Source organism: Photobacterium sp. MCCC 1A19761 (assembly GCF_037389125.1).
In the GTDB taxonomy this organism is placed as follows: domain Bacteria; phylum Pseudomonadota; class Gammaproteobacteria; order Enterobacterales; family Vibrionaceae; genus Photobacterium.
In genome coordinates, this window is sequence record NZ_JAZGTF010000023.1 from 1 (window position 1) to 57437 (window position 57437).

The following is a 57437-nucleotide window of genomic DNA, read 5'->3' on the forward strand; positions in this document are numbered from 1 at the left end:
TCATCAGTCATGGTCAGCAACATCTCATTGACTCCAGATAACTCGCTAGAAAAGAGTGCTCTGAAGTTAGTTCAACATGACATTTCTAACTGGCTCAAACCTGACACTTCTAATTGGATCTTACAATTCAGTGCGCATTATATGGATTATGTTAAATAAGGTGTGCAGGAGAATGAAATCTGATAACTTTCCACATCCAATCCCATTCATTATCGCCTCTCCGCTTTGAGGTGCACTTGTCAAAAAAGGAAGCAATTTAACAGTATTCGCTATTTACCATAAAATAGGTAATTAACACCTATTTTTAAACCCTGCTGCAAATGGTCAGTTTGCCTGGCGTTTCAAAACTGGCTGTAATTACCAGAACGTCCAGAGCCTTCAGGTGCAGAAAAAGAAACAGCTTGAGTTGCCTCAAGCTGTTTGTATCGATTAGCCGCCTGCCAGTTTTACGGTATGGCCTTTTTTCTCCAGCGTGGCTTTAATCACATCTCGTTTGTCGCCCTGGATTTCGATCGTACCGTCTTTTACCGAGCCGCCACAGCCGCACACTTTTTTCAGCTCCGCAGCCAGTAACTTGAGTTGTGCATCTTCCAGATCCAAACCCGTGACAATGCAAACGCCTTTACCTTTGCGGCCTTTGGTCTGGCGCTGGATGCGAACAATACCGTCACCTTTGGGCCTCTCCGGCGCTTGTTTTTCTTCCTTGATTCGACCGGATTCAGTTGAAAATACTAAGCGGCTGTTATCATTCATTCGGATAAATCTCGTCTATTTTCTTGGATTTGTGACCCTGGTAGTAACTCTCAGGTTCCACCTTGCAGATCACCAGTCACCAAATATTATCAATAAATAGCCTTGAAACGGAAACAGATATGATTCGAAACGTAGTCTTCGACTTCGGCGGCGTGCTTTTTGAGTGGCGGCCACAGGCAATCGTTGAATCCTTCACCAGCTCTGCCGACGAACGGAGCCTTTTACTGAAAGATATTCTCCGTCATCCCGACTGGTTGTCGCTCGACCGCGGTACAATGCTGCTGGCCGAGAGCATCCCTAAATTTGCCGCCAGAACAGGTATTTCTGAAGACCGCATTGAAGATTTTCTTACCCATGTCGTAGATAGCTTAGTCAAAATCCAGGAAACTGAGGCCCTGTTATATCAAATCACTGACTATCATTATGCGGTTTATTACCTAACTAATATGAATCAGGCTTTTTTTGAAACCCTGAGTGAGCGCAATAGCTTCATGTCTTTGTTTCTTGGCGGGATTGTTTCTGCGAATGAGTTGATGGTGAAACCGGAGCCTGAAATTTTTCATCGTTTGAGCCAGCAATACAACCTGGTTCCGGGGGACACCCTGTTTATAGATGATACGCCTGTGAATATCGAAGTGGCCCAAGCCCTTGGATTTCAGACCATTTTGTTCACTCAAACGCCATCCTGTTTAGAGAGCATTCGAAAGATTCTGAATTTTAACTAGAATTTGATACGACCCCACGGACGATTGGTATAGTAAGCACAAACGCTCTGATTGTTTGTCTACAGTCATTCACAAGCAAGATGTAATTAGGAGTCTCTGTGAAAAAGCTTCTGCTAACCGCACTCTTCCTGTTCTCTGTCACTGATGCCGGCCTTGCTTTGGCGAAAGGTGCAGATTGCGCGAATCGTTCAATCGTTGGTCAGGTTGAGACGATTAAAGTTCATGAACTGGATTTGGATTACAAGGCGCGGATCGACACAGGTGCAAAGACCACATCAATCCATGCCATTGATCTCAAGGTCACGGGCGAAGATAGTGATAGCGACAATATGCGTGATCATTTAGGTGACATGGTTGAATTCACAACCTTCAATGAGAAAGGTGAAAAGGCGACATACAAAGCAAAAATCATCAAAGTCAGCAAGATACGTAATGCGCAAGGTGTTGAGCGCCGATATGCAGTCAAAATGGACTTAGGCTGGAATGGAGAACATAAGCGGGTTTCGGTGAACCTTCGGGATCGCGGGAAGCTGGAATATAAGCTGTTGATTGGCAGAAACTGGCTCAGCGAAGACTATCTGGTTGATGTCGATAAAAAAGATGAAGATGATTAATCGCCAAACTTTATCCCTCAACAACAAAACGCCCGACCTCCGGGCGTTTTGCATTTCGGCACCCTCACCTATTTATGCTGTTTCATCTTCTCAATCACAGCGTCCAGGTGTTTTTTCAGTGCTGCCGGGGAGCCTTTAAACAATCGCCCGCGTAGAATGACATACCATTCGTTCGGTCGGCCGTTGTCATTCATCAGTTTAAAGCCTCGATACTCTTCGACTTTCTGTTCAGCAGGCTGCTGCTTGAGGCCGGTACTGGCAAATTTTTCAGGTGGCATGAAGGTTTTCATATCACACCACCAATCAATACTTTTCTTGACCAGGGTCAGTTTGTTTTCAATAGGTTGGCCATTGATACTGGTCTTCCAGCCATCAGGGGCGCCTGTGGCGTTTTCAATATTATGCCCGCGATGGAATAGTCTTTTCTTCATTAACGCCTCTCAGCTACCTTGAGCTAAAAATTGTTCACAGCTTAAGCAAAATCAAGTACTTCGTGACCGAACAATTGTTGTTACAAAATAAATGTCATCCTTCACTCTATTGAAGCATTCTCCAGCCGATTTGTCTTGCTGATAAGTAGATAAAATTATGAATGATGTGATTCTTATAATATTTTTCTGTGGATTATTTTATTGTTGTGCTAGTTTTTTAGTTATAGTGCATTAGATAAGAAATGTAACCAATGGCAAAACGCATTCAGCCGATCGATGACCCAAACCAGTGCCAACACAGTATTGATCAATTCAGGTGCCCCATAGCATCGCTGGACCCTTGGCAATCGCTGACCCGAAACCAGTATGCGCGTAATACCTTAGTTGCCTTTAAAAACGATTGGCATAATTTCCTCAGCTTCTGTGCTGAACATCATGTGAGCCCACTCCCCGCCAAAGCCGATACAGTTCACCGCTATATCGAACAGATGGCTCGCCACCGGAAACTGGCCAGTTTAAAACGTTACATGGTCACGATATCGCTGGTTCACCGCTGTCATCAGTTACCAGATCCATGCGCACAAAGTGAAGTGCGCATGGCGATGCAAAAGCAGCAGCTTGAAAAGCATGATGACTATAAGAATGCCGCAGCCTTTCGGGATAGCCATTTACAACGGCTGCTCGACAAATTCGAGTGTTCAAGCAAGCTGAAAGATATTCGAGATGTCGCCATTTGGGCTGTTGCTTTTGAAGCGATGCTCAAGCGCAGTGAACTGGCTGCCCTCACGGTGGATACGCTTGATATTCAACCCAACGGGCTCATCATCATCGAAGTCAATGATACCCGCATCGCCCTCAGTTCCATCGCCTCGAAAGCGCTGCAACGCTGGCTCGTTGCCGGCATGCTCGCGGATGGATACGTGTTTCGTCGGATCGACCGCCATAGCAATCTGGGCGAGCTGCCGATGGATCATTCCTCAGTCTACCGGGTCTTTCGCCGGGCCAGTGATGAGTTGGGTTTATCCTCTAGCGCTCTGTTTTCAGGACAGTCCCCACGGGTTGGTGCTGCACAGGATTTAGCAGACTCCGGTGCATCGATCTCAGATATTCAGGAGCAAGGACGTTGGAAAAGTCCGGCGATGCCAGCGCAGTATGTCGGCCAGACGGACCGTCATGACCAGGAAATTGCGAAATATGTGAAACCTAAGCCCTGGGAGAAATAGTGTATTTTTGTGTGGGATGGATGGTGTTGGTTGTATGAAATAAAAAGTTATAGTGCATTAGTGTAGCAGTTAGCACCCTATTTCGGGCTGTCGGTCCAGTGTTCTCCTGGGCCATGACGAAAGTCAATCGGCACCGTGATCCGTTCAAAGAGTTTTTCGAGCGGCTTCAGCTCACCGAAATAGCCCATTTGATTGGCATCGACCCATTCTTTGAGATTGATGCCTTCCCAGCACACCTCGTAACCGGCATTAATGGCCAGAATTTCAAAAAATATCCGCTGCACCCGACCGTTCCCTTCACGAAACGGATGGATAATATTGAGTTCACAGTAATAATGCGCAATACGCGGAATGAAGTGCGGAAAGGAAAGCCCGCAGAGATAATCCTCGTCAGCCAGCTCCTGGAATAAACGCTCGGCTTCCCGTGTAATGTTCTGCATATGGCAGAACCGGGTTTGCCCTTTGGTGATGTCGACCTGGCGGATCTGACCGGCCCACGGGTAGAGGTCCTGAAACAAAGTGCGATGGATTTTCTGCAGATACGCCAGATTGAACAGGCCAAACTCAGGTTCAAAATGTTCGGCCCTGACTCGGGTAAAATCCCGCTCGGCGCGTTCCAGCTCATCTTCATCCCGGATGGATAACAGATTTTTCAGGACCTGGCTGTCGGGATAACAATCAGGGTCCTGTGTTACCCCATATTTATCTCGCATAGTGCTCTTTCAGTCTGGTGATTCTGGCGGCTTCAGGTATAGGATCAGAATCAGCATCCCCCCTGGTCGGCTCCACATCGAACCCTTCAAGTTGCAGGCTTGCCCGATAGTTGCGCGCGCGCAAAGCGATGAAACGTTCCCGTTTTTGCTTCTCTGACAGCATGTTCATCCTTTTTTGCATCTATAACCAGTATTACACTCACGCAAAGAATCGCCACACGCTGGAAGGTCCCTGACCTTCCAGCGACAAATTACACGGCTGCTGACTTGATGGCTTGTTCCAGAAAGACATGGAACTGATGGCCATGGTGCTTGAGCATCTGCGGGAACATCGAGATCGGCGTCATCCCTGGGAAGGTATTGATTTCATTCAGCAAGATTTCGTTATCTTCGCTCAGGAAGAAATCAATGCGTGACAGATCTTTCAGCTTCATCTGAACGAAGGCCTTCCGGGCATAGCCACGGATTTGCGCGACTTGCTCTTCCGTCAGCCCGCCGGCTTCAACAGAAGTTGTTGAATGACTATCCGAGCTGTATTTTTCTTCGTAGGTATAGAACTTGTCATCCGGGCAGCTAACTTCACCAGGCTTGGTGATCACCAGCTCATTGCCATACTCGTAGGCAGCAATTTCCAGTTCGCGAGGCTTAATCGCTTTTTCGACCAGCACCTGATCAGAAAACGTGAACGCCTGATTGATGGCCTCAGCCAGCTCAGTCGGCGTGGTCGCTTTATAGCATCCTACTGAGGAGCCCTGGCAGGCAGCCTTCACAAATACCTTCCCCCATTGCACCAGTGCCGCTTCGGCTTTGGCGTGAGATTCAGCATCGTTTTCACTCAGGAAAATGTATGGGGTATTGGGAATGTCTAACGCATCAAACCACAGCTTGGTGGTGATCTTGTTGAAACAGCTAGTGCTGGCCTGCGCGTCACAACCGAAATACGGCAGTTTGGCAATGGTCAGGAAAGACTGCAGGTCACCGGTTTCGCCCGGATAACCATGGATACAAGGGATCACATAGTTCACCTCAAGCTTTCCGGCTTCAGTTTGTAACGTGCGATCAAGGTTGAGCTGGCACGGCTTGCCCTGTTGATCAAACCAGCCGTCCTGCTTCATTTCAACACGAGTATACGAAATGCCCTCAAGCATTTGTAACTGCTGCTCCAGGAAGTTTGCTGAAATCAGAGAAATTTCGTGCTCGGCACCTCCGCCGCCACACAGTAATAATACGTGGATAGAGCTCATTATCATCCCTTGGTCTACATCACTGATAAACATTCGTTGATCAGTCGTCTTGATTATTGCAAAGCGCGCTGGCACACCCGGCACTCAATCGTCATGTCTTCGGCAATGGTAATCAAAAAAGCACTGAATGACAGCCAGGAATGCAGGTTATAACGAAAAATTTCAACAATTTGACATTTTATGGTTATTAAATCTGCAATGAGGGTTCAATGAACCTTACATTCGGGTTCATAAATTCTTTGAGTGATTGACCTTCAGCCCTTCCGACGGGTGACTGCAGCGGCTTCAGAAAGCAAAAAAGAGAGCTTTCGCTCTCTTTTTTATCGGACTTAGTTGAGTTTTGTCATCTTCGGCGTGGTCGATGATTTAATCTTGGCCAGGCTGCGGATGAAAGGACCATAGGCCTTCACATCGTTCGGTAAGTTCTTCAGGGCTTGCTCGGCCTGTTGGCGCGTTTCAAAATGCCCGTACAACAGCGTGTACCAAGGCAGCCCCTGAACTTGTTTCTGGTTCATCCAAACCGGTTGGTTCGACGGTAGTTTGTTCAGGTAAGGCTGAAAGCCTTTGTTATGGCTGAGCGCCAGTACCTGAATGGTGTAACCATCCGTTTTTTCCTGCGCGTAATGATACGTTGGTTTCTTCGCGGCGGCCGGTTTCGGCTCAGCTTTTACGGCAGGTTCAGCTTTCGCAATCATAGCCGGTTTTACGGTTTCAGGTTGGCTTGACGTCGGCTCTGGCGTTGCAACCAGCGTCGGAGATACCGGCTGATCGACAACAACGTTTTCTTCCAATGCGACTGCCGCTTGTTGATGTTTCGCCCCAGATGCCAACGAAAGCGACTGCAGCTGTTCAGCAGTGTAAATCTCTTCAGAGGATGCACTGACAATTTCAAGGGTTTCACTGTCTGATGCACACCCGGCTAATGCCGCGACAACGGCAAACACTGCAACTTTTTTCATTCTAACTCTGCCAAATAGTAAATCTGACTTCATTCTGCCGTTGCTCCTCCACGCAATCAAGAACAAGTTCAAGTAAAATCAATCACTATTCGCCATGTGTCACAGGATGTCCGGTATTCTGCCCGCTGGATGCGACCCTGCCCAAGCCTCAAAAGCTCGCCCCGCATGCCGCCTCACCTCCTGCACCCGATTGCTATGGATTGGATCACAGCACTTACACTTTAGTCAGAAACTCCGGAAGCGATCCGTTAAACTCTTGAAAAGCGTTTAAATCTCGCAGGTGATGCTATGGAAGGACTGGACAAACTGCTCAAGCCGAAATCAGTAACGGTTATCGGCGCTTCGGATAATCCCAACCGGGCCGGGAACATTGTGATCCGCAACCTCCTGGCCGGCAGCTTTCATGGCCCCATCATGCCGGTCACCCCGAAATACGATGCCGTGGCCGGGGTGCTGGCTTACCCGACCATCGACAGCTTGCCCAGAATTCCGGATTTGGCCATTGTCTGCACCAACGCACACCGCAATGTCGAGATCATCCGTCAGCTCGGCGAAAAAGGCGTCAAAGTTGCCATTGTTTTAGCGGCCGGCATGAACACAGTCTTTCCGGGCCAGAGCGACACAGAAGAAGACCGGATGTTTGCAACGGCCCGGAAGTACGGTATGCGCCTGGTCGGCCCGAACAGTATGGGATTGATCCTGCCCTGGCTGAACCTGAACGCTTCATTTTCTCCGGTGGCGGCCAATCAGGGTAAGATTGCTTTTATTTCCCAGTCTGCGGCGGTGTGTACCACCATCCTGGATTGGGCCAAGAACAAAAGCATCGGCTTTTCGACCTTCCTGTCGCTGGGCGATGCCTGCGATATCAATTTCGCCGAGTTGCTCGACTCTCTCTGCCGGGACAGCAAAACCGAAGCCATTCTGCTCTACGTCGATTCGATTAAAGATGCGCGCCGGTTCATGTCAGCCGCCCGAGCCGCGGCTCGCAACCGGCGGATCCTGGTGCTAAAAAGCGGCCGAACCCGGGCTGGCAGTGCGGCGGCCCATTTGCATACCGGTGGCGAAATCGGATTGGACGGCGTGTATGACGCCGCCATACGACGCGCCGGGATGCTGCGGGTGCATAATACCCACGAGCTCTTTGCCGCAGTTGAAACCCTGGCCCATTCAGTTCCGCTGCGGGGCGAACGACTGGCGATCCTGACCAATGGCGGCGGCCCGGCCGTGATGGCGGTCGATGCCATGGCCGAGCGCGGGGGAAAACTGGCGACCCTGAGCCAGGAAACCATCGAAAAATTATCCGAAGTATTGCCGGCATGTTGGTCTCAGGCCAACCCCATCGATATCATTGGCGATGCCGATATCAGCCGCTATGAGAAAGCCATTCGTATCCTGCTCGACAGTGATGACTTTGATGCCCTGCTGATCATGCATTCGCCTTCTGCGATTGCACCCGGCAATGAAGCCGCCAAACGGCTCACCCATGTCCTGCAGTCTCATCCCCGGACCAAGCGGTTCAATATTCTCACTAACTGGGCTGGTGAAAACGAAGCGGTTCGGTCGCGGCGTATTTTCACCGAAGCCGGATTTCCGGCCTACCGAACTCCGGAAAGCGCCGTCTCGGCCTTCATGCACCTGGTCGAATACCGACGCAACCAGAAGCAACTGATGGAAACACCGGTGTCCTACGGGGAAACAGACGCGAACCCGCGCCATGTTCACGATGTATTAAACCACCTGCTTGCCCAAGGGATTTCACATCTCGAAACTCACGAAGTCCGGCCGGTTCTGGAAAGTTACGGCTTTAGTACACTGCCGACCTGGATCGCGACCGATCCGGCTGAAGCAGCTCACATCGCCGAACAGATTGGCTATCCGGTTGCGGTCAAGCTGCGCTCTCCGGATATCCGCCACAAATCCGAAATTCACGGCGTCATGCTGCACCTGCGTACCGCAGCAGAAGTTGCCAACAGTGCACAGGCCATTTTGGATCGGGTGAGCCTCAATTACCCCAACGCCCGCATCGACGGCCTGCTGGTGCAGCGAATGGCCAGCCGATCCGGCGCGCAGGAGCTGCGCATCTCCGTGCACCACGACGCCGTTTTCGGCCCGGTGATCTTTATGGGAGAAGACGCCGGAGAATGGGATATCCACAAAGATGCCGCCGTGGCCCTGCCGCCGCTGAACATGGCATTGGCGCGCTATATGGTGATCAATGCCATCAAGACCGGCAAAGTGAAGCAGCGCAGTTTTCCGGAGCGCCTCGATATCCCGGCCCTGTGCCGGCTGCTGGTTAAAATATCTCAACTGGTGATCGACTGCCCGGAAATCGAGAGCTTCGACATCCACCCGCTACTGGCGGCCGGTGAAGAAATGACCGTGATCGATGCGTCTATGAGCATCAAGCCCTTCGACGGCGATAAACAAACCCGATTGGCAATTCGTCCGTACCCGAAAGAACATGAGCAACACGTTGCGTTAAAAGACGGTACGGATATCCTGCTGCGGCCGATTTTGCCGGAAGACGAACCGAAGCATAAAGCCTTCATCTCCAAAGTCTCGGTTGACGATCTCTATCGCCGTTTCTTTTCCGATGTCGGGGAATTTAACCACGAAGCGCTGGCCAATCTGACCCAAATTGATTACGACCGCGAAATGGCATTTGTCGCCACCCGGCAAGTCACTTTGCTGGATGGTCGGCAAGAAGAAGAGATCATTGGCGTGACACGGGCACTCTCGGATCCGGAAAATGAAGAAGCGGAATTTGCGATCCTGGTGCGATCGGACTTAAAAGGCGTTGGTCTGGGGCGGATCTTAATGACCAAAATTATTGACTACTGTCGCCAGCGGGGTCTGGAGCGCCTGACCGGCATGACGATGCCTTCAAACCGAGGCATGATCATGCTGGCGCAGAAAGTCGGCTTTAGCATCGATATTCAGATGGAAGACGGCATTGTTGAAATGATGCTGCCGCTGAAATAATTCCGCGACCCAACTGCGCCCGTTCAGCAATGATTGCTGAACGGGCGCAAACCTTATCCATTTGCCGGTTGATTCAGGCTGCCTTTCCACAAAGTTTCAATATGCTGGATACACCAGGTTTTGGCCTTCCCCATCCGGCTGCGATTCCAGGCCAGCACAATGTCCATTTCAACCACGGGATTGTTCCCAATAACCACCAGCTCACCGCGATTCATAGCCTCTTCAGCGTAGCAAACCGACATCGTGCCGATCCCCATGCCCGCTTTCAGGGCCACCAGCTTGTCATGCATAGAACTCACCGTCAGTAGCGGCTGATCATCGAGGATATTGTGGCTCAGCGGCGGCAGGTTCCGGGCCGTATCAGCGACGGCGATCCCGCGATATTGTTTTCTGACCGCCGGATCCAAAGGATCTTCATGCTGATGAATAGGATGATCCGGATGAGCCACCCACACCAAGTCCAATTTGCCAATCGGCTGAATCTTCACTTCCGGTGGTGCCACGCTGGGTGCCGGAGCAATCAACAGATCCGCACGATCCTGGGCCAACGCTTCCCAGCCCCCCGCCAGAATTTCCTCCTGAAAACGAAGGCGGGTTTTACTTTTCTTCCCCAGCCCCTCAACCAGGGACAACATGTGCTCTAACCGAATCAGGCCATCATAAGCAATGGTGATATCCAGCTCCCAGCCATGTGCCAGGGCGCTGGCATCAGATATCATTTCATCTGCCGCGGTCAGCAGCAGGCGTCCCCGCTCCAGGAGCAAGCGCCCGGCTTTGGTAAACGCCGCTTTATGGCCTGAGCGATCAAAAATCACCAGATCCAAATCCTGCTCCAGTTTCTGTACCTGGTAACTTAATGAAGACGGCGCACGCCCCAGCTCTTCTGAAGCCGCCGCAAAACTGCCACGACGTTCAATCGCATCCAGTACCAACAGCGCTTCAAACGATAATAATTTATTCACTTGTTCTCCCGGCTGACAAGCTCACGCAACGATGTCACTTTGTATCATAGAACAACGCGCTATTCCCATGAAAAAACACCATTTATCGTCAGTCTGCACACCGGGCATGGCAGCTAACATCACCTATGACACTTGCATATTGATTCAAACTTTCAGGTATTCACCCCGAGATTTTTCTGACTCGACCTTAATTCTATTCAAAAATATGAATGTTCTTGAGAAAGCGAACGATTTTGAGAAAGTACGGCAACAGTATCAGGAGCGGCATCGGGAGCAGCATGCTGACTGATGTTCACATCCCCCACGCCAATCTGGATCGCCACCGGGTGATTGCCCTGACCGGTATACCGTAAGGTCTCAGACACCAGCTGACGTTTTAACTTCACCCGAGCGCTATCCAGTCCCAGGACCTGGATTTCGCCGACCGCGACATCCGCATTAATCTGGCTAATCGTGACCGGATCCACAGCAAGCCAGGCCGCGCCGACGCCAATGTCTGCGGTAAAAGGCTGACTCAATGCACTGGCTTCAACATTGCCCACGCCCAGCCAAACGCTCAAAGCGAGAGATTTCGGCACGGTCACAGTCCACTGCTGCGACACATCCTCTTCGTCAATCGTCAGGTACAGCGTCTGCCCAACTACTTTATGCTCCAGAACCAAGTCATCTAAATCAGCCCCAAACCAACTGGAAGGATCCTCTTTCACGTTGACCTCATACATCACACTGTCACTTTCCGTACTCAAAATCGTGACATTTCCTGTCGGCACCTTGATCTTCAATTGGGTAATTTCCGTTTTGGCGTGTTGGGCGAGCATCGGCTGCGAACCGGAAAAATGGCGTTGCTCGGTTGCAGCAACCCATTGGGCAGAGAATGACAATGTGACCAGCAATAGACCAAGCGTTAGCCTTTTGTTCATAGCGTATCTTCCTTAATCCAGTGATTGAATCTTGATACGCAGCTCATTGCACTTCACATGCCAACTTTTATATTTAATTAATTCAATGATTTATAGATACGCTTTGTATCAGCATCATGTATTACGGTTAATTTCACCAATTGGTTGGTGAAGTTCGCCGCTCCCGACGCAGATGCCAGAAGCCTGATGCCAAATGCCAAATGCCAAATGCCAAAGCATCGGCCTCTGAGCGCACACTCGCCTGGCTTTGGCCCCAATACGACAAAGCCCCCGATTTTCGAGGGCTTTGATGTGAAGCTGTTCCGTTAGAAAGAACAGTAGGCTTTATTGCTCAGGCTCAGACTCAGACTCGGGCTCAGGCACTTACATCAGCCATTTCCACCAGACAAACACGGCCAGGAAACCGAACAGATAAGTCAGCCCAACCCAGGATAGCCACTTCATGGTCGGACTCCATTGCAGCGCTTTCGGCAGCGCCGTATTTGCCACCAGCAGATAATTCAGCAACGCAAATACCGGGGTGGTCATAAACGCCAGCACCATGGCAAAGTTCAGCATCGGCATCAGTGCAGAGCTGAAGAATAGGATAATCGCCAGCGCTGCTGCAGTCACAAACAGCATCCAGGCATTGTGATAGCCACGTTGATCGACCGGTTTCTTCTGGAGCAGCAATTGCGATTCCGCCAGGGCCCGCGAGTAACCATCAATCACCGTGATAGTACTGCCGAAAATACAAAAGAAAGCAATCACGGCAATCAGATAGCGAGACCACTCCCCGATTGTGGAGGCATACAGGCCGACCAGCTGATGGGAAAAGCCAATGCCGGAGCTTTTCAATTCCGTCCCCGAGCCATGCAGCACCAGTGCGCCCAACGCCAGGAACACCACTGCCAGGATCGCCGTCCCGATATAACCGACATTAAAATCCATCAGCGCCGATTGTGCCGTCACTTGCTGCGTTTTCTTCTGGCTCTTGAGCCACAGCGATGTCAGACAGGAAATTTCAATCGGTGCCGGCATCCAGCCCATCATAACCACGATAAAACCAATCGAAGCGATACTCCAGGGAGACGGCGCTTCAAAGTCCGCCGGAGCCACTCCGCCTTTCCCGGCAGCAATCACGACCGCCGACAGCGTGGCAATCACCAGCACCGCCATAATCGTTTTCGACAGCCCGTCCAGCGCTTTGTAGTGTCCGGCCAGCAGAATCGCCAGACAAGCAGCCGCCACAATGCCCGACAACACCGGCAGTGACAAGGTCACAGGTAAGAAGTAACCCAGCAAACTGGCACTAAACAGCAGTAGTGCCGCGGTATTGACGATACCGGAGATCAGACTCAGGCCGGTAAAAACCCACAGGTATCCGCGCCCCAGCCCGTCGTATCCCTGGATCAGGCTATTGCCCGTTCCCATGGTGTACTGGACGCCGGCGCGAAAAAATGGATATTTTAAAAGGTTCACCAGCAGGATGAGGCCGGCCAGTTGCCAGCCGTAAATCGCCCCGGCTTTTGTCGAGGCAACCAGATGAGAGCCGCCAACGGCTGCGGTTGCCATCATGATCCCCGGCCCCAACGACTGAATAAACTGCTTTATTTTCTGGCCCCGCATTGGCTGAGCCGGTGTGTTTGCTATGTCGGTCATAATCACTTCCTGATGATTTTTATTTTATGAAGTTGTTGTGTTGCTATGTTGGTGTTTGTGTGTTGGTGTTGCTGTGTTGAACCTTCCAATTTCTCGCAGCTTTCTGATGCTTTATCAACCCGGGATAATCGGACATTCAGCATCTATTGCTAGCCCGATTTAAATATGCAGTGTTTTCTATCAATACGAATTTAGCTGCCCTCTTATTTGTCGGGCAAATGAGGAGAAAAAAACAATAAAAAACATTGGCAGAGAGAATACCCGCCCCGCCTTCCATGCCCGGCAATAGCGGAATTGGGACTTTCCTGCCCCGCAGCCAGCAAACAGCCTGGCTAGGTGCTTCATTTTCACCACTTTTTCAGTTCCGGTTTATGCTTAAGACATGAGGTCATTTTTTATCCCAACCTGAAGAGTCTTTGAGCTGCCGTATTCATGAGTGAAGACCAATCATTACCGCCGAAGACTCCCGTCACCGGCAAAGCCAGAAAAAAATACAGCCGAAAAACGAAGCTGTTTATATATGGCTTGTTTTTGATGCTTGGGCTCATTGTGATTCCGGCGCTGTTCCTGCCCCCCTGGCTGGCCAGTAAAGGGATCGAGATTAATGCCGTTTCAGGCATTAGTCTGAATGCGCAGGGGCTGGCGATTCAAGAAGTGTCGATTGCGATTCAGGGCAACCAGCTGACGTTTCATCAACTCTCTCTGGCGCACTTTGTTGAACAGGAAAGCGCCATCTCCAAGGTCTCCTGGCGTCTGTTTGCCGCCCGAAGCACTGTCCGGCTGGCACCGAGTGTGCTTCGCCCCTTAGCTGAGCAAGGGATCCGGATGGGGAACCTGACCCTGACCAATACCGCTTTTCATTTTATTCATCTTTCCAAACCCTATCTGTTCAGTGCGCATGCCGAGCAGATAAAAACCACGCTGACCTCGACTCCCTTGCCGACACACCAGATCGCCCCCGGTGCTGAGACGCTTCAAACTGAAACGCAAGGGCCGAATACGCAAAGACCTGATAAAGAAAACTCTGATAAGCAAAGCTCCGAAAAACAAAGCTCTGATAAACAAGGATCTGAAAAACAAACGGCTGAGATACAAACAATCACGCAGCAGCTCCGTCAGGTCGATCTGGTCCTTTCAACCCAGCCCAAGCCGGTTCTGAGTGGCTTTATCGGCCAGGGGAATTTGGCCATGGCAATCCCCGGCGATCTAAACCGCACTGTGTATCCGTTTCAGTTCAATCATGCCAATTTCTCACTGAGCTGGCTGACCCCACAAATCCCGCTGTCAGTACACATCCGCCAGCTCACACCGCAATGGCCGACGGCGATCCCGGCGTTTCCCCAGGTCGGAACCAACCTGTCTCTATCCATGAGCCTCAGCCAACCTGGTGACACGGTCACGTTTAGTGCAACACAGTTGCATCTCGACCAGCCGGCTTTGCTCCCCCAATTTGCGCCTCAGCCACAGCCCGATTCGCCGGCCTTGCACCTGGGGGCTTTGTTGAGCCGCCTGAACGAGTCTCCGGTTCGTCAAATCAATATCGACGATTTTCGCCTTGGCAACTGGCTCAGTCAGGCACAGCTGCACCTGAACCTCCCCGATGCGCAACACCTTGAACAAGCGCCACAAGACAAGCTGAACGCCCCCGTGACCGAGCGTGTAACAGACAAGACTCCTGAAATAGCGAATACTCCAGTAACCGAGTCTCCCCGCCCGGAGCCTTCGTCTCAGCCTCAAAATCAGCATCAGCCTCTGCTTCAGATCATTGGCAAAGTGCTGGCTCCCACGCCCTTGGATATCACGCTCACACTCAGTACTGACGAGCACTCGGAGAGCCTGTTGCAGGCCGAGCTGTCTGATGAGCGTTCCCATCTGGCCTGTGAGGCCCGTGTGCAAACCACGCTGCCGCTCCCCACATCGCTTCAGTGTCAGGCCAAACTCGAGGATACCCGGCACCTGAACCAAAACCTGCAACTCACCGGATTGCCGCACGCCAAACTGAATCAACCCATGACGTTAACACTGACCCAGTTACAGCCCCCAACGCTGACAAACGACGTTATCAGCGATGCTAGTTATCAGCTCCGACTCAGTTGGCCGAAGCAACTGGACATCCAGTTAGGGAAATTTGCCCTTCAACTTCCCTGGGTGATACCACCGCCCGAGGGAAACCAAGCTGATGCACCACACATCCCACCCGGCCAGCCGATCCGGGTCCGGCAACTCGCGCTCAACAGTGCCGGTGAACTGCAGCTGACGGCCCGTTATCAGGATCGGCAATTGGCCATCAACATAGCTGAGATGACCGCGCCGATAACGCTCAGCCACCATCAGCTTGGGCAGGCCACGTTATCGCTGCGCCAGATCGACTGTTCTTCCCGGTTTGACGCATCTTCGTCACCAACGCCACTGAACGCCGCTCTTGATACGCTACAGTGTCACGCAGAAAGCCGTCTCCAGGCCAGCACCAACCCCTTGTCGCCTCAACATGCGGTCACACTCGGCACCACCAAATTATCCAGCGAGCTTGCGATGCAGTGGGAAAATCACGCGCTCTCTTTGCAACTGCGGAATAATCAGCTGCAAACCGACACCATACAGATCCTACCCGGGGTCGAGTCCTCTCCATTACCTGCCGCTTTCGTCCGGGCCCAGGCTGACGACCTGACACTGAAAAATGACGAGCTCAGGGTTAAACTGGCTTGGCCGCCCTCGACGGCACCTGCCGCGACCCCATCCGTCAAAGCTGTCGTCAAAGCTGTGCCCGAACGCGGGCCAACACTCACGCTCACCACCGGAGCACCAGTCCTGTTCAACGCCGACTATGCGGCCGAGAAACTGATTGGTGATCCTCAAACCAAGACCACCAAGAAAAAAAGCCGACTGCCCGTTCAGAAATATCGGGGGGATGCCGAGCTCAGTTTTCAAACGTTAACGCTCCAGACCCCGTTATCATTCAAGACTGAGGACAGCCGCACTGAGTTCACCGGGGATTACCAGGCGCAGCTCAACTTTCAGCAAAATAATCAGCGCTTCCCGCCTTTTCTAAGCCACGGCCGCCTGCAACTTCAACCGGATCAGGCACGCTTATCCGGCACACTGACCAATGCCCGGCAAACGCCGCTGATGCAGTTTTCGCTGACGTCTCAGCTTCAGAGCAAACGGACGCACATTCAGTTACAACGTCGCGATCTTCGTTTTTCTCACCGGCAATCCCTCAAGGAGCATTACTTACCTTTACTGCCGCTCAATTCCGACCTGACCAGTGGCAGCCTCAGTTTTTTTGCCGATTTATACCTGCATGACCAGGAATTGCGCGGTGAAGCGGGCCTCTTCACAGAGCACCTTCAAGGGCACATCGAGGGGTTTCATTTTGCGGACTTCAACACATCGCTGACCACGGAAATCACGCCGAACGGAATACGCTCCAAGTTTCCGCTCAGTATCCGCACCGAATATCTTCATGCCGGATTGTTACTGGAAGATATTGTCGCCCAAGCCGAATTTGATACCGGCCTTCATCAGTACGCCCTGCATCGGGCCAGCACCCGGACGCTGGGAGGCACCATCAGCACCCGGAATGTCAGCAGCCGCGACCTGCGCAATATTGACCGCATCCCCATTCAGATCCAGCACTTGGATCTGAATACGCTCGTCGAAATGCTGGCCGTCGACAACCTTGAGCTCTCCGGAATCCTGGATGGCACGCTGCCCCTGTCGATTCAGGATGGGCTGCCGGTGATTCAGAACGGACGCCTGCACTCCCGGTATCCCGGCGGCGTCCTCAGGTATCAACCCGACGCTGCTGCCGATCAGACAACGCAGGCTGAGGCCAACGATAGCAATGTTGCAAGCGGAAGTTTGAGCAGAATTAGTCAGATTCTCAAAAATTATAAATTCGACGCTCTGGCCGTTGATGTAGACTATTCTAAAGAAGGTAAATTAAAAGCCAGTTCACGGTTTAAAGGGGCCAACCCGGACTTTCAATCGGGTCAGCCTGTTTATATCAACCTGAACATAGAAGACGATATTCCAGCGCTAATAAGAACTATGAATGCAATTAATTCATCTAAGCTGGAGAGTCAATTTTTAAAGCAGCTTGGTGTAGATGAGTAGCAGTTATTGCGCTTTTTTTTAAGATGAAGGCTAAGAATGGTCGTCGCTCATGGATATTCAGCTTAAACTAACCAGCATACTCGCACTCCTTGCTATGATAGCAATGTTGAGCGTGTTACCTGCCTGCACCCCGACCGTCCAGGTCACCGCCTCAGATAAACCCATCGAAGTTAATTTGAATGTTAAAATTGAACATGAGATCCGCATTAAAGTTGATAAGGAAATCGATGATTTATTCAGTGACGACGAAGTATTCTGAGTTGGCAGGGAGATTGCCATGAAAAAGATCCTGATCTTTTTTTTCGCACTTTGTTTTTCTGTCAGTGCCTTTGCCCTGGATCTCCAGCAGGCAAAAGATCAAGGTTTGGTGGGTGAAGCCAACACGGGCTATATTGCCCCTGTTACAGCGGCAACAACCTCTGAAGTCAGACAACTGGTGGCCTCCGTTAACCAAATCCGCAAAGCCAATTATCAGCGCATTGCGGTCTCCAACGGCCTGACCACCGAAGAAGTCGGCAGGCTGGCTTACCAAAAAGCTGTGCAAAAAACCGATCCGGGACACTATTACCAGAACGCCGCCGGAACTTGGGTCAGGAAATAGCCCAAATACGGCCTCCTGCAAGTGTTCAATTTTGCTTAACCCTGCCTTCAAAACATTTCAATCTATCTAACGTGATTTTCTTCGTATAATGCGCACACAGTTTTCTTTCCCCCATGGTGCATTCGCGAATGATGTCGCTTTATCAAACTTTTAAAAGCTCACGGGCTGCTGATTACAGCTTTTATCTGATTGCCTTGGTCTGCCTGTTGCCCATCATCAGCTCGCCTGTCGCCCTGATCCTGGGATTTATTCTTGCCAGCCTCGGCCTAGTTCCGACACAGTTCAACCTGGCCGCCCTGACCAAAAAGTTACTGTCTTACTCCATTATCGGCCTGGGATTCGGCATTCATCTCGATCAAGCGATTGAAGCCAGCCAACAAGGCCTCGGATTAGTGGTGGGTTCGATTTTCTGCACACTCGGTATCGGCTACCTGCTGACCAAGCTGCTACGAATTGAAAAGAAAACCGGGCACCTGATTGCCGCCGGAACCGCCATTTGCGGCGGGAGTGCCATCGCCGCCGTCGCACCGGCGATCAATGCCCGCGATGATCAAACCTCGCTGGCGCTGGCAACGGTTTTCGTGCTGAACTCGGTTGCGCTGTTTCTTTTCCCGGCCCTCGGACATCTGATGGAAATGAGCCAGCACGCCTTCGGCACCTGGGCTGCGATCGCCATTCACGATACCTCATCGGTGGTTGGCGCTGCCGGTGCCTATGGCGATGAAGCTCTTAAAACCGCCACGACACTGAAGCTGGCCCGGGCGCTGTGGATCATTCCCATCGCTTTTCTCAGCGCACTACTGTTTAAAGGTGACAGTAAAAAAATCGGCATTCCGTTTTTCATTGTATTTTACTGCGCTGCCATCCTGTTCGCGCACTGGGTACCAGACCTGCAACCGCTGTACGATCAGATCTTCATGGTTTCAAAACGGGTGCTGGTGGTGTGTTTGTTCCTGATCGGTTCCGGGATTACGGTACAAAAACTACGGGCCGCCGGATTCCAGCCGCTCCTGTTGGGGATCGTGCTGTGGCTGATCATCGGCCTCGGCTCACTGGCATACATCCAGTTCTTCTGATGCTGCGTTTTCATCGGCATCGGTTTCTTCATCAACATCGACTCCGTTGGATCGGCACCCATCAAAAAAGCGAGTGGTGATTACCACTCGCTTTTTTGATAGCTTCATCTGGGATAACTTCATCTGGCCGTGCGCTCAGGTCTATACAATCAAGACCATGAGTATCAACGCTGGACACTCAGCTCCAGACGTACAGTTCCGGGCCTTCACTGTGTGAATTACGGAGCAATATCGATTTTGTCCTGCGACGTACCAACGTCATCCCGTGATGGGGTTGTGCCTTTGGTTTGCGTCATCGCCCGACGCGCAACCGCATACAACAGCAGCAAAAAAGCGGCCAAATCAGCCAATGCACTGACTAGCCCGGAGGTCATTACGGACACGACTACAAGCATCAGCACGGCTGCAATCCATTTTCCCATCATTTCTTTCCCAGCCCGGCTCGGGCAATACCTTCTCTCTAAGGGTTATTATCGAAAATCCGACTCGGGAAAGAAAAATACCCATTCTCTCTATGAAATAGGATTTGGTTATAAAGAGGAATAATTTAGCTAAAATTATTCATAAGAAAGACGCTATCACGCGCCTGCACCATGGGCGCAGCAAACAGGTGTGATGAAAAAAGCCCCTTCCATCACGATAAAAGGGGCTGGTGATTCAGTCAGATTCAGAAGGTGTAGTTCAGATCCAGACTATAGGAGCGTCCCGGGGCCGGATAGCGCCCGACCGGACTGACATCAATCCCGCGGAAATAGTATGCTTTATCGAACAGGTTGTTCATGGTCAGGTTGACCCTTAGCGTCCCGGTATCGTTGGCGATCACGTCTTTACCTACATTCAAATTCCACACGGTATAGCTCGGGATCAAACCATTCGCCCCGCGGGCATCTTCCTCTGTCGTGTTCGCGTTGTCACTGAAGGCATCACTGAAGTACAGTCCCGACAGCGTTGTTTCGTAGCCACGGAGATCATAGCTGGCATCCCAGATGACCTGATGCTTTGAGGTATAAGGCAAGCGGTTTCCCGCAAATTTCCCTTCACGCTGTTCAGCATCCAGATAGTTATACGCCAGATGCAACGACAGCTCCGGCAACGCACTTGGCGAATAACTGCCTTCTACTTCGAGTCCCTGGTGACGCGTTTCCCCGATATTATCAAACGACTGTTCACCACTATTCCATTGCAGCTGATCTTCAAAGTCGATGCGATAGAGTGCAATGTTGAAGGTCGACTCTTCACCGGTGAAACGGGTGCCTAGCTCATAGTTCCACGCCAGCTCCATGCCTTCTTCGCCTTTGCCACGAATATAGGCAATCTGCGGCGCCCGCAATGAACGCTGACCATTGGCATAGCCAACCCACTCTTCGGTGAGGTGGTAAGCCAGGGTCAGGCCCGGCAACAGTTCACTGACCTGATTATCGTCGCTCGTGTTTTTGCCTAGATCATGAAACTGCATATCAATGGATTCATAGCGCAGTCCTGGGGTCAGCTTCAGCCTATCCTGCATCAAGCCGATTTCATTACTGATGTATGCAGCCCACGCATCGGTTTTCAGCTGCCAGTTACGCGGGGTCGTCGTACTGCCATCGGCAATCGACGTCTGCGTTAAGCGATAATCAATGTCTTCATGGACGAAGCGGGTTCCGATAATCCAGTTTTGGCTGACTTCATTGCCGGCAAGATAGAAATTGATCTTCGGTTCGACGCCATACACATCAAAGTTACGCGGTGAAGTTCGGATGTGGGTCGACTCAATTCCCGGATCAGCCCAGTGCCCGGCACCGCTGTTGAACCCCCAGATAAAGTTACGCTCAGCATGGTGACCAAACAGCAAGACTTCCGCTTCGGCCAGGTCGGCAAACGACAAGGATGACAGGTCACGGGTATAACGGAGATGCCATCGAGTCGTTTCGGCATCAAAGAAATCATACGGACGAGTCGACTGATGACGATCGGCCTGATAGTCCGCCGGTGTTAAAGCACCGGGCATGTCCGTTTCCGCATCATAGTGCTGCACAAAAGCCTGCACCGATTGCAGGTCATCAACAAACCACTCGACTTTCACCTGGAAATTCTGAACATCCGTCTCCGTATGTTCACGGAAACTATCGCCGTTCAGGAAGTTGCCTTCTAACTGAATTGCAAACTGCTCCGATACCTGACCACCGGTGCGCAGGTAGAAATCATTGAGCGGGGTGTCGCCGCCTTCAAACACGGTGAGTTTATTGCCGATCTCTGTTTCCCAGTCCCGGGGGATTGGCTTGGTCACCAGGTTGATCACCCCACCCACGTTATTGGGACCATATTGTACGGCGGCACCGCCGCGCACCACATCAATCCGATCTAATGTGCTCAGGGTGGACGGGAAAATCGACTGGCCAGTATGACCGTATGGTGCCAGGGTCATCGGCACACCATCCATCAAAAACTGCGCATGCCCGCTTCGGCTGGCTTTCAGGCCCCGGACGGAAATGTTCGGAAGCACCCCAGTTCCGGTTTCATCCTGAATTTTAATCCCGGGAACCCGCTGCAACGCACCGTCGATCGATAAGGTTCCCGACTTTTTGATTTCATCCTGGGTTAACACAGTCCTGTTCCCCGGATAATCTCTCACTTCTTCGAGACTAGATGTACCAATCACGCTCCCAGTGATCACCATCACCTCATCGGCTGACAGGGATTCCGTTGCTTGAGCATTCAGAGCCAACAAAACCGACCCTGCAAGGAACGAATATTTCACTGGGCGATGGGACGCCGTCTGATTTTTATTCAACACGCTTTCATCCTATTTACGTCTTTCATGTTAATGCCAGACACTCGCATATTGCTTCCATGACACGTCGCTGCCGGCAGCAGCTTTTTATGGTTATAAAGGTCTTGCTTTAACGATATCGCTTTAACGGTATTGCTATAACGGGACACACAAAGGGGTCCCGGCCACCGGATCAGCCATTACGGTGGCTTTCACCGAGAACACATCCTCCAGTAACTGATGGGTCATAATGGTCTCAGGGGATCCTTCGGCGACAATTGTTCCGCTTTTCAGCACAACCAGGTGATCGCAGTAGCGGGCCGCCTGATTGAGATCGTGCAGCACCACAATCACCGTTTTCCCGGTGACCTGCATGTCACGGATAATCTGCATCAGCTCAATCTGATGCGAGAGATCGAGAAACGTGGTGGGCTCATCCAGCATCACCACGTCCGTATCCTGAGCCAGGATCATCGCGATCCATGCCCGCTGCCGCTGCCCGCCCGACAGACCATCGAGAAGTGTGTGTTGAAATTCATCAACGCCGGTTCGAACCATCGCCTGCTCGACCATCTGCCGGTCCTCAGATTTCAGCCGTCCCCAGTGCGACACATACGGGGTTCGTCCATACTCAACGAGCTGACGAACTGTGATCCCTTCCGGGTGGTGTAAGTTCTGCGGTAGCAGGGAGAGATGGCGGGCAATGGCTTTGGTTGACCACCGGTGCAAGGGGCGATTGTCAAACAGGACCTGGCCGGATGACGGTGAGATAACCCGGGACAGCGTTTTCAACAAGGTGGATTTTCCGCAACCATTCGGGCCAATCAGCGCCGTGACTTTTCCCTGAGGGATCGTCACCGACAGATGCTGGAGAATCGCCTTCTCGCCATACCCGACCGTAACATTCATCGCTTGCAGCATTACCACCCCTTATACCGTGATAACAGATAAATAAAATAAGGCGCTCCGATCACCGACGTGATAATCCCGGCCGGGAACTCGGTCGGCGGGATCAGCCCCCTTGCCAGGATGTCACTCACCAACACCAGTAAAGCGCCAATCAAAGCAGCCATCGGGATTAACATTACGTGTTTTCCCCCAACTAACAGGCGCGCCAGATGGGGAGACAGCAAGCCGACAAAGCTGATGGTCCCGGCCACCGACACACTGACACTGGCCAGAACCACAGACACGATCAAAGCCAGTCCCTGGACCTGCGTGACATGCACGCCCAGTCCCCTGGCAATGGATTCACCGCTTCCCAGCACATCCAGGCGCCACGCCAGCCAGCACGCAACCGGAATGAAGATGCACAACACCATGAAAATCAGGGGAAATTGTTGCCAGTTTCGCCCCCAGAGACTGCCGGTCAGCCAGACCATGGCGGTGTTAATTTCAATGGGGTGAACGATCAGGAGGAAATCGATCCCACTGGAAAGAAAGGCACTAATTGCCACACCCGTCAGTGCCAGGCGGGCGGGTGTCGGATGTGTCAGCATCGCCGTCGCGTAGATCATCAACGCCGCCAATAACCCGCCCGAGATCGCCGCCACCGGCAGTAACCAGAGCGGCGTCTGCGGATAAAAAACAAGCAAGCCGGTTGCAGCCAGTCCTGCCCCGGCGCTGATCCCCATCAGGTCCGGGGAAGCCAGCGGATTTCGGATCACGCCCTGAACCAACACACCCGACAACCCGAGCCCGGCCCCAACCAGCATCGCCAGGACCATCCGCGGCAATCGGTAGTGATTCACGACAAAGTCATGCTCTCCCCCGTTGCGCAAAGCATCGAGGATCTGTCCGGTATCTAAATTACTCACGCCGGTGTACAGGCTGACAATTCCGGCGATGATGAGTCCGCATATTGCAAACCCAATGGGCTTTCTCGAAAATGCCATCTGCATTAGGTACGTCCTTTGGCGGATAAAAAGATAAAGAAAGGTGTCCCGATCAGGGCTGTGACCACACCGACCGGTGTTTCCGCCGGAAATCCAATTGCGCGGGCAAGTACATCGGCCCACACCAGAAGCACAGCACCGCCCAGCGCGGCAAATGGGAGTAATACGCGGTGATCTCTGCCGACCAAGGCGCGACAGACATGCGGCACAATCAGGCCGACAAAGGCGATGGGACCGGCAACCGCTACACAAGCAGCAGTCAAAACAAGAATGGCGGCAACAGCAAGCAAGCGAACTTTGCCTAAGCCAATCCCTAAACTTTCCGCGACTTCATCTCCCAGCGCCAACGTATTGAGCTGCGGGGCAAGTACAAACGAGAGTAGCAATGCGACTGTGCAAACCGGCCACAACAAGACCCATTGCTGCCAGCCGGCTTCTGCCACCGATCCGGCCAGCCAGTAAATGATGCTGTAGGCCATTTCGTCGGCAATAATCAGCGCTGCCCGTGTCAGCCCGGCCAGCAAAGCATTAATGGCAATCCCGGCCAGCACCAGACGGACCGGGTTAATCCGGTGACCGCTCAGGTATCCCCCGAGCGCAATCACCATTAGCCCACCCAATGCCCCGCCGAACAAGGCGCACAGCAGCGGATGTAGCTCACTGATCACCGCAACGCCAATGGCGGACAGTGCCATAAAACAGGCAGCACCGGCGTTGACACCAAGGATCGCCGGCGAAGCAAGCGGGTTTCGGGTCACGCCCTGCATCAGTACACCGGCGACAGCCAGACTGGCCCCGATCATCAGGACAGACAGCACCCGCGGTAAACGAATGTTCAGGATCAACTGCTGCGCAATACTGCTTTCATCGTATGACAGGACAAGGTTGGTCACATCTGCCAGGGTCAGTGAAAAACGGGACCAACTGAGCAGCCCCGCCACCATTCCGCCTCCAAGCAAAATCAGTAAAATCCCCAGCTTCACCGGCACGCTGAGAGAAAATGGCCGGTGTGCAGAGGGATCCACTGTGAACACAGACAAACGGCTCATCGCTGGCCATTCATCAGTTGGGTAATATTTTCCGCCATGCCTTCCGCAGCCAGCATCCCACGACTCAGTGACCACAAGCCGGGTGACACTTCGATCACCCGATCATGTTTCACCGCACGAAGCAGCGAGTACATCGGGCTGGACTGCCACTCTTCCAGCGGGGTCTGATCAGCATAACGGCCAATCAACAACCAGTCGGGATTCGCGGCCAGTAGTTGCTCCAGGCTGGTCGGCAGGTAAGCTTGCCCGGTTTGATCCGGAATGGGGCTTTTCACATTTAATAAGTCCAATACGCCCCCCGCATAGGACGCTGGGCCATGCATCCACATACCGCGATCCGACACCACCGCAAACTGGACGGTTTCCTGTGAGTCGATCATCGCTTTATACGCTGCCATGGTTTCCCGGTGCTGCCGGAGACGCACCTCCATTTCCTCGGTTTTGTTAATGGCCTTGGCCAGTGTCAGTACGGCCGCCAGATTTTCCTCGTAAGTTTCTCCCCGACTCTTGAGGATTAACGTCGGCGCAATGCGTTTCAGGTCTTGGTAAATCGTACTGTGGCGCTCCAAGTCTGCGATGATCAAATCAGGTTTCAATTCGGCAATCGCTTCCAGACTCGGCTGATAGCGTGAGCCGACCGAATGCCAGTTTGGCACAACCGCTTTCACCGCAGGGATCAGTCGCTCCGGCTTACCGTCATCGGCAATTCCTAAAGGCGCAACGCCAATCGCCGCCATGGCATCAACAAATGAAAACTCCAGAGCAACAATGCGTGTCGGCGTTCCCGTCAAGGTCACCGTCCCGATTTCATCTTGTATGGTTCGGGTTTCAGCCCACGCAGAAGCGGCACAAAGCAAGCTCCCGATCAACACCCCAAACACGCCCCAAACGCCGTTTTCTCGCAGCTTCACACCCATACTCCTTTACACATCTCATTCAAATCCTTTCAGATATGTGCTGCCGCACAAACCCAAACTTCGCCACGACACCTGCTCATAAACAGATGACTCAATAAAAAAGCCACAAATAAGAACAAATCTCACAATCATTTTCAATTATGAAGTTTTATCTATTAAACCATCTTCACAGTTTCATGTAACGCTGTTGCACTTGAACGCCAAAATACTGCGACAATCACAATCATATAAAGCTGAAGCCCCTGGCATACCAACCAAAGGCGTGCCAACCGAATGCGACCCAAGCGCAGAAGACAAGACAGGCGGCCATAGAGGCCGCCTGCGTTCTGTTTAGAAGTGATAACGATAGTGGAGCATGAACTCAGCCGGCGCCCCATAACCCACCTGGTTCAGCCCGGAAGTACCGTTGGTTGTTCCCAAAATATACTTTTCATCCAGGATGTTATACGCATTTAGCTGAACGTGATGACGATCAAGACGATACGCTGCCATCAAATCGACCGTGGTATAATCCCCTAGTGCCACCGCCTCATTGTTCCCCGCAAAGCGCTCACCGACGTATTTGACGCCGCCGCCAAATCGCCAGTGATCATTAAGCTGATAAGCGGTCCAGAGCGAGAATAAGTGGTCAGAGACATCATTGGGTTTCTTGCCAGTCTCTTTATCTTCAGCGTCCAGATAGCTATAGCCTGCCGACAGGTTCCACTGTTCAGTGATCTGACCGCGAATTTCCAGCTCGATGCCTTGGTGACGCGCTTCAATTTTATCAATGACATCACCGTCGACGTTGGTTTGCGGCTGCTCCTGATCGATTCGGAACAGCGCTGCATTCAACATCAACGAGTCTTCCAGCAAGTACGCTTTCATCCCCAGCTCTTGCAAATCGGTATGGAAGAATTCTGCCAGTTTCGGATTGATGTAGATCCCGGCATACGGCAGCTGCCATGAACGCGCCCATGTCGCATACGTAGACACATCACTCGTCAGACGGTAAACGGCCCCGGCACGATAACTGAACTTTTCATCACTCAGTGATTCTTTACCCTGACCAAACTTTTGCTGCTCCAAATCCATCATGTCATAGCGCACATTCCCGATCAGGGACAGGTCACCGAGGGTGTATACATCCTGGACATAAAGGCCGGTGGACTCCGTCACGTTATCCCGAAACGGCTTAAACCCTGGATCCGGCGTCGGACCGGCAACCGGATGGTGGATATCTTGTCCCGGCAACGTTTTATCACTGGCCAGCGTCAGGTCGATATCGATCCGATTGTAGTCCGCACCAAGCAACAGCTGATTTGCCCCGGTGTCCCAAACCAGCTCAGACTGAAGCGTGGTGGTGGTACGCGGATCATAGCCAAAATTATTCACGGTCTGCGCCACGGTATCTCCCGTCACAACCGTGCTGGCCTGCCGGGTCCCTTTTTGCTCCAGTTCGATCCGATTCCAGGAAACGCGGTTATGCCACGTCAGCGCATGATTCAGGTCGATTTGATAATCGGCCGCCAGGCGAAGACTGTCAGACTTCTGATAGTCATTCGTGCCGCCAAAGAAAATGCTCTCCGTAACATCGACCGGCTTCCCGTCCTTCGAAGGCACACCCCGATACGGAACCAGCTCCTGGTAGGCATACTCCACATCCAGATCCAGCGTATGGCCTTCCCGAGGGGTGATTCTGAGCGTCGGAGCAATGAAATAATCATGCGAGTCCACATGATCGACATAGGAATCCCCTTCGCGATATTCCAGATTCACACGCCCATTCACCGTCTCGGACACCGACGCTGAGCTATCAACCTGACCCACATACTGATTCTGGCTGCCCACACCGAAATTGAAATGTGTGAAGTTTTCCCCATTGGCACGCTTTGTCACCAGATTGATCAACCCCCCGGCTGATCCGCGCCCATAAAGCGCCCCTGCCGCACCTTTCACGACTTCAATCCGTTCAATATTGGCCAGACTTCGGTAGGACTGTAAATTCCCGTCATCCCGTAGCCCGTCCCGGTAGACGTCGTTGAGTGAGTCAAAGCCCCGAATCACGAACTGATCCCGGCTCCCCTCGCCCAGGGTATTATTGACGCCGGCGACGCCATCGAGCGCATCAACCAAGCGAACTGCACCCCGATCTTTGATTTCCGTCCCGGTCACCACAGAGACCGATTGAGGCACATCAAGCCATGCCAAATCCGTCTTCGTCCCCGACGTTGGCATGTGTTCCGCATAACCTTCATAGCTTTGGCCATAGACCGTCAGCGTTTCTGTACTCTGAGTATCGCTTTGAGCCAAAGCCGGGGCCACAACCAGCGAAATCGCTAAGGCCAAAGGTTGTCGGATAAACACTGTTTTCATTACAAATTCCATTTATATTATTTAACAAAACCATCAATAGTACGAATGAAAACAAATGTTATTTGTATTTGCAACTGTTTTGATTCACTTTCTTAATCAATTACTTTCCCTCACGCTGCTCAGCACTTGGCAATCTGAAGTTCATCCAGCCGGGTTGTCCAACGATTGGACCGGAAGGCCTGGCGCATGTGCCAGTTGGTAGCGCTGATCACCGAAGCCGGTTTGACGCCGTTTTTATAACGGGCATTGAGCTGATCCGTCACTGCCATCAGTTTGCGTCGCTTCATTTCATCCAGGGTACTGGCGTCAAACATATCCAGCTGGACGTATTGGTGCTGCACATCGGACAGATCATCGAGGATCACCCCGATCTTCTGGTATTCATAGCCGGGACGGTAAATCCCGTGCAGTTGCTCAATCGCTGAGTTTAAAAACTGATAGGTATCCTGACTGGGACAGGCCAAAACCCGCGCGGTACTCTTATTGTATTGCGGTAAATCTTTATAGCGGTTGGTGCGTAAAAACAGGCTGACCACCCCGGCCTGACTGCCTTGCTGACGCAGCTTTTCCCCGGCGCGCTGGCAGTGAAACGCCAGTGCGGCTTTCAGCTCATCCAGTTGGCTGATCCCGACACCAAAACTGCGGCTGGACAAGATTTGCTTGCGCTTTTCATCAATATCTCCCGGTGCAATGCAGGCCACGCCTTGTAATTCAAGGACGGTCCGGGCCAGACCCACATTCCACAACCGGCGCATATCCGCCGATTTTTGATCAGCCAGCTGTAGTGCTGTGGTGATCCCTGAGGTTCGCAGCCGGGTCGCCGTTTTTGCCCCAATGCCCCAGATGTCCTGCACATCGGTTCGCTGCAACAGCCAACGTCGCTGTTGTTCGGTTTTGATTTCAGCGACACCATGCAGCCGCTGCTCATAAGCTTTCGCCGCCTGATTTCCCAGTTTGGCCAGCGTGGGCGTGGCGCCGATACCGACCCGCACCGCCAGGCCAAGATGCCGATAAATCGTGTCCCGGATCTGTTGGCCGTACGCCGTTAAATCTTCCTGGTTCATCCCGTCCAGGCGGACAAACGCTTCGTCGATTGAATACTGCTCCACCTGCGGCGAAAACCGGGACAGCTCTTCGATAAAGCGTCGGCTCATATCTGCGTACAGCACATAGTTCGAACTGCGAACCTGTACGCCCAGCTTGCGAGCCTCCCGCTCGATTTTGAACCAGGGGGCACCCCGCTGGATCCCCAAGCCTTTGGCCTGCTCGGAAATCGCCACACAGCAGCCGTCGTTATTCGACAGCACCACTACCGGCTTGCCCGCCAGTGTCGGATCAAACACCTGCTCGCAACTGGTGTAAAAACTTTTGGCATCCACCAAGGCCCAGATTTGATCCCGGTAGCCCGCAAACGTAGCACTCATCATGCATCAATCCAGCAAGTTATGAATATTTCGGGTCACCACGCCGAAGATTTCAGCATCTTCCGGCAAGGGAAACGGCTGGTAGCGGTGGTTTTCCGCTTTCAGCCACCACTGTTCTTGATGCCGAACCAATCGCTTACAGGTGAACTCGTCATACACCCGGACAATCACAATCCGATTGGGCACAATCGCTTCTGCGCGATCAACCACCAGCAGATCTCCGTCATAGATCCCCGCGCCTGTCATAGAATCCCCGCAAGCACGGAGAAAAAACGTCGCGTTCGGGTGACGGATCAAGTAGTCATCCAGATCGAGCTCTTCCTGATGACCATCGGCCGGAGACGGAAAGCCGCAAGGAATGGACTCAATGAAAACAGGAAACACCGCCATACTTCACTCGCTCTATGGTTACATAATACTGTATATATATACAGTTTATTCGAGAGAAGCTATAATCGTCACCCTCAAACAACAAATTTAGTTTCAGGTGATGCTTCTCTCAGCAGTTTTAAAGCGAATAGGCTGATTTGCTGAGTGATTCTCTTGGAATAAACCAAGCAGGAATTGTCTTTACACCGATGATTTTCACGATTATTATTTTTTCATGACTCATGAAAGTGGACCTATCATGAAAAAAGAGCTCATCTGGCTGCATCAGCTCCCCCATACGCTACCCCAGGACTGGCAGGTCGAAATCGAACCACTGCCCCAGGCATCTTATGACGCCCGGCTCAGGCTGACCCTGCATACCAAAACGCACAACTTTGCCGTTGTGTATAAACAGATCCATCGAAAAGAGAATCTGGCGCAGTTTCTCAAACAGGCGGCTGAGACCGACAACCCCTTATTGATCTGCAATTGCCTCAGTGACTTTTTGCACCAATACTGCCGGGAGCACGGCATCAACTATATTGATGAAGCCGGGAATGTGTCCATCGTCGATGATGCTGTGTATATCCTGATTCAGGGACGCCAACCGGACACCCAACTCCCACAGGTAAACACCATGAGTATCGGTGTCGCCAAATGCCTGTTTGCTTTGTTTGCAGAAGAAGAGTTGTTGCAGAAAACGTACAGTGAAATTGCTGCCAAGGCCGGTATTTCATTAGGAATGGTCAACAAAGCCATTCACTACCTGATCGATAACCATCATATTCCGGCGGAGAAACAGCATCGCCGCTTGCTGGATCCGAAAGCATTGCAGTATCAGTGGCTGCAGGCCTACCGTCAGACCCTCAAGCCAAAACTCAAAGCGATGACGGTCAATACACCGCTCAGCTGGTCATCCATCGCCCTGGAAGAAGGTGAGCTTTGGAGTGGTGAAATTGCCGCCTACCAACTCACGAAATACCTGACGCCGGAGCAGTGGTTACTGTTCACCCGCGCCCCGTTTCAGCAAAAATTCAGACAATACCAAGCCAGGCCGGCGCAAGACGGAAAGCTAACGATCGCCGCCCCATTCTGGGGGGAGAGCCTGACACTCAATCAAACGGCTCAAGCCCTGTTATGTACGGCTGAGCTCCTGACAAGCCCGGACAGCCGAAACCGCGAAGTCGCCGAGATCCTCAATGAACAATTTCTACACCTTAAGCAACTCCCTTAACCCGGCGTTTGAAACCGCCCTGATCAAAGTGATCAGGGCTATCGAGCGAACCGGTAAACCCTATTTCATCGCCGGAGCCACCGCGCGCGACATCGTGCTTCACGGCGTTTTCGGCCATCCGCCGATCCGGGCAACCCGCGACATCGATACTGCAATTTTTGTCGCGGATTGGGAGGAGTTTGAAGCCGTCAAAACCGGTCTGATCCATGCCGGGCTGGAGGAAACCCGCCAGTCACATCGCCTCAGAGAGCCGGAAACCAACCTGCCGGTCGACATTATTCCGTTCGGGCAACTCGAAGATGCTCACGGCCACATTCAATGGCCGCCGGGTCATGAGGTGACTATGTCTGTCGTCGGGTTCCAGGAAGCCTTCGATGCAGCCCTGACCGTGAACTTTCAATCACACCAGTTCAAAGTTGCTTCCCTGCCTGGCATCGTCCTGCTCAAACTCATGGCCTGGGATGAGCGCGGCGCAGAAAACAGCAAAGATGCCACCGACTTCTACACCATCATGGATAAATACCAGCACATTCATGACGGCAGATTGTGGGAAGACTACGTGCCCGGAGAGCAGCTGGACTATGATGTCGAGCGGATCTCTGCTTTCCTGCTCGGGTTTGATCTCAAAGATCTGTTGTCGCCTCCAACCCGGCAGGTGCTCACCCGAATTCAAGCCGCCAAGCAGGATGCGCTGATGAGCGCGATTGCCAGAACCCACAACACCACCACGATTGATGAGATTGAAGAAAAACTCACCGCCTTCTGGCTGGGAGCCGGACAGTAAAGCATCGGTGGTCACACACATCGGACAACCCATTGAATTTCGTGACCGCTTCTGCCAACATACTGGATATAAAAACAGTATCCATACCGAGGATGAGGTAAGTCCCGAGAATGATATAAAACCCGACAACCAACCACCGTAACACCCATAAACCAAAAAAACATTTACCATCCGGAGAAATTAACCGCCTATAGATCATGGCAATTTCATCTGGAAGCATAGAGGGGACACTGAGTGTATAAGTTCTTTGCGGTCGCAGCGCTGCTCTTTTTGACCGGCTGTACGACAACCAACGGCCCACAAAGCCAATGTGTCGGCGCAATGACGACCCAGGAAGCCTATGGCCATCTGGATCCAAACCGTTTTACGATTCAGGTTCTGGCACTGAGTGAAGAGCGCGACGTCCGCGGTTATATCCGGGATATCAAAGGACAAGACCCAATTTGGGTCAACTGGAAACGCAGTCTGGGCAATCGCTGGTACGCGGTGATCTATGGCGACTTCGCCACCAAGGCCGAAGCCAAAAGTGTGATTGATACCCTACCGGCTCGTATTCGTCAGCAGGGACCGTTTGTCCGCAGCTTCGCCGAAGTCCAGCAAGACAAACAAACCAATGTGTTTCGCATGCGTTAACACCCGGCGACAGGTATCTCGTTCAGTAAAAATCACATCCAATCAAAATACACCCATAAAAAAGCCGGAATCATTTCCGGCTTTTTTCCGCTCTGTTTTCAATCACGCAATGACGAACCCATCACCCCATAAAACCATAGTCCCATAAAACCACAGCCCGCTCATTCACACGGACGTTAAGTCAGCACCGCAGACGGATTCTCTGACACCGCACGCGCTCCGGCGCGCTCTGCACCAGACTTGATCGGGTGCGACGGCTGATGCGGGTCATGCGCCGATCGTGCCTGGGATTGCTGCACCAGGCGTTCGAAGTGGTTCAGGTGACGGAATAGCAAGCTCACCAGCATCACCCCGGTCGCCGCTAGGCCAATGCCCAAGCCGGCCCAGATCCCTTCCAGCCCCATGCCTTTCATCAGATACCAGGCAGCCGGCAGCCCAATCAGCCAGTAGCCGATCACCGTTGACACTGTCGGAGCCTTCACGACCTTCATCCCGCGCAGAATGCTGATCGCCGCCAGTTGCCAGCCGTCCACGACAAAACACAGCGCGACCATAATCATCACACTCGGCAAGGCCGCAACCAAGTCCATCGCCAGGGCATCGCCTTCAACACTGAAGACCTGGGTCAGAAACTCCGGCCACACACTCACCGCAACCCCGAAGACCGCGCTCACTGCCGTAACCAGAAACAATCCCAGATAGGCAAAACGTCGCACTAGCTGCGGCTCCTGACGGCCCACATGCTGGCTGACCAGAATTGAAGCGGCCTGCGAAAAACCAAACGCCACATTCCAGGACAAATTCAGACATTGCAGCGCAATTTGGTGAATCGCCAGCGACACCGCACCCAGTGTACCCGCCAGTAATACCGCCCCGGAAAACAGCGCATGTTCCAGCATCGTGGCGATCATAATCGGCACTCCGAGCCCCAGCAGCGGCAACATGATCCCGACACGATATTCACGAAGCTGCTGCAACGGATGATAGTCCCGGTATTTCGGCTGCTGAAACACCCAGTAGCCATAGCCGAACATCACCAGCAGCGCCGCCAGCGCCGTACCGTAACCCAAACCGGCCAGTCCCAGGTTCCACTCAAAGGCAAACAGGTAGCTCAGCGGCACATTCAGCGCCACCGTGACCAGAGACATCACCATCACCGAACGGGTATCACCAAACGCGCTGACCAGGCTCCGCAGCACCAGCAAGATTAACGTCGGTAACATCGACCATTTCAGCGCATCCAGATAATCCACCGCCAGCACCACGGCCTGCGGATCCTGACCGGCCATCGACAGCATCTCCGGCATCAACAGGAACACTGGTTGCAACGCCAACGTCAAAATCACAGACAGCAGAACCCCGCCTTTCACGGCAGCACGGATCTCCTGTTCCCCATGGGCCGGGCGGCTTGCCCGCATCCCGTAAGCAATGGCGATCAGGTTTGCAACACAACCGACGGTACTGCCGGCAATAATAAACACGATCGAATACACTGTCGCGCCCAGGCCGCCACCGGCAATGGCCATAATACTGAGCTGGGCCATCATCCAGACATCAGTAAAAATCAGTAATTGGGCCACCAACTGAGAAATAATTAGTGGTATAGCGAGCGTGACCAACTTTTTCATTTTTTATTCAAAACTCACAACGCAAGGCAAAAAATCAAACCGTAATCTGTACGAAACAGAGATTACTTCTATCCTCGCCACTCTAAGGGGTAAAACTTTGCCTTTCAAGCGACATTTATAGTACCTTAGCATTCCAAAAACTCATCCAAGCACCGTGCACATCCAAATGGATCTCCGATGGAATTGAAAAAGAGACATGCCTTATTACCCCCATCCCTCAACGGCCTTCGGGTCTTTGAATCAGCGGCCCGTCACCTGAGTTTCACGCTGGCAGCCAGTGAACTGAATGTCACCCAAAGTGCGGTCAGCAGGCAAATCCGACAACTGGAAGAAAGCTTAGGTTTTCCGTTATTTATCCGCCATCACCGGGCGCTGGAGTTGACCGAGTCAGGCAAGGAAGTCGCCCTGCTGCTGACCCGGCAGTACAGTGAGCTCAACCGCACCATCAAACAGTGTCGGGTTCAGGAAACCGGAACGCTGAAAGTCAAGGTCGCCATGAGCTTTGCCGTGCGCTGGCTGATCCCCCGCTTGCATTCATTTAAGGCATTGCACCCGGATTTGGATATTGTGATCTCCTCCAGTATGGGCCATACCAGTGAAGAGCTGATGCTGGACGAAGATGACTATCACGTGGCTGTCTATAACATGCAGCACGAGCCGCCAAGTCGCTATCAGCAGCATTTTTTACGAAAAGAGTATCTGGCTCCGGTTTACTCCGGCCAACTCACCCGCAGCAATCAGCCGGTGTCGATTGATGAGCTGCTGAACTACCCGCGCCTGCATCCGACCTCAGATCAAAGTGACTGGAAAGCCTGGCTGAAGAGTATTCAACGTCCGAATCAGATCCATCAACCGGGACTCACCTTCAACACCCTGGATATGGCCCTGACCTCCTGCCTGGCCGGTCAGGGCGTCGCCATTACCGATTTAATGCTGGTGGTTCATGAGCTGGAGCAAGGCTATCTCATGCTACCGAAACACGCCGCCGTGGTCGCCAACAGCCAGTGGATGTATTACTACCACGCCACCACTGAAAGTGACGATGTCACGCATTTTATTGACTGGCTGACCGCAGAGCAGCAGAAAGAAAAAACCGCGCTGCTCAGGATGGCTGAGCAGCGCGGCTGGACAATACTGGAATAAAACGATTTTTCAGGTTTTTCTAAACCGCTTCAATCAGTTGTGGCAGGATGTCGAACAGATCGCCGACCAGACCATAATCGGCGATTTGGAAGATCGGCGCTTCCGGATCACTGTTGATCGCCACGATCACTTTGGACTCTTTCATCCCGGCCAAGTGCTGAATAGCGCCCGAAATCCCCACCGCAATATAAAGCTCGGGCGCCACGATCTTGCCCGTTTGTCCGACCTGTAAATCATTCGAGACAAACCCGGCATCCACCGCCGCCCGTGAGGCACCAATTGCCCCGCCGAGCTTGTCTGCCAGCTGTTCAATCAAGGCAAAGTTCTCTTTGTTTCCCAGCCCCCGGCCGCCGGAGATCACCACTTTGGCCACCGATAAATCCGGCCGCTCACTTTGGGTCTCCGCCAGACTGATAAATTGCGACAGATCGGTTGGCACGGCGCCCTCCAGAGCCGTGATCGGTGCCGGAGTCTCCTGCTCCGGTGCCGAATCAAACGCCGACGGACGGATCGTCATCACTTTCACAGGATCATGCGACTTCACCTTCGCCAACGCATTTCCGGCGTAAATGGGGCGGATCACCGTGTCTTCACTTTCGATGGCAATAACATCCGAGAGCTGTCCCACATCCAGCAACGCCGCAACCCGGGGCATCAGGTTTTTCCCGAAGGTACTCGCCGGAGCAAGCACATGGGTAAATCGTCCGGCCAGCTCCACCACCAACGATGCAAGGTTCTCCGGTAGCTGATGCTGATAGACCACATCATCCGCCAGCAGCACCTCATCCACCCCGGCAATCCGGCTGACCGATTCGGCGACCACGCTGCATCCACTGCCCGCAACAAGCACCGATACCGGAGACGGCAGCGATCGGGCCGCCTGAATCACTTTGAACGTTTCCGGCAATACCGTCTGTTCTGCATGTGCCGCAATAATTAACGTTGCCATCAGATCACCTTCGCTTCGTTTTTCAGCTTATCGACCAGCTCCGCAACCGAAGCCACCTGAATACCACCGGCTCGTTCCGGTGGCGGCGAGACCGACAGGATCTCCTGATGACGAGTCACCGCCACGTCAAAATCAGCCGGCTGCACACATTCCATCGGCTTTTTCTTAGCCTTCATGATATTTGGCAACGACGCATAACGCGGCTCATTCAGCCGGAGATCGGTACTGATAATCGCCGGCAATTTCAGCGCTAGGGTCTCCAGGCCGCCATCCACCTCACGCGTAACCGTGACAACGTCATCTTCAACCACCACCTTCGAGGCAAATGTCCCTTGCGGCCGACCGGTTAACGCCGCCAGCATCTGCGCCACCTGATTGTTATCCGAATCAATGGACTGTTTGCCCAAAAGCACCAGACCGGGCTGCTCTTTTTCCATCACGGCCTTGAGTAACTTGGCAACCGTCAGCGGCTCCAGATTGTTTTCCGTGTCGATGTGAATTGCCCGATCAGCCCCCAGGGCTAAAGCGGTGCGCAATTGCTCCTGGCACGCCGACTCACCGGCTGACACCACAACCACTTCTTCGGCAATGCCTGCTTCCTTGAGCCGGACGGCCTCTTCCACGGCAATCTCACAAAATGGGTTCATGGCCATTTTGACATTGTTTGTTTCCACGCCAGTGCCATCACGATTGACCCTGATTTTAACGTATGGGTCCACCACACGTTTTATCGCTACCAGTACTTTCACGATGTCTTCCTTTTCTGATTAAAGTGACTGCCAACATGCTTCTGAACAAGCGCCGGAACCACGTCAGACCTTTGACAGCAGCCAGAGATAAGTTGACTTAAAGGCTTGACTTAAACGACATATCCGAAAGCGAATACACTTTGAGCCTAGTTGAATTTACGTTTACGTCAACTGGACTATAGTTACCAATATCGCCTCGAATGTTCAGGAAACTTTGCATGGAAAAAGAACACATAGGAAAAGAAGACATGGAAAGAGAAAGCATGGAATTTGACGTTGTGATTGTGGGTGCAGGCCCTGCCGGCCTTTCCGCCGCCTGCCGCATGATGCAACTGGCAGAGGAGAACGGTCAGACGCTTTCGGTCTGCGTGGTTGAAAAAGGCGCGGAAGTCGGCGCCCATATTCTCTCGGGTGCCTTGTTCGAACATCGGGCGCTGGACGAACTATTTCCGGACTGGGAGCGACTGGATGCCCCGCTGCATACCGCCGTGTGTGAAGATCAATTTTGCCTGCTCACCAACCAGCACAATTTTCTGAATTTTCCGCTCAACCTCACGCCGGAGCCGATGAAAAACGACGGCAATTTTGTCATCAGCCTGGCCAACTTCTGTCGCTGGCTGGGCCAACAGGCTGAATCACTCGGCGCTGAGATTTATCCCGGTTTCGCTGCCGCCGAAGTACTCTATAACGAGCAAGGCGGCGTTGCCGGTGTGATCACCACGGATATGGGGCGGGACAAAAACGGTGAGCCTAAATCGACATTTGAACCGGGCATTGAGCTGCGCGCCAAGTACACCATTTTTGCCGAAGGCGCGCGCGGCCATCTGGGCAAAACGCTGATCGCCAATTTCGATCTCGACTACGATAAACAACCCCAGCATTACGCGCTGGGGATCAAAGAGTTGTGGGAAATCCCCGCAGAACAGCACCAGCCCGGATTAGTCCTGCACGGCGTCGGCTGGCCGTTAAGCCAGTCAGACACCACCGGTGGCAGCTTTCTCTACCATCTGGAAAACAACCAGGTGGCTGTCGGGCTGATTGTCGATTTGAACTACCACAATCCCTACCTCAGCCCGTTCGATGAATTCCAGCGCATGAAGCATCATCCCCTGTATCACCAATATCTGAAAGGCGGTCAGCGGATTGCCTATGGTGCCCGGGCCATTACCAAGGGCGGGTTATACTCCCTCCCCCGGCAACAATTCCCGGGCGGCGTTCTCGTCGGCTGTGACGCTGGCACACTCAATTTTGCCAAAATCAAGGGCAGCCATACCGCGATGAAATCCGGGATGCTGGCCGCCGAAGCGGTGTTTAGCGAAATCAGCCAGGGATTTACGCAAACCACGCCGGGCTACGAAAAGCTGTTTGAAGAGTCCTGGCTCTATCAGGAGCTGGACGAGGCGCGAAACTTCGGTGCCCAGATCCATAAATTCGGTAACCTCATTGGCGGTGCGCTGGCAACTGTGGAGCATAACTGGCTCAAACACCGGCTGCGCTGGACCGTGAAAGATCACAAGGCCGATCATGCATGTCTGCGGCCGCTGGAAAAAAGCCAGCCAATCGAATACCCGAAACCGGACGGGGTCATCAGCTTTGATAAGCCGTCGTCGGTCTATTTATCGGGGGCCCAGCACGAGGAGAACCAGCCTTGTCATTTGAAACTGAAGGATGAAAGTTTGCCGCTCAACATGCATTTAGAGCGGTTCGGCGAGCCCAGCCAGCGCTATTGTCCGGCCGGGGTCTATGAAATTGTAACCAGCAACGGCATGCCCAAGTTTCAGATCAATGCCGCCAACTGTGTTCACTGCAAAACATGTGATATCAAGGACCCGTCCCAGAACATCACCTGGGTCACGCCGGAAGGCGGCGGTGGTCCGAACTATCCGAATATGTAGCCACCAGAGCCGGATGCGTTACGGCTTGCACTCCGAGCGGATCCAGTTGAGATAATCCGGCAGCCCGGCGGTAATGGGCAGCCGGATAATTTCCGGAGTTTCATAGTCATGATTCGCGAGAATATCCGCTTCAACCTGCGCATACAGCTCAACGGTGGTTTTAATCATCATCAACTTCTCCTGATCCTGATTCACCGCCCCTTTCCAGTGGTAGTAACTCTCGATCGACTGGACCTGAATACAGGCCGCCAGTCGCTTTTCAAGCAGGGAGTGGATGATAGCCTGGCCGTTCGCTTTATCAGCAAAGGTGGTCATCACCATACAACAGGTTCGATCTGAGTTCATGATTGTCTCGCTATCTTATTTTGTTCACCGGATTAACCGGCATTGTTCTTACTGAACGCAATTTTTGCCGCCAGGCCGATTAACAGCACCCCGGACACCCCTTCGATAGCACGGCTAAACCGTGAGGCCTGCGGGCTGTTCAGAACCCAGCTTCCCAGCGTTGCGTATGCGGCGTTACACAAGGTGGCCAGACCACAGAACACCACGCCCAGGATCAACAACTGATGGGTCGGAGACGACGCTAGGGAGGTATCGATAAACTGCGGCAAAAACGAAAGGAAAAACATCGCCACCTTCGGATTCAGAATACTGACGATCACCCCCTGGCGAAAAATATTTTGCGTCCCGCTCTGGCTCTCATCCAGCGCCAGCTTTGATTCACCGCGGGCAAAACTTCGCAGCGCGCAGATCCCCAGATACAACAGGTAAGCCGCACCCAGGTATTTCACCACCAGAAATGCATACGCTGAACTGAGGATCAGTGCCGACAGGCCGAAGACCGCCGCCACGGTATGAAACAGATAACCCACGCCCAGCCCCAACGCGGCCTGGGTTCCCGCCGAGGCTTTCCCCTTCATGGTATTCGATAAGATATAAATGACATCCGGCCCCGGGATCAGATTCAGGGTCAGTGAGGCCAGTGCAAACAGTAACAGAGTGTGTAATTCCATAAATATGATTTCCTTGTCATTCTTTCGATGCGTACACACGCAACAGCAACACCCGACAACAGGTACCAAGCGCTATCAGTCCGTGAACCGATATTGATTCAGCTGGGTATCATTGGGCACTCAGTTCAGCCAGTGCGGCCAACGCAAGCTGCGCCTTTTCCGCCTGGACAAAAATATGATCGTGGTAATAGGCAGCCACCACGTTGGCACTGATCCCTTTCTCGGCCAGTTTACCGGCCACCGCGGCGGTCAGGCCGACCGCTTCCAGACTCGAATGCACCGTCAGGGTGATCGCACGAAAAACCGGCTCTACCGCAAAGCCATTTTCCCGGGCCAGATTTTTGTCCAGCACCAGGGTCAGCCCTTCATCTTCGCGGAAAGTCGCGAGCGGTTTAAGCCGGACAAACAAGGCATCATCCAGGGTCGGCGTGGTACAAAACACAAACTCACCGTCCCGAAGCCGGGGCTCCATATGGCGCAGTAACTGATCGAGATCCGTCATTCCTGTCATTGATAACTCCTTCATTTTCCTTTATGTGGCGGTCACTGCTACAATAGGGCTATCAATATTATGAGTTGAAAAGAAATGCAACAAGATCAATTTGAAGCCCTCATCAAATCCCTGTGCCAACATGACACTATGCCTCAGGTTCTGGACGCCTTAAAATCCTGCGAAGACCAGGAAATCGCCGATGCTGCTGCAGCCTTGACCGGCCAGTTCCGCCTGGCGGAAATCGACGGTGAACAGCGCATTTACCATGTGTCGATGCAGGAAAATGACCAAGGTGAATCGGAAGAATTCGCAGAGTGGATCATGAACGATGGTGACGACGTCATCAAATTTGTCGCCTGGTTCTTCTACGACAACTTCGATCTCAAGCTCAAAGATATCTACCAGGCTGCCGGTCGCACTTACCGTCAACCAAAGCGCCTGTAAAGTTTCGTTTTTCTCCTACGACCAAAAGCCGGCACTCTGCTGGCTTTTTCTTATCCTTGTGCCGCCTGCCGAACATTTTCTAACTATCCTTATAAAAAGCTTTGTCCTTATAAAGCTGTGTCTTTATAAAAAACGCCCTTATAAAGCAGTGCTTTTATTATAAAGCAATGCCCTTAGGGCCAGAATCACACCGGTAACACAGCGTATTTCCCGATCCGCCGGAGGCACGATATGCAATACAAAATCGTCTGTGACAAACATGAATTTGAATTTGAGAAAAAAATCAACGAGCTGATGAATGATGGCTGGCGGCTCTACGGGGAAGTAGTGGTCAATCTGGTCAGCAGTGATCATGAACTGACCTGCTGGTACACACAATCGATGGTGAAAGATGACTAATCCCGGCGATCCTGGCTACGATGTCTTTGGTGCCCGTCGGGGGCCGAGCCCTCATCGGCCCCGTCGGGTATTGGGTCCATAATGGCCATCTATACTCTGGTGCTGGAATATGACGGCGCAACCTATATGTCGCAAGTGGAATCAGAAGATGAGCAAACCGCGCTGCACGCCTGGTGCAATGAACTCGATGTTTGTGCCATTGATGGGTTCCCACTGGCAGATTCAGCCGAGCTTCTATCCGGCTTGCAGGATTTGATGCCTTCTGCGGTCGGTCACTTAACCAACGTCTGGGATGTCCGGTTTGCGGTCGGACATGACGTCGCCATCCTGCACCTGATCAAAACCGATTTTAGCCGCGACATGTGACCCGTATTGCCTACAGTCCCGATAAACCAAACAGCTCCCGCAGCAAGTAGCCGGACACATAGGCCAGACTGGCCGCCGCCCCTCCCATTGCCAGCGTCCGCAGGCCAGACCATAAATAAGGCAGATTAAACACCAGACTTTTGAGCATCCCGATCAGGAAAAACATTAAGGCCGCCAACGCCGTACTGAGAGCGAATTGCTGGGATAAGGTCAAAACACTGTTCAGGAAGGGCAGCAACGGCATCGCCCCGACCACAAGAAAGGCCAGAAACGTGGCACCGGCGGATGCCAGCGGATTGATATGCGCCTGATTATTCATCCCATGCTCTTCGACCAACATGGTGTCAACCCATAATTTGCGATCTTCACAGATGGTTTCGACAATGATCTCCAGCACCTCGCCATTAAACCCTTTATTGATGAAAATCTGGCGGATCTCTTCCCGTTCGCCTTCCGGCACCAAGTCGATATGCACTTCCTCCATTTCACGCAAGCTTTGGGCGTAGTCCAGATCTGCCCGGTGGGATTCATAGGTACTGACCGCCATACTGAACCCGTCGGCGAGTAAGTTAGCAACCCCCAGAATCACTGCCACAGACGCCGGTAATCCTGCCCCCGCAGCCGCAGAGACCACCGCGAAGGTCGTCACGCACCCGTCAATCCCGCCCAGGACGGCATCGGAGATATTCTGAGACTCCGGCGGTTTTGCCAGACGCTTGCGTATCATCTCCGGTTGGTGTGAGCGAAGCAGTTCCTCATTGACATGTGCTTTCATACGAACTCTCCTACGCAGTTACCGACCATACGCCGGTTAGCGTCGCTGATGTTGCCGGTGTGGTGCTTGCTACTGGTTTAGCACTTATTGCCGATATAGCACTTATTGCTGGTATAGCAACAACTGCGGTTCATATACTAAGCCTAGTCGGCATTTTCGGGTCAGGCTCCGACGGCTTTCAGTCGGGCTATCCATTGTGTGATGCGGGCATAATGCGTCCCTTGCCAATAAATGTGGCGGCAACACCGGCATTCAAAAAATACGTGATAAAACCGTAACGTATTAGGCGGAACGCGGCCGATCACCTGCGCACGTTCGATGGCTTTCAAACAGCCGTTACAGCGCGAACAACGGGTAAACGGACGAAAACTTTGTTCAAGCTGAAAACGGGAAATAACTTCAAGGAGTTGCTCATCTGGGCGGTCGCTGCGCACCCAGTAGCCATGCGTCACCACCCGATACTGAAAGATATGTTTATCCCGGGTGAGAATGATGCGTTCCTCCGCCACCGACAGTGCCACGATTGCATCATCTTCAAACTGATTGCTGTATAAGGTATCAAACCCCAGCAAGCGCAGCTTGCGCGCCAGTTTACCCAGGTTGACATCGACCACAAACCGCGGCTCCCGCAGCGGTGCCGGTCGCAAACGGACCAGCGGCCGGATATCGAAAGACTCGAACATCGGATAAACAGACACCAGCTCACCGCCCCGAAGCCGGTGGTCAAAGCCAACAGATTGGCCGTCGATCAGGATCAAATCAATTTCCGTATGCGGGACGCCGATGGCTTCGAGGGTATCTTTGATAGCCGGTTTCCCGGCAAAACGATAAGGAAAACGCACTTTTCGCCGGTCGTTCGGCAGGAAATCATTCAGCTCTTCATAGAACCGGAACCAGGCCGTGCGCCAGATCGGGGCGTGGCGATCATCAGAAGCGTCAGGCATCAGCAACCAAGGGCCTCAGGGCTATCCCACCGTATCCCCAAGCCTAGTTCAGGGCTTCACGTGCAGCAAACCGCCCCCCGAAGCAACGCCACGGCCGCTAGGACAACTGGTTCAGCATAAAGCTACCGACCATCGCCACCAGACCGGCGATAAAGAGTTTTAAGCCGGTGTGAAAATTGGCCCGGAATTCATCGAGGTTACTTTGTGCATGGTCGAAATCCGTCACCAGCGATTGCGCTTTTCTCGCTCCGCGGTCGCGATCATAAAAACGACCTTGTCTGCCGCCATCCCATAACAGTCCGGCCAGCCCCCATAAGATCAACGCATTAAAAAACAGATAATCGGAGGGATAGTTGATCGTCGGCCAACCCCAAAGCCGGTGACAAAACCACACCACAACCCCGGCCAATACATTGGCGACACCCACAAACCCCAGCAAAGCTTTCATAAAAACAACCACATATAAATCAATGCACGTACAGTACCTCATGAGAAGTATGTGCGCCACAACTCATATGCAACTGATTTTTTCGCATTGGAACAGAAAAAATTTTATTACAGAAATGTTAATTGGTATAAAGAGCTCGCCTAAGTTATGAGAGGTTTACTGCTACGTAAACTATTGTATTTATTTTAGTTAACAAACATACCTGCCGGTACGGCATGGCCAGGTTTTGGCAGGTATGCACTCGAAACCAGAGCAACAAACAAGGGTAAATATGCCTCAGAAAAAACATGCCCCACTATCTCGTGAAGAACTTAAGGTGGTGGCCATTCTAACGCTACTGCTTTTTATCGGCTTGATGGGAACGGATATTCATCTTTCTTCATTGCCGGAAATGACAAAATTCATGGGCACTACCCAGAAGCTGATGCAGTCCTCAATATCAATTTTTCTGCTTGGCGTTGGCTGCAGCGCCCTTGTATACGGACCATTAAGTGATAAATATGGGCGAAAGCCGGTCATTATGATCGGAATTTCCACTGCCATAGCCGGCAACTTGTGGGCAACCACGCTCTCTGAGATCGAGCCATTCCTGATTTCCCGCTTTGTTCAAGGTTTCGGTAGTGGCGTGAGCCTCGCACTGTCTCGTGTTGTACTGTCTGATATCGTCCAGGGTGAGCGCTATGCCATTACCAGCTCCTACATAACCATGTTCACGGGACTGTCTATTGTCTTTGGCCCTGTGATCGGCAGTGCCATTCAATCATGGTACGGGTGGCAAACCAACTTCGTGGTGATGGCTGCAATGCTCTTTTGCATACTTGTCATCTACGCTCTGCTATGTCCGGAAACGAACAGATACAAGGACCAATCCATAAAGTTGCATGAATGCTTCGCGAACTATCGCTCAGTGCTTAGAAACGATATCTTACTTCTGGCCACATTACTTTCGGGCATTGGAATGGCCTGCTTCGTGATGTATACGAGTTCTAGCGCCTTTATTCTGCAAGAATTATTCGGGATGTCCCCGACCGACTATGGGTTGATGTCCGCGTTTGTTGGGGCCGGTTTACTCGTCAGTCGCTCTCTCTTGCCTAAGCTTATCAATAACTACGGTATGCACATGGTCATCGCGACTGGATTGATTATCCTCATCGTAAGCGGCTTTTCATTGCTACTTTTAACAGAGTCTGGATACCTGTCTACTACGACGTTCCTTATTAGTGTTTCAGGCGTATTCTTCAGCTACACCTTCATCGTGATCTGTGCGTCTGCAATATCAATGACCCCATTTACTGACAAACGTGGCGCGGCAGGCGCGGTCTACTCCTGCTCGCAGATGGCGCTGGCCTTCATGGTGAATGCTTTAGTGTCAGTGATGTCCGATAACAGCGTCCTGATCATCAGCACCTGCTATATGGCCCTTCCCATAATCGGTCTGTATTTATGTAGAAAGATTCAGACAAAGCAATTACATTCAGCCTTAGGAGTTAAAGCTCAATGATCGAGTACCGCCAAAATCACCCCCTGGATCCGCAGGAAGTTGCAAGAGTATTTAAAGCCTCCGGCATTAACCGGCCCAGTGATGACATCCCACGGATAACATCTATGCTCGAAGGTGCGAACCTGATTATCTCAGCCTGGCATGAAGATAAGCTGATTGGTGTTTGCCGTGCACTTACCGACTACTGTTATTGCTGCTATCTGTCAGATCTTGCCGTAGACCGAGCTTATCAACGACAAGGAATTGGGACAGCGCTTATCTCTCAAGTCAGGAAGGCAACTGGAGACGAGGTGTCCTTGGTATTGCTGTCAGCACCGGGAGCAATGGACTATTACAAGCGGATTGGTCTCACTCTGGTTGACCATGCTTTCGTGAAGAAACGATTGAGATAGAATGCTGGACGAGCACTCGCCATAAATTCGGGTTCTGTCGCAAAGATGACGGGATGGGGTGACATGTTAATGACCACAACGATAGCCACATTTCACACCGAGCATAAAAAACAGCGCCTCAGCGCTGTTTTTTGTCTGTCTATCAAGTTCCTGTAAACGGTTTAGGAACGCTTATTCGCCGCCGTAAATATCGAACGTAAAGTATTTCGCAGCAATTTTGTCGTAAGTGCCGTTGGCACGAATGGTTTCAATCGCCCGGTTAAACTTCTCAGCCAGCTCGGTATCTTGCTTACGCAGCGCCAGCGCAGTGCCTTCGCCGATATAGGCCGGATCCGTGACCGCGTCACCGACAAAGGTAAACCCTTCACCGCGCTCTTGCTCCAGGAACGCCAGGCTGAGTTGATCCGCATTGCCGAATACGGTATCCAGTCGGCCGCTTTGCAAGTCCAGGTACACTTCATCTTGCCCGGTATAGCGCTGGATTTTCGCAACGTCGCCAAACATGTCTGTGACATAGCGGTCATGAATCGTCCCCAACTGGACCCCGATCCGCTTGCCTGCCAGGCCGGATTGATCGATCGACAATCCGGCATCGCCTTTCCCGATAAACCGTGCCGGTGCCTGATAATACTTATCGGTAAACAACACGCGCTTCTTACGCTCAGCGGTAATCCGCATCGAAGCCATGATCACATCCGCCTTGCGGGCCAACAGTGCCGGGATCAAGCCGTTCCAGCTCATCGTCACCCAGGTACATTCCAGATCCGCCGCCGCACACAGGGCATCGGCAATTTCGATGTCAAAACCACGCGGCGTGTCCGAGGCATCCTTGTAGTTGAACGGTGGATAGGTGAAATCAGAGGCTAAACGCACCGTTTTTTGCTGCGCCGCCTGGACATTGCTGATACTCATTGCGGCCACCACCAGGCCCATGCCAATCATTTTCTTCATCGTCAGATCCCTCTTCTACTAATATTCTTTTAATGCATTTAAGGTTTCGAGCATACTGCTTTTTGATCCCACCGAGATCCGTACACAGTGTTTTAACGCCGGATCGTGCGCCTGATTGCGAGTGACAATGCCTCGCTCGAGCAGATAGGCATACATACACTCAGGCCCGCGAAAACGAATCAGCACAAAGTTTGTCGCCGACGGATAAACCGCTTCAACCATCGGCAACTGCCGCACCTGCTCCATAAACCAGTCCCGCACGGCAACAAGCGAAGTCGTCTGCGCCTGCATTTGCGCCACGCCCACCTCATTTAAAGCACTCAGCGAAATTTGCGCGACCGGGTCTGCGATCGGATAAGGGGCGATCAGCCTGGCGACGTAGGTCATGACATGGGGATGGGCCAACAGAAATCCGCAACGCACTGCCGCCAGGCCAAACGCTTTTGACAAAGTCCGGATCACGACCAGATTCGGATATTGCGCGATCAGGTCTACCACCGTTGTTTCCGGGGCGAACTCAATATACGCCTCATCAACAACGACCAGAGTTGATGACTGACTGGCTTCCAGCACAGTCAGAAGATCATCCCGCAGGATCACATTGCCGGTCGGGTTATTCGGAGAGCACAAAAAGAGCACCTTGGCTTGCGGAAGCCGGGCACAAATCTCGGGCACGTTCAGCTGAAAATCTTCCCGGAGCGACACTTTGACCGTCTCAACCATGAATGACTCAGCACAGAATTCGTACATCGCATACGTGGGCGGACAAATCAGAATCTTATCGTGCGCCGGTTGACAGAAAGTGCGCACCAGCAGATCGATCGCTTCATCCGCGCCGCGAACGGCCAGCGCTTCGAGGTCCTGAGCGTCGCGCCCTTTCAGGCAATACGCCAGGTACTGCTCTGCCAACTGATTCGGCAGAAAATCCGGATAGCGGTGATACTCCCCTGTGCCAGTCCCATAGTGACAACCCTGCTCCAGTTCATTGGCGTTGAGCCAGATATGACCGCGGCCGCCAATACGTCGTGCCGACTGATAGGGTATGAGATTTTTTACTGCCTCAGGAACAAGGCGTGATGCCAGTGTTTCCACAACCACCTCCGAAAAGCGAATATTATCGCTGATAACCACACAAATAACGCATTTAAAAACACATTGAGTGAATTTTTATCCGTTAACATTCTTTTTACCAATTATATGCAGAGCAGAATTGATTTAAGAATCGAAATCTCTGCATACTAGGTATGAGTTTTTGGAATGGCTAAAAAACAATGATCCATACCCCGACGATGAAAGAGCTACAGTCTTTTCTGGTGACAGCACAACACTTGAATTTCACCGCCGCAGCGCAGGTGCTGAACTTAACCCAAGGCGCCGTCAGCCGACAGATCAGCAGCCTGGAGACCCGGTTGAATGTTCGCCTGTTTAACCGGCATGCCCGCGGGCTGACGCTGACCCATAAAGGGACCGAGTTTTTACCGCTGGTCGAAAACGCTCTCAATCAGATCCACCGGGCAGTCGATCAGCTCACCAACGACAAACAGCAAATCAAGTTGAAGGTGCCCAGCTGTATTACGTCCTGGCTGTTACCGAAACTGATGACCTTCCAGCAACAGTATCCTGAGATCGATGTTGAGCTGACTTCGGCGATCAAACACAACATCAATTTTGCCAGTGAGCCCTTTGACGCTGCGATTTGCTATGGCCAGCCTCCGAGGCAAAAAGATCTCACCAGCTACCTGTTGTTTGAAGAGCAACTGGTGCCGGTCTGTTCCCCCACTCTGCTGGCTGCATACGAACACACGCTCGCAGCGGATGAGATGCGCGCATTTACCTGGCTGCATGCCACGCCCCAGAAAAGTGACTGGTCGTTGTGGTTGAACCATGTTGCACAGAAAGAGGCCATGAAAGATGGTGGGACGCCCGACATGAAGCAGAGTGAGCAACATCAGCATTTTGCAACACTGGATCTGGCCGTGAGTGCGGCGATTCAGGGGTTCGGGATTGCAATTGGAGATATCACGCTGGCCCGGACCGACTTAGATGCCGGGCGGCTGGTGATGCCAAACCCCAACAGCGTCGCGTCGGGGAATGGCTACTATCTGGTCAGGCCGAAAAACCTGCAAACCGCGTCCCTGGATCTGTTATTTGACTGGCTGCAGCATCCTGAATCGCGTGAACCAGCAGGACCGCAAGTTTAGGCTTTGATCGCGGTATAGAAGCTGACATCGGCGACATGCGTCTGTTCGTCATAGCTGTGGTAAAGCTCGAAACAGGGGCGATCATCGATTTCAAGCTGTGACGCCACAATCGCTTCCATCAACACCTGCCAGTATTCGCCATACTGGCGCTGCTCGGTCACGGTTTCACGAATCGAGGCATATCCCCCGGCAGGTAAAGTCTGGATCTCAATTCCTGACCCGCCTTCCGTACCTTCGGGAACCGTGAGGCAAATATCGGTCCGACACTGCTGCGCCGGCGTCACTTCCGGGTTGTCGTGATAAATAAACAGGCATTGCCCGTCAGCCAGCCCCTTGGCTCCTGCCCATTGGTAAAGCTTACCCAGCGCCGGTTGATAGTTCTCCCCATAAGGACCGGTCACACGAACCGAAGCCAGACAGCGTTGTGCAAAATGTTCAGTCTTCATTATCTCACTCCTTTGCGGTTGATAAGACAAAGCATATCCTTGCGATGCCAACGGATCGTGTCCACCATTGCTTAACGCGTGTCCAATCTTGCTATTTCGGAGCAATGACGAAAATTCAGGCTGGGTCTGACAGCTGCGAATCTCGGATGGCGAGACACCAAAATAGAGCCGAAACGCTTTTGCCAGGCTTTGCGAGCTCGAAAATCCGCAGTCCATTGCCACTTCCGTCACCGCGCTTTTATGGTAGAACAAACAATGGACCGCGTTTTGAAGCTTCAGCCGCTTAATGAAGCCTCCCAGAGTCTCTCCGGTGACTGCTTTAAACACCCGATGGAAATGGTAGGGAGAAAGATGGGCCATCGCAGCCACCTGCTGCAAGTTTACCGGCTCTGCGAAGTGTTGCTCCAGATACCGAATCACCGGTGTGAGTCGTTGTTGATAATCCATATACTTGTATTCATTGCACCAAACTGCAGGGTCATCCATCATAGGCCAGCCGCCTCCAAACAACCAGCGGCCATCAATACGTTACACAAAACACCGCCAAAAATGTGAATGACTAAGCTTATAGGGTGTTAAGCGTTGTGCAAATAACACTAAGGTTGAGCTATGTTCGATTGGCTAAGAAATTTGTTCTCCTCCAAACCAGAAGCGCCTGATGACAATCTGGTCGAAAAACAATCCGATGACGCCATGCAAGAGCGCCATCGCCAGGAGGAAATCGCCCGGGGCTCGCCCTCGGATGATGACAACGAATCGTAACCGCGACACTACCCTCTAACGACGAGTGAGGGCAACATTCAGCGAGTCCGGGTGATGATCTCCGGCTCGTTGTTGTGCAAATTCCGGCATCCTGTGCATGTTTGAATCGATTCAACCAAAGCTATTTCGCCAAAGCAATTTTCACCAAAGCTATTTCGCCAAAACTATTTTCACCAAAGCTATTTTCACAAGAGCTATTCAGCCAGCGTCTCAAACTTCATCCGGAACACGTCCGGGCTGTATAAGTGACTCATCTGAGCATTATCAAACACCGCCACGCCGAAATAATAAGTCTGCGAAAGCTCTGAGAACTGAACGTCCTGCGCCTTGGCATTATGCCCGGAGGTAACGCGCTTGCGCCTCATTTCCAGCAGCCATTTCCCATCTTTCCAGTTACTCTGCGCACTGACATCGCCCCGTGAGCCGGTAAAGGGGCTCACCAAAACCGAAGCCAGGCGATCCCCCGGGCTGAAAGTATCCGCCAGCGGGATCTGTTGCTCCGGACTCAGCGCATACGCCTGGACCGCATCCCATACCCGGTTGCCCATCACCGGCTGTTGCGTGGCTTCCGAGATGTTCTCCCGATATCCGCCGCCGGTGACGAAGTCGCCTTTCATCCCCCAGCGCAAGTTCGTTGCCGGATCAATGGTGGCATCAATAAACTGATCATCGGCCTGAACCGTTTTCCCGGTTCGAACCGCTCGCCATACCCAGGCATCAAGCGTCTCGTCTTCGCGGGCGGTAAATTTACGACCGGGGCGACTTTGTTCGACATCCGCGACATAACCGCGACTATCAGCCATATGGCAGGCAACGGCACAGCCTTGGGTGTCAAACCCCTGGGTATTGATGTTCCAGTAAAGGCTGACTTTATCCTCATGGTACATATTTTCATAACCGAACTGATCCGGATTCGCCAGCCGCTGCCAGCGCCCATCCGGCTGCTTTTCCCACGGCATGAAAGCGAGGCTACGCGTCGGATCGTCCCACTGGATAAAAAAGTAAACATATTCATCATCATAAAGCGACTGAACCGAAACCGACGTTGAAGCCATGCCGGATTCACCACGGGGCTGATAGACCCGCCGATCCAGCGTCACGGTTAACGGCATCGCTTTCAGCCAGACACTTTCAGCCACACCGTCCAACTTCACCGGCTCTTTCACCCGAACGCTGACTAAAGTATCTGCTGCCATCACCGGTAATGTTCCCAATGCGGCTGCCAAAGCCAAAACAAATCGAGGGAGCACCGGCGAAAGTCCCGCTGCCAACCCCTGCGAGAACCGTTTCAATTGCCTGATCATCTTTGCCCTCCCGCTTACCTGAAAATCCAGTCGCCCTTTCATCAGCCGGCCTTCAAACACCCTGCGGAACGCCTATAAAATACCGGTTATTCAATGCATTACGCTGCCATTTTTCGGCCGTTGATTTATATCAAGTCTAGTTCGATTTTTCCCGATAGCGCGCAGGCAATTAACTACACTATTAATGCGTCCCAATAGACGAACTGGAGGTTAAGATGAGCTTGGTCCCACGTGATTCCTGGTTCGATTTCTCCCAGTTTTTCGATAATGCCTTCCCGACACTAAGGCATTCATTCGATGTGGAGTCATTTTCACCCAGGATCGATATTGTCGAAAAAGATGACGGTTATGATATTTCTGCCGATCTACCCGGGGTACGAAGAGAAGATATTTCCGTACAAGTGCACGGCGGAAACCTGACCATTGAAGCGACAACATCAAAAAACGAAGAGCAGAAAGAAGGCGATAAAGTCATTCGCAAAGAAAGATATGAAGGAAAATTGATGCGGAGTTTTTACTTAGGTCAAAACCTGCAACAAGAAACCATCAGTGCTGCGTTTGAAGATGGGGTGTTAAAAGTTCATGTACCAAAAGTTGAACCGACACAACCCAGCAGCGCCAAACGGATTGAGATTAAATAACGCATGCGACGTGATGCTTGATGTCTGTTCGTCACAAAATAAAAGGCTGACATTCCGTCAGCCTTTGTTATTGGGTCCATCAAAATGGATGAATTACGGCAGAGCACACTGGCTCGGTGACGTGTTATCCCGTGGCCAGCGGGTCGTTGGATCAGACTCAGACAGCGTGATGAAATCGAGACCGGTGCTCATCGTGGCAGGCGGCAAATCTTCCTCAAGCACATATATCCCCACAGGCACAGTCCCTTTGGTTGCATTCTTGCTCACCTGGCCGGCCGCCAGCGACGTGTAATGCAAACCAAACATGTCGAAGTACGGGCGCCAGTCCTGGCCGGTAATCACACTCAACGCCACCAGCATAAAGTCGTTACCCGGCATGCTGCTCACCGTGCTGCCACCGTAAGTGCTGTGCTGATAATCAAAGTCGCTAAACCCAAGCTGGGCACGGTGGGCCAACCAATCGGATTCATTCGCCGCGTATTGACCAAAGATCCGGCTGTGCTGGTACAACACAGAGAACAGGTGAAAACCGTTGTTCAGCTTATCGCCGGAGGCCATCACCTGCTGATCCGCACGCAACGCCATCTGGATATAAAACGCCATCCGGTAGCCGTTATGCACCGCATAGTCGTTGTTCTTCCATGGCACAGTAAAGCGATCTTGACCTGCGTCCATCACATTACAGTTGCTGTTGACCACAACGCGCTCATTGGCGCTGTTTTTCAGCTGCGCTGCATCCGACATGAAGACGTAAAACAGATCCTTATGATTCATATGCGTGTCAATCAGCGGCGTGGTTTTACCGTCACGGACGTAATGCGACTTCCATTTCACGTAATACGGGAAAATATTGTTTGAGTTTTCCCCGGCGCGAGAGCTGTATTGATCCCAGTTCTCTTTATTCGCCGCATCGACATAATGCACATTCAGACGCTTGGTTTGCAGGTTGTGGCCCAGCTCGTGGTTATCGCCCCAACTGGTCGGAGAAATCTCCCAAGATGCATCCCAAGGGTTACCGCTACACGCACTCCCACAGTGTGAGTTCTGATCATAGTTAGCGTGCTGAATGATCTTGCGGGTATGCAATTCCGGATCAAAACAGTCGGTGGCACCGAACAGGTTCTGACAGACCGACTTAACATCATCCGGTAGCGACTGGGTCAGTGTGCTGCCCTGAATCTTGTACCCTGCCAGGGTATACACGGAATTCAGGTGATCTTCCTCGATCGACTTCAGCAACGCATTCACCGTCGGCATCTCGTCGTTCAGGCCTTGCAGGAAACGATCCCGACGTAAATGCTGCTCTGCACCGTCGGTACGCAAATCAACATGCGGCAGTTCGGTATTTTCCAGAGTCTGATTAAAACGAGCAATCTGCATCGGATCATCGTAGCCCATGATTGCCGGGTGCTTGGCAATCCCTTGTGCCTTCAGCGTGACGGCAACAGGGGAAGCACTTCCCTCAAGATAGGCGTAAATCGGGCCACCGTACGGGGTTGAAAACGTCACCGTGTCACCCTTGGCCAATTCAATCCGCTCTTGCATCACTTCCAGCGGACCGCGGTAGATCCCGGTTTGATAGGCACGGTTGGTGTTACTGCGGTGATAGTTCAGCTTCACGACCATTCGCGCATCACTGCTATCCTGACGCGTCAATGTGATCGGTTGTCCCGGCAGTGCGTACCACCCGGTTGTCGTCCATTGATTCGAGTACGGTACTGAAATGGTTTGCGTTTCAGTTTCAGTGGCCGGGTAAGCGTAATGCGCCTGATGTCCGGTTCTCACTTGAGAGGCATCAATGATGAACTCTCCCAGATCCGGCTGAGCCAGGTTCCGGGTTCGGGCATAGCTCACGGCCCAGTCGGCGAACATCGCCTGCTGCCAGGCCTCAGGCTCACGATGGGTGATCGGGTAGTCAATTGCGGCCCGATATTTGTCAGCCAGCAACAAACCCGCTTTGACCAGCGTATAACGTTCGGTCGAAAAAGCATGAATGCTGCTGTTATCCAACCCGGTTGCTGCCAGGCGGTACCAGTCCGCGCCATTTTTGAAGGCTTGGTTAAACGCGGCGTCATTACAGTAAATTAAGTTCCGATCACAGTGCTCAAGCGACTGCGGATCAAACTGCCCGCTTTTCAGATTCACAAGCAACTGATCAACGGCCCGCAACTGCGCGTCATCTTCTTTTAAGCTTTGCACAGACAGATCACTGGCCAGGTGCTCAGGCCAGTAGTTGCCTTCGGCCTGCAAGCCCATGTAACGGAACACGGGTTTTGCCAGCGGACTGGCAAATCGCTCATGGTTGACATAAATCAGCGGAATTTGATTCGCTCGGGCCAGCTCAACAACCGCCTGACCGGCAGGGCTCCCCTGACCATTGCGATCCACATCGCTCATCACAATCACATCAGGCTTCTGCTGCTCGATACAGGTTGGCAAACTGGCATAGTCACAGCTGTTTTCTGAATTAACAACATGCTGTCCCGAGTAATGAGTATCCAGCCAGGCCCGGATTTTTTCATTGTGCTGGAAATACCAACTGTCACGGCGGCTCGACATATGGGTGGTCACCACGGAAAGTGGTTTGGATTCTCCGGCACCGCCCGTCATCCAGTGAAGCAGGTTTTTCAGCAGTTGATCTGTCTGTGCGGAATTATCGACAGCAAACATGTTAGCTGCCATCGCAGCATAGCGGTGGCCGGCCTGCTCACCTACATAAACCAGCCCTTTCGCAGAGGGTGTCCCTTTCTCTTCCTGAGTCGAGCGCAGCACCATCATGGTATGCTCCGGCAGGAAGCTCGACAGCGTAATACTGTCGTGGCTCGGATGCCAGGAAATCGTGCTACCAACGTTCTGGTACAGGGTGTCCAACAACGCCTGTCGGCTGGTCTGCGCAGTTTGAATTTGCGTGCGGCTAAAATCAATCAATTCATCTGCGGAAGCCAGCGTATGATCTTCCTGCTTCACCGCCGCTTCAGCATTTGTCAGAAATGAAGCCCGCACTTCACAAGGAGAGGTGATCGCCCCCGTCTGATAATCACTTCCGGTCAACTGGCCATGACAGCCCGTGACGGTATCCAGGACATAACCATGATCCGGCGACACGTGAAACTGAAATTGCTGACCTTCGACCACGGAGGCTGCCGAGGGCGTAATCGTACCGCCCGCGGATGCCTGAGCGGTCACCGGATACTCAACGGCCTTGAGTGGTTTGACCGTTTGCGTTTGAGTTTGCTCGGCGGCAGCTGAGCCATCACACGCGACGAGTAGGCCAATGCTGCTTAATGCCAGCCATTGTGACTTTAACTGGTTTGGTTTCACCATAACCCCTTTCTTATTATTTGATTTAGATAGAACAAGTGACGCGAAGCGTGCTTAATACAGAACACCTGGGGGAGTGTCAAAACGGTCGACCTGTTCGTGGGTGGTTATCACCATAATGAAATTCTTTGCTTAATGCAGCGACTGACCCGGTCGCTTCACATATAATTAATTTCCGGCTTGCTACCGGATCCGCTCAATATCATCAACGGAGGGAAACATGGGATTATTGAACGCCATTTTAGGGAATGCCGGTGAAATGGCTATCGAGGAAGCCACTGAAGAGCTGGCCACCATTCTGGGGCCATCGGAGCAGATCGAGCTGGCTTATAAACTGATCCGTGACATGATTGTGCTGACCGATCGGCGGATGATCTTAATTGATAAGCAGGGACTGACCGGGAAAAAAGTGTCCTACCGTTCAATTCCGTTCAAATCCATCACCCAATACACCGTCGAGAGCAACGGTCATTTCGACCTGGATGCGGAACTGAAAGTCTGGGTCTCCGGCCAGCATGAGCCGATTGAATTGGAATTTAACGGCAAAACCAATATCTACGCCATGCAGGGTCTGCTCGCCGCCAAAATTGCCGGGAAATAAAACGAGCAGATTCCGTACAGCCCCTACGGCAAAGCCGCCACATCCAGTGTGGCGGCAGATATTCAAGCCGCGCCTCAGAACGTCGCGTCGACCTGAAAACGCATCGGCTCCCGGGTGACCGGATGCTCCAATTCCAGCAACTCCGCATGCAGATGCAGGCGGTCCGCCCGAACGCCATACAGATCGTCACCGACAATCGGGGATGCCAGCCCGTCCACATGGGCGCAATGAACCCGAAGCTGATGAGTGCGCCCGGTTTTCGGATACAGGTAAACCTTGGTCCGGTTATCCTTGCGCGCCGCGACCTGCCAGAACGTTTCCGCCGGTTTGCCGTGTTGGCGACACACCAGCTGGCGTGGCCGATCATCGAGATCTCCCCGTAGCGGCAGGTGGATTTCCCCTTCATCCGGTACCAGAACCCCCTCAATCAGGGCCACATAACGCTTGGTGACGGTGCGTTGAATGAACTGCTTTTGTAATGCCTTGTTGGCGGCTTTAGTCAGCGCCAGCACCATCAGGCCGGACGTCGACATATCCAGGCGATGGACAATCAACGGGCCGGTCGCCTGCGGAAAACTCTCCCGGATCCGCAAATAAACCGAGTCTTCAATAGTTTTCCCCGGCACCGACAGGAACTCAGCCGGTTTATTGACCACCACCATGGCATCATCCTGGTAGACAATCTCCAGCGCTTTGCCCGCAGCAGGATTGGTCAGCATCGGATTGTCATCTACGCTTAGCCCTTCAAGCATATGTGCCAGAATCGGCTGACATTTTCCCCGGCAGGCCGGATAGAAATTCAGGTGCTGACGAATTTCTGATTTCGGAGAGCGCCCCCACCAGAATTCGGCCAGGGCCAGCGGCTTCATTCCCCACTGATAGGCATAATGCAGCAGCTTAGGCGCGGCGCACTCGCCAGCCCCTGCGGGAGGGATCCCATGCGGTGCTGCAGAGAACAACTCCCCCAGGCTCTTTTCTTCACCGTGGGCATTTAAGAAACGATACTGGGCAAAAATCTTTTCCTGCAAAGCCGAAGATTGCTGCTTCCGCTGTGTTTTCAGCTCGTTAATGGCTTGCGTCAGCGTTTCGTATTGTTCATCCAGTAACGCCTGCTGCTCACGCCAATGACGCTTGAGATCTTTGATGCGATATTTCTCATCAATACTTTCACGGCCCAGCTCGGCCAACAAGGCTTGCAACGCATCACCAGCCAACGTTGCCTCGCCTTCCGCCCGTTTTTCCTTGCGGATTTTTCGCGCTTCGACAATCTGTGCCTGCAACGCACTAATTTCAGCGTCGCCTTGCTGCTTGGCTTCTTTACGTTGCCTCGCCAACTGGTGCAATTGCGGATCGGCTTGCAGGTTCTGGATACGGGCATTGATTTGGTTAATCTCCACCTGCTCTGCCAGGAAGAAACTGTCTTTAGCCAGCATATCAAACACCGGTGGGACAAAATTCGGCAGCAGGTTTTGATCCGCCAGCTTGCCGGAAAAAGCCGACAGATAACCGATCTCACCCTGCGTATTTTGTACCAACAGCACACCGAACATCTTACCGATAGCTGTTTCCGTCTCGCCGTCTAACCCGAAATTGTGCTGCCAGTCGCGCTGGATTTCCAGGTGTTGCTGCAGCTCGGCGGCCGCCTGCAAACACAGCGGGTGCGGGTCATAGTAAAACGGGAACGTAAATCGCTCAG

General features: G+C 52.4%; 55 protein-coding genes (1 of these 55 running past the window's edge). 22 read left to right on the forward strand and 33 right to left on the reverse strand.

Features of this window, described 5'->3' with window-relative positions; all coding sequences use genetic code 11:
• Window positions 1–429 precede the first annotated feature (429 nt).
• Window positions 430–753 (reverse strand): stress response translation initiation inhibitor YciH, encoded by a 324-nt coding sequence (yciH, locus tag VV869_RS18030; protein WP_337736303.1) that lies wholly within the window; start codon window positions 751–753, stop codon window positions 430–432.
• A 119-nt stretch (window positions 754–872) separates the two neighbouring features.
• Between yciH and VV869_RS18035 the strand changes: the two genes are divergently transcribed.
• Complete coding sequence (locus VV869_RS18035) at window positions 873–1478, forward strand: HAD family hydrolase (protein ID WP_337736304.1); 606 nt, start codon at window positions 873–875, stop codon at window positions 1476–1478.
• A 98-nt stretch (window positions 1479–1576) separates the two neighbouring features.
• Window positions 1577–2092, forward strand: a complete 516-nt coding sequence (locus VV869_RS18040; protein ID WP_337736305.1) for an ATP-dependent zinc protease family protein — start codon at window positions 1577–1579, stop codon at window positions 2090–2092.
• Between the two features lie 68 nt (window positions 2093–2160).
• Here VV869_RS18040 and VV869_RS18045 read toward each other — a convergent pair whose 3' ends face one another.
• The gene (locus VV869_RS18045) at window positions 2161–2523 is read right to left on the reverse strand and encodes a DUF3319 domain-containing protein (RefSeq protein WP_337736306.1); all 363 of its coding nucleotides are present in this window, start codon (window positions 2521–2523) and stop codon (window positions 2161–2163) included.
• A 251-nt stretch (window positions 2524–2774) separates the two neighbouring features.
• Here VV869_RS18045 and VV869_RS18050 point away from each other — a divergent pair, with 251 nt between their 5' ends.
• The gene (locus VV869_RS18050) at window positions 2775–3746 is read left to right on the forward strand and encodes a tyrosine-type recombinase/integrase (RefSeq protein ID WP_337736307.1); all 972 of its coding nucleotides are present in this window, start codon (window positions 2775–2777) and stop codon (window positions 3744–3746) included.
• A gap of 77 nt (window positions 3747–3823) precedes the next feature.
• On the opposite strand, the gene VV869_RS18055 is transcribed toward VV869_RS18050, so the two are convergent.
• The 4 genes from VV869_RS18055 to VV869_RS18070 all read right to left on the reverse strand — a co-directional run bounded on the left by VV869_RS18055 (window position 3824) and on the right by VV869_RS18070 (window position 6662).
• A complete protein-coding gene (locus VV869_RS18055) occupies window positions 3824–4459 on the reverse strand; it encodes a putative adenosine monophosphate-protein transferase Fic (protein WP_337736308.1) in 636 nt (211 codons plus the stop codon).
• A complete protein-coding gene (locus VV869_RS18060) occupies window positions 4449–4622 on the reverse strand; it encodes a YhfG family protein (RefSeq protein WP_337736309.1) in 174 nt (57 codons plus the stop codon). The genes VV869_RS18055 and VV869_RS18060 overlap by 11 nt, the downstream gene beginning before the upstream one ends.
• A gap of 88 nt (window positions 4623–4710) precedes the next feature.
• Complete coding sequence (locus tag VV869_RS18065) at window positions 4711–5703, reverse strand: D-alanine--D-alanine ligase (protein ID WP_337736310.1); 993 nt, start codon at window positions 5701–5703, stop codon at window positions 4711–4713.
• Window positions 5704–6032: 329 nt separating this feature from the next.
• Complete coding sequence (locus VV869_RS18070) at window positions 6033–6662, reverse strand: SPOR domain-containing protein (RefSeq protein WP_337736311.1); 630 nt, start codon at window positions 6660–6662, stop codon at window positions 6033–6035.
• A 288-nt stretch (window positions 6663–6950) separates the two neighbouring features.
• Here VV869_RS18070 and VV869_RS18075 point away from each other — a divergent pair, with 288 nt between their 5' ends.
• The gene (locus tag VV869_RS18075) at window positions 6951–9644 is read left to right on the forward strand and encodes a bifunctional acetate--CoA ligase family protein/GNAT family N-acetyltransferase (RefSeq protein ID WP_337736312.1); all 2694 of its coding nucleotides are present in this window, start codon (window positions 6951–6953) and stop codon (window positions 9642–9644) included.
• A gap of 53 nt (window positions 9645–9697) precedes the next feature.
• Here the strand turns inward: VV869_RS18075 and VV869_RS18080 are convergent, their stop codons facing one another.
• From VV869_RS18080 to VV869_RS18090, 3 genes are all read right to left on the reverse strand, one after another.
• The gene (locus VV869_RS18080) at window positions 9698–10606 is read right to left on the reverse strand and encodes a LysR family transcriptional regulator (RefSeq protein WP_337736313.1); all 909 of its coding nucleotides are present in this window, start codon (window positions 10604–10606) and stop codon (window positions 9698–9700) included.
• Between the two features lie 197 nt (window positions 10607–10803).
• A complete protein-coding gene (locus tag VV869_RS18085; protein ID WP_337736314.1) occupies window positions 10804–11526 on the reverse strand; it encodes a hypothetical protein in 723 nt (240 codons plus the stop codon).
• Window positions 11527–11889: 363 nt separating this feature from the next.
• Window positions 11890–13167: an NRAMP family divalent metal transporter gene (locus VV869_RS18090; protein ID WP_443147336.1), complete on the reverse strand. Its 1278-nt coding sequence runs from the start codon at window positions 13165–13167 to the stop codon at window positions 11890–11892.
• 534 nt (window positions 13168–13701) lie between these two features.
• On the opposite strand from VV869_RS18090, the gene VV869_RS18095 reads away from it, so the two are divergent.
• The 4 genes from VV869_RS18095 (at window position 13702) to VV869_RS18110 (ending at window position 18960) form a co-directional block, all read left to right on the forward strand.
• A complete protein-coding gene (locus VV869_RS18095) occupies window positions 13702–17283 on the forward strand; it encodes an intermembrane phospholipid transport protein YdbH family protein (protein ID WP_337736315.1) in 3582 nt (1193 codons plus the stop codon).
• A 49-nt stretch (window positions 17284–17332) separates the two neighbouring features.
• Window positions 17333–17542, forward strand: a complete 210-nt coding sequence (locus VV869_RS18100) for a YnbE family lipoprotein (RefSeq protein WP_337736316.1) — start codon at window positions 17333–17335, stop codon at window positions 17540–17542.
• 18 nt (window positions 17543–17560) lie between these two features.
• The gene (locus tag VV869_RS18105) at window positions 17561–17884 is read left to right on the forward strand and encodes a YdbL family protein (RefSeq protein WP_337736317.1); all 324 of its coding nucleotides are present in this window, start codon (window positions 17561–17563) and stop codon (window positions 17882–17884) included.
• A 131-nt stretch (window positions 17885–18015) separates the two neighbouring features.
• Entirely contained in the window at window positions 18016–18960 is a 945-nt protein-coding gene (locus tag VV869_RS18110; protein ID WP_337736431.1) for a YeiH family protein, read from the forward strand.
• A gap of 218 nt (window positions 18961–19178) precedes the next feature.
• Here the strand turns inward: VV869_RS18110 and VV869_RS18115 are convergent, their stop codons facing one another.
• The 9 genes from VV869_RS18115 to VV869_RS18155 all read right to left on the reverse strand — a co-directional run bounded on the left by VV869_RS18115 (window position 19179) and on the right by VV869_RS18155 (window position 29742).
• Window positions 19179–19385, reverse strand: coding sequence for a hypothetical protein (locus VV869_RS18115; protein WP_337736318.1), 207 nt, complete (start codon window positions 19383–19385; stop codon window positions 19179–19181).
• Between the two features lie 242 nt (window positions 19386–19627).
• Window positions 19628–21670: a TonB-dependent receptor family protein gene (locus VV869_RS18120; RefSeq protein ID WP_443147338.1), complete on the reverse strand. Its 2043-nt coding sequence runs from the start codon at window positions 21668–21670 to the stop codon at window positions 19628–19630.
• A 198-nt stretch (window positions 21671–21868) separates the two neighbouring features.
• Window positions 21869–22633, reverse strand: a complete 765-nt coding sequence (gene fecE, locus VV869_RS18125; RefSeq protein WP_337736319.1) for a Fe(3+) dicitrate ABC transporter ATP-binding protein FecE — start codon at window positions 22631–22633, stop codon at window positions 21869–21871.
• Window positions 22633–23607 carry an iron chelate uptake ABC transporter family permease subunit gene (locus VV869_RS18130; protein WP_443147339.1) on the reverse strand — a complete coding sequence of 325 codons (975 nt, stop codon included), beginning with the start codon at window positions 23605–23607 and terminating at the stop codon, window positions 22633–22635. Before VV869_RS18130 ends, fecE begins: the two co-directional genes overlap by 1 nt.
• Before the next feature lie 5 nt (window positions 23608–23612).
• The gene (locus VV869_RS18135; RefSeq protein ID WP_337736321.1) at window positions 23613–24656 is read right to left on the reverse strand and encodes a FecCD family ABC transporter permease; all 1044 of its coding nucleotides are present in this window, start codon (window positions 24654–24656) and stop codon (window positions 23613–23615) included.
• Window positions 24653–25567 (reverse strand): Fe(3+) dicitrate ABC transporter substrate-binding protein, encoded by a 915-nt coding sequence (locus tag VV869_RS18140; RefSeq protein WP_337736322.1) that lies wholly within the window; start codon window positions 25565–25567, stop codon window positions 24653–24655. Before VV869_RS18140 ends, VV869_RS18135 begins: the two co-directional genes overlap by 4 nt.
• Window positions 25568–25903: 336 nt before the next feature.
• Window positions 25904–27928, reverse strand: coding sequence for a TonB-dependent receptor (locus tag VV869_RS18145; protein WP_337736323.1), 2025 nt, complete (start codon window positions 27926–27928; stop codon window positions 25904–25906).
• Between the two features lie 119 nt (window positions 27929–28047).
• Window positions 28048–29352, reverse strand: a complete 1305-nt coding sequence (locus VV869_RS18150) for a Y-family DNA polymerase (protein ID WP_337736433.1) — start codon at window positions 29350–29352, stop codon at window positions 28048–28050.
• Window positions 29353–29358: 6 nt separating this feature from the next.
• On the reverse strand, window positions 29359–29742 hold the full coding sequence (locus tag VV869_RS18155; RefSeq protein ID WP_261604116.1) for a LexA family protein: 384 nt from the start codon (window positions 29740–29742) through the stop codon (window positions 29359–29361).
• A 238-nt stretch (window positions 29743–29980) separates the two neighbouring features.
• On the opposite strand from VV869_RS18155, the gene VV869_RS18160 reads away from it, so the two are divergent.
• From VV869_RS18160 to VV869_RS18170, 3 genes are all read left to right on the forward strand, one after another.
• A complete protein-coding gene (locus VV869_RS18160; protein ID WP_337736324.1) occupies window positions 29981–30955 on the forward strand; it encodes a type IV toxin-antitoxin system AbiEi family antitoxin in 975 nt (324 codons plus the stop codon).
• The gene (locus tag VV869_RS18165) at window positions 30921–31739 is read left to right on the forward strand and encodes a hypothetical protein (protein ID WP_337736325.1); all 819 of its coding nucleotides are present in this window, start codon (window positions 30921–30923) and stop codon (window positions 31737–31739) included. Before VV869_RS18160 ends, VV869_RS18165 begins: the two co-directional genes overlap by 35 nt.
• Before the next feature lie 234 nt (window positions 31740–31973).
• Window positions 31974–32372 carry an SPOR domain-containing protein gene (locus VV869_RS18170; protein WP_337736326.1) on the forward strand — a complete coding sequence of 133 codons (399 nt, stop codon included), beginning with the start codon at window positions 31974–31976 and terminating at the stop codon, window positions 32370–32372.
• A gap of 176 nt (window positions 32373–32548) precedes the next feature.
• Here VV869_RS18170 and VV869_RS18175 read toward each other — a convergent pair whose 3' ends face one another.
• Window positions 32549–34000 carry an MATE family efflux transporter gene (locus VV869_RS18175; RefSeq protein ID WP_337736327.1) on the reverse strand — a complete coding sequence of 484 codons (1452 nt, stop codon included), beginning with the start codon at window positions 33998–34000 and terminating at the stop codon, window positions 32549–32551.
• 177 nt (window positions 34001–34177) lie between these two features.
• On the opposite strand from VV869_RS18175, the gene VV869_RS18180 reads away from it, so the two are divergent.
• Entirely contained in the window at window positions 34178–35143 is a 966-nt protein-coding gene (locus VV869_RS18180) for a LysR substrate-binding domain-containing protein (protein ID WP_337736328.1), read from the forward strand.
• Between the two features lie 19 nt (window positions 35144–35162).
• On the opposite strand, the gene VV869_RS18185 is transcribed toward VV869_RS18180, so the two are convergent.
• Window positions 35163–36092 (reverse strand): electron transfer flavoprotein subunit alpha/FixB family protein, encoded by a 930-nt coding sequence (locus tag VV869_RS18185; RefSeq protein ID WP_337736329.1) that lies wholly within the window; start codon window positions 36090–36092, stop codon window positions 35163–35165.
• Window positions 36092–36841, reverse strand: a complete 750-nt coding sequence (locus tag VV869_RS18190) for an electron transfer flavoprotein subunit beta/FixA family protein (RefSeq protein ID WP_337736330.1) — start codon at window positions 36839–36841, stop codon at window positions 36092–36094. The genes VV869_RS18185 and VV869_RS18190 overlap by 1 nt, the downstream gene beginning before the upstream one ends.
• Before the next feature lie 248 nt (window positions 36842–37089).
• On the opposite strand from VV869_RS18190, the gene VV869_RS18195 reads away from it, so the two are divergent.
• Complete coding sequence (locus tag VV869_RS18195; RefSeq protein WP_337736434.1) at window positions 37090–38736, forward strand: electron transfer flavoprotein-ubiquinone oxidoreductase; 1647 nt, start codon at window positions 37090–37092, stop codon at window positions 38734–38736.
• 18 nt (window positions 38737–38754) lie between these two features.
• Here the strand turns inward: VV869_RS18195 and cutA are convergent, their stop codons facing one another.
• The 3 genes from cutA to VV869_RS18210 all read right to left on the reverse strand — a co-directional run bounded on the left by cutA (window position 38755) and on the right by VV869_RS18210 (window position 40263).
• The gene (gene cutA, locus VV869_RS18200; protein ID WP_337736331.1) at window positions 38755–39081 is read right to left on the reverse strand and encodes a divalent-cation tolerance protein CutA; all 327 of its coding nucleotides are present in this window, start codon (window positions 39079–39081) and stop codon (window positions 38755–38757) included.
• A 32-nt stretch (window positions 39082–39113) separates the two neighbouring features.
• The gene (locus tag VV869_RS18205; protein ID WP_337736332.1) at window positions 39114–39752 is read right to left on the reverse strand and encodes a LysE family translocator; all 639 of its coding nucleotides are present in this window, start codon (window positions 39750–39752) and stop codon (window positions 39114–39116) included.
• 109 nt (window positions 39753–39861) lie between these two features.
• Entirely contained in the window at window positions 39862–40263 is a 402-nt protein-coding gene (locus VV869_RS18210) for an ACT domain-containing protein (protein WP_337736333.1), read from the reverse strand.
• 75 nt (window positions 40264–40338) lie between these two features.
• On the opposite strand from VV869_RS18210, the gene VV869_RS18215 reads away from it, so the two are divergent.
• From VV869_RS18215 to VV869_RS18225, 3 genes are all read left to right on the forward strand, one after another.
• Window positions 40339–40689 carry a hypothetical protein gene (locus VV869_RS18215; RefSeq protein ID WP_337736334.1) on the forward strand — a complete coding sequence of 117 codons (351 nt, stop codon included), beginning with the start codon at window positions 40339–40341 and terminating at the stop codon, window positions 40687–40689.
• Between the two features lie 231 nt (window positions 40690–40920).
• Entirely contained in the window at window positions 40921–41088 is a 168-nt protein-coding gene (locus VV869_RS18220; RefSeq protein WP_261604128.1) for a DUF1737 domain-containing protein, read from the forward strand.
• 81 nt (window positions 41089–41169) lie between these two features.
• Window positions 41170–41454 (forward strand): hypothetical protein, encoded by a 285-nt coding sequence (locus tag VV869_RS18225; protein ID WP_337736335.1) that lies wholly within the window; start codon window positions 41170–41172, stop codon window positions 41452–41454.
• 10 nt (window positions 41455–41464) lie between these two features.
• On the opposite strand, the gene VV869_RS18230 is transcribed toward VV869_RS18225, so the two are convergent.
• The 3 genes from VV869_RS18230 to VV869_RS18240 form a co-directional block, all read right to left on the reverse strand.
• Entirely contained in the window at window positions 41465–42229 is a 765-nt protein-coding gene (locus tag VV869_RS18230; RefSeq protein WP_337736336.1) for a VIT1/CCC1 transporter family protein, read from the reverse strand.
• Window positions 42230–42390: 161 nt separating this feature from the next.
• The gene (locus VV869_RS18235) at window positions 42391–43173 is read right to left on the reverse strand and encodes a Mut7-C RNAse domain-containing protein (RefSeq protein WP_337736337.1); all 783 of its coding nucleotides are present in this window, start codon (window positions 43171–43173) and stop codon (window positions 42391–42393) included.
• A gap of 97 nt (window positions 43174–43270) precedes the next feature.
• Window positions 43271–43621 (reverse strand): hypothetical protein, encoded by a 351-nt coding sequence (locus tag VV869_RS18240; protein WP_337736338.1) that lies wholly within the window; start codon window positions 43619–43621, stop codon window positions 43271–43273.
• Window positions 43622–43892: 271 nt separating this feature from the next.
• On the opposite strand from VV869_RS18240, the gene VV869_RS18245 reads away from it, so the two are divergent.
• Both VV869_RS18245 and VV869_RS18250 read left to right on the forward strand, forming a co-directional pair.
• On the forward strand, window positions 43893–45122 hold the full coding sequence (locus VV869_RS18245) for a multidrug effflux MFS transporter (RefSeq protein WP_337736339.1): 1230 nt from the start codon (window positions 43893–43895) through the stop codon (window positions 45120–45122).
• On the forward strand, window positions 45119–45514 hold the full coding sequence (locus tag VV869_RS18250; RefSeq protein ID WP_337736340.1) for a GNAT family N-acetyltransferase: 396 nt from the start codon (window positions 45119–45121) through the stop codon (window positions 45512–45514). Before VV869_RS18245 ends, VV869_RS18250 begins: the two co-directional genes overlap by 4 nt.
• 171 nt (window positions 45515–45685) lie before the next feature.
• Here VV869_RS18250 and VV869_RS18255 read toward each other — a convergent pair whose 3' ends face one another.
• Entirely contained in the window at window positions 45686–46465 is a 780-nt protein-coding gene (locus VV869_RS18255; protein WP_337736341.1) for a transporter substrate-binding domain-containing protein, read from the reverse strand.
• Between the two features lie 18 nt (window positions 46466–46483).
• Window positions 46484–47557 (reverse strand): histidinol-phosphate transaminase, encoded by a 1074-nt coding sequence (gene hisC, locus VV869_RS18260; protein ID WP_337736342.1) that lies wholly within the window; start codon window positions 47555–47557, stop codon window positions 46484–46486.
• 179 nt (window positions 47558–47736) lie between these two features.
• Between hisC and VV869_RS18265 the strand changes: the two genes are divergently transcribed.
• Window positions 47737–48666, forward strand: a complete 930-nt coding sequence (locus tag VV869_RS18265) for a LysR substrate-binding domain-containing protein (protein WP_337736343.1) — start codon at window positions 47737–47739, stop codon at window positions 48664–48666.
• Here the strand turns inward: VV869_RS18265 and VV869_RS18270 are convergent.
• Window positions 48663–49559: an AraC family transcriptional regulator gene (locus VV869_RS18270; RefSeq protein WP_337736344.1), complete on the reverse strand. Its 897-nt coding sequence runs from the start codon at window positions 49557–49559 to the stop codon at window positions 48663–48665. The two genes, VV869_RS18265 and VV869_RS18270, sit on opposite strands and share 4 nt — an antisense overlap.
• Window positions 49560–49721: 162 nt before the next feature.
• On the opposite strand from VV869_RS18270, the gene VV869_RS18275 reads away from it, so the two are divergent.
• On the forward strand, window positions 49722–49874 hold the full coding sequence (locus VV869_RS18275) for a hypothetical protein (RefSeq protein WP_337736345.1): 153 nt from the start codon (window positions 49722–49724) through the stop codon (window positions 49872–49874).
• Between the two features lie 194 nt (window positions 49875–50068).
• Here the strand turns inward: VV869_RS18275 and VV869_RS18280 are convergent, their stop codons facing one another.
• A complete protein-coding gene (locus VV869_RS18280; RefSeq protein WP_337736346.1) occupies window positions 50069–51178 on the reverse strand; it encodes an ethylbenzene dehydrogenase-related protein in 1110 nt (369 codons plus the stop codon).
• 215 nt (window positions 51179–51393) lie between these two features.
• On the opposite strand from VV869_RS18280, the gene VV869_RS18285 reads away from it, so the two are divergent.
• A complete protein-coding gene (locus tag VV869_RS18285; protein WP_337736347.1) occupies window positions 51394–51819 on the forward strand; it encodes an Hsp20/alpha crystallin family protein in 426 nt (141 codons plus the stop codon).
• A 93-nt stretch (window positions 51820–51912) separates the two neighbouring features.
• Here VV869_RS18285 and VV869_RS18290 read toward each other — a convergent pair whose 3' ends face one another.
• Window positions 51913–55143 carry an ImpA family metalloprotease gene (locus VV869_RS18290; protein ID WP_337736348.1) on the reverse strand — a complete coding sequence of 1077 codons (3231 nt, stop codon included), beginning with the start codon at window positions 55141–55143 and terminating at the stop codon, window positions 51913–51915.
• 217 nt (window positions 55144–55360) lie between these two features.
• Between VV869_RS18290 and VV869_RS18295 the strand changes: the two genes are divergently transcribed.
• The gene (locus tag VV869_RS18295; RefSeq protein ID WP_337736349.1) at window positions 55361–55741 is read left to right on the forward strand and encodes a PH domain-containing protein; all 381 of its coding nucleotides are present in this window, start codon (window positions 55361–55363) and stop codon (window positions 55739–55741) included.
• A gap of 74 nt (window positions 55742–55815) precedes the next feature.
• On the opposite strand, the gene VV869_RS18300 is transcribed toward VV869_RS18295, so the two are convergent.
• Window positions 55816–57437, reverse strand: the 3' portion of a protein-coding gene (locus VV869_RS18300) for an RluA family pseudouridine synthase (protein ID WP_337736350.1). The gene runs 61 nt beyond the window's last position; the window shows 1622 of its 1683 coding nt (coding positions 62–1683); its start codon lies beyond the right edge, outside the window; it ends in the stop codon at window positions 55816–55818.

Coding starts and splice junctions, on each gene's coding strand:
- yciH (WP_337736303.1), bottom strand. CDS start 753: ATGAATGATAACAGCCGCTTAGTATTTTCAACTGAATCCGGTCGAATC.
- VV869_RS18035 (WP_337736304.1), top strand. CDS start 873: ATGATTCGAAACGTAGTCTTCGACTTCGGCGGCGTGCTTTTTGAGTGG.
- VV869_RS18045 (WP_337736306.1), bottom strand. CDS start 2,523: ATGAAGAAAAGACTATTCCATCGCGGGCATAATATTGAAAACGCCACA.
- VV869_RS18050 (WP_337736307.1), top strand. CDS start 2,775: ATGGCAAAACGCATTCAGCCGATCGATGACCCAAACCAGTGCCAACAC.
- VV869_RS18055 (WP_337736308.1), bottom strand. CDS start 4,459: ATGCGAGATAAATATGGGGTAACACAGGACCCTGATTGTTATCCCGAC.
- VV869_RS18060 (WP_337736309.1), bottom strand. CDS start 4,622: ATGCTGTCAGAGAAGCAAAAACGGGAACGTTTCATCGCTTTGCGCGCG.
- VV869_RS18065 (WP_337736310.1), bottom strand. CDS start 5,703: ATGAGCTCTATCCACGTATTATTACTGTGTGGCGGCGGAGGTGCCGAG.
- VV869_RS18070 (WP_337736311.1), bottom strand. CDS start 6,662: ATGAAAAAAGTTGCAGTGTTTGCCGTTGTCGCGGCATTAGCCGGGTGT.
- VV869_RS18075 (WP_337736312.1), top strand. CDS start 6,951: ATGGAAGGACTGGACAAACTGCTCAAGCCGAAATCAGTAACGGTTATC.
- VV869_RS18085 (WP_337736314.1), bottom strand. CDS start 11,526: ATGAACAAAAGGCTAACGCTTGGTCTATTGCTGGTCACATTGTCATTC.
- VV869_RS18090 (WP_443147336.1), bottom strand. CDS start 13,167: ATGACCGACATAGCAAACACACCGGCTCAGCCAATGCGGGGCCAGAAA.
- VV869_RS18095 (WP_337736315.1), top strand. CDS start 13,702: ATGCTTGGGCTCATTGTGATTCCGGCGCTGTTCCTGCCCCCCTGGCTG.
- VV869_RS18100 (WP_337736316.1), top strand. CDS start 17,333: ATGGATATTCAGCTTAAACTAACCAGCATACTCGCACTCCTTGCTATG.
- VV869_RS18105 (WP_337736317.1), top strand. CDS start 17,561: ATGAAAAAGATCCTGATCTTTTTTTTCGCACTTTGTTTTTCTGTCAGT.
- VV869_RS18110 (WP_337736431.1), top strand. CDS start 18,016: ATGTCGCTTTATCAAACTTTTAAAAGCTCACGGGCTGCTGATTACAGC.
- VV869_RS18115 (WP_337736318.1), bottom strand. CDS start 19,385: ATGATGGGAAAATGGATTGCAGCCGTGCTGATGCTTGTAGTCGTGTCC.
- fecE (WP_337736319.1), bottom strand. CDS start 22,633: ATGCTGCAAGCGATGAATGTTACGGTCGGGTATGGCGAGAAGGCGATT.
- VV869_RS18130 (WP_443147339.1), bottom strand. CDS start 23,607: ATGGCATTTTCGAGAAAGCCCATTGGGTTTGCAATATGCGGACTCATC.
- VV869_RS18135 (WP_337736321.1), bottom strand. CDS start 24,656: ATGAGCCGTTTGTCTGTGTTCACAGTGGATCCCTCTGCACACCGGCCA.
- VV869_RS18145 (WP_337736323.1), bottom strand. CDS start 27,928: ATGAAAACAGTGTTTATCCGACAACCTTTGGCCTTAGCGATTTCGCTG.
- VV869_RS18150 (WP_337736433.1), bottom strand. CDS start 29,352: ATGAGTGCTACGTTTGCGGGCTACCGGGATCAAATCTGGGCCTTGGTG.
- VV869_RS18155 (WP_261604116.1), bottom strand. CDS start 29,742: ATGGCGGTGTTTCCTGTTTTCATTGAGTCCATTCCTTGCGGCTTTCCG.
- VV869_RS18160 (WP_337736324.1), top strand. CDS start 29,981: ATGAAAAAAGAGCTCATCTGGCTGCATCAGCTCCCCCATACGCTACCC.
- VV869_RS18165 (WP_337736325.1), top strand. CDS start 30,921: ATGAACAATTTCTACACCTTAAGCAACTCCCTTAACCCGGCGTTTGAA.
- VV869_RS18175 (WP_337736327.1), bottom strand. CDS start 34,000: ATGAAAAAGTTGGTCACGCTCGCTATACCACTAATTATTTCTCAGTTG.
- VV869_RS18180 (WP_337736328.1), top strand. CDS start 34,178: ATGGAATTGAAAAAGAGACATGCCTTATTACCCCCATCCCTCAACGGC.
- VV869_RS18185 (WP_337736329.1), bottom strand. CDS start 36,092: ATGGCAACGTTAATTATTGCGGCACATGCAGAACAGACGGTATTGCCG.
- VV869_RS18195 (WP_337736434.1), top strand. CDS start 37,090: ATGGAAAGAGAAAGCATGGAATTTGACGTTGTGATTGTGGGTGCAGGC.
- cutA (WP_337736331.1), bottom strand. CDS start 39,081: ATGAACTCAGATCGAACCTGTTGTATGGTGATGACCACCTTTGCTGAT.
- VV869_RS18205 (WP_337736332.1), bottom strand. CDS start 39,752: ATGGAATTACACACTCTGTTACTGTTTGCACTGGCCTCACTGACCCTG.
- VV869_RS18210 (WP_337736333.1), bottom strand. CDS start 40,263: ATGACAGGAATGACGGATCTCGATCAGTTACTGCGCCATATGGAGCCC.
- VV869_RS18215 (WP_337736334.1), top strand. CDS start 40,339: ATGCAACAAGATCAATTTGAAGCCCTCATCAAATCCCTGTGCCAACAT.
- VV869_RS18220 (WP_261604128.1), top strand. CDS start 40,921: ATGCAATACAAAATCGTCTGTGACAAACATGAATTTGAATTTGAGAAA.
- VV869_RS18225 (WP_337736335.1), top strand. CDS start 41,170: ATGGCCATCTATACTCTGGTGCTGGAATATGACGGCGCAACCTATATG.
- VV869_RS18230 (WP_337736336.1), bottom strand. CDS start 42,229: ATGAAAGCACATGTCAATGAGGAACTGCTTCGCTCACACCAACCGGAG.
- VV869_RS18235 (WP_337736337.1), bottom strand. CDS start 43,173: ATGCCTGACGCTTCTGATGATCGCCACGCCCCGATCTGGCGCACGGCC.
- VV869_RS18240 (WP_337736338.1), bottom strand. CDS start 43,621: ATGAAAGCTTTGCTGGGGTTTGTGGGTGTCGCCAATGTATTGGCCGGG.
- VV869_RS18245 (WP_337736339.1), top strand. CDS start 43,893: ATGCCTCAGAAAAAACATGCCCCACTATCTCGTGAAGAACTTAAGGTG.
- VV869_RS18250 (WP_337736340.1), top strand. CDS start 45,119: ATGATCGAGTACCGCCAAAATCACCCCCTGGATCCGCAGGAAGTTGCA.
- VV869_RS18255 (WP_337736341.1), bottom strand. CDS start 46,465: ATGAAGAAAATGATTGGCATGGGCCTGGTGGTGGCCGCAATGAGTATC.
- VV869_RS18265 (WP_337736343.1), top strand. CDS start 47,737: ATGATCCATACCCCGACGATGAAAGAGCTACAGTCTTTTCTGGTGACA.
- VV869_RS18270 (WP_337736344.1), bottom strand. CDS start 49,559: ATGGATTATCAACAACGACTCACACCGGTGATTCGGTATCTGGAGCAA.
- VV869_RS18275 (WP_337736345.1), top strand. CDS start 49,722: ATGTTCGATTGGCTAAGAAATTTGTTCTCCTCCAAACCAGAAGCGCCT.
- VV869_RS18280 (WP_337736346.1), bottom strand. CDS start 51,178: ATGATCAGGCAATTGAAACGGTTCTCGCAGGGGTTGGCAGCGGGACTT.
- VV869_RS18285 (WP_337736347.1), top strand. CDS start 51,394: ATGAGCTTGGTCCCACGTGATTCCTGGTTCGATTTCTCCCAGTTTTTC.
- VV869_RS18290 (WP_337736348.1), bottom strand. CDS start 55,143: ATGGTGAAACCAAACCAGTTAAAGTCACAATGGCTGGCATTAAGCAGC.
- VV869_RS18295 (WP_337736349.1), top strand. CDS start 55,361: ATGGGATTATTGAACGCCATTTTAGGGAATGCCGGTGAAATGGCTATC.